This is a genomic window from Micromonospora orduensis, from assembly GCF_006228125.1.
Classification (GTDB): Bacteria; Actinomycetota; Actinomycetes; order Mycobacteriales; family Micromonosporaceae; genus Micromonospora; species Micromonospora orduensis.
In genome coordinates, this window is record NZ_VDFY01000068.1 from 1 (window position 1) to 55334 (window position 55334).

The following is a 55334-nucleotide window of genomic DNA, read 5'->3' on the forward strand; positions in this document are numbered from 1 at the left end:
AGTGGCAAGACCGAGTGCGAGTCCGACCCGCAGCGCGGAGCGGCCGCGCGACGAGCGCGCGCAGTCCGACTCCCCGACCACTCCCGTACCGGTCGTCCCCACCACCGGTGACGCGGCGGTGGTCGCCGCGTCACCGGTGGTGGGGACGACCGGTACGGGAGTGGTCGGGGAGTCGGACTGCGCGCGCTCGTCGCGCGGCAGCTCGGCGGTGGGGTGCGACGGCTCGGCGTCGGTGGGGGCCGGCCGGCGCTGCGGGTCGGACTCGAACTCGGTCATGCCACTACCTTCTCCCCGGGCACTGCGATCAAGCTGGAACCGCCCTGGAAGTTGGCTGAAAGTCACTCGCCGGCGTCGTCGGTGGTCGGCAGCAGGGGCAGCCGGACCCGGAAGGTGGCCCCGCCGCCAGGCGTCTCGGCCACCTCGACGGAGCCGTGGTGGGCGGCCACCAGAGCCGCGACGATGGCCAGGCCGAGCCCGGTGCCGGTGTTGCCGTCGGCCCGGCGGGTCCGCGCCGCGTCGGCCCGGTAGAACCGCTCGAAGACCCGTTCCGCCTGCTCCGGGGAGAGACCCTGACCGGTGTCGGCCACCTCCACCACGGCGAGGTTGCCCCCCTCGGCGCGCAGCCGCAGGCTGACCCTGGCGTCCGTCGAGGTGTGGGTGAGCGCGTTGGTCACCAGGTTGCCGATGACCTGACGCAGCCGCGCGTCGTCGGCCAGGACCACGAGCGGTCCCGATCCGGGCTCGATCTCCAGGTCGATCTGTCGATCCGGGGCCATCGCCCGGGCGGCGTGCACCGCGTCGGAGGCGAGCACCGGCAGCTCCACCGGGGCGAGGGAGAGTGGCCGTTCCCGGTCCAGCCGGGCGAGCAGCAGCAGATCCTCCACCAGCAGCCCCATCCGGGCCGCCTCGTCCTCGATACGGCGGAGCAGGCCGGCGGTCTCCTCGGGCGCCCGCGCGGCACCCTGCCGGTACAGCTCCGCGAAGCCCCGGATCGTGGTCAGCGGGGTACGCAGCTCGTGTGACGCGTCCGCCACGAACTGCCGCATCCGCTCCTCCGAGCGCCGGGCCCGCGCCTCGGACGCCTGGGCCGCGGCGGCGGCGTCCCGGGCGGCGCTCTCCGCCCACCGCGCCGCGGTCTCCGAGGCGGCTCTGGCGGTGAACGCCGCCTCGATCTGGGTGAGCATCGCGTTCAGCGCGCGGGAGAGCCGGCCCAGCTCGGAGGTGGGATGTTCCTGCCCCTGCTCCGGGTCGGGCACGCGTCGGGTCAGGTCACCGCCGGCGATCGCGGCGGCGGTCCGTTCGATCTCCACAAGCGGTTTGAGGCTGGTCCGGACGATCGCCGCGCCGACCGACGCCAGCATGATCAGCACCGCGCCGCCCACCAGGAGGTCTATCCAGACGAGCTGCTTCACCGCCCGGTCCACCTCGGTCAGCGGCTGGCCCACGGCCAGCACCGAGCCGCCCGGCTGGGCCGCGTAGTAGACCCGCCACCGGGTGCGGCCGTCGTGGGACACGACGGTCCGCGGCTCCCCCTCCAGATCCTCGAAGCCGTCCCGTGTGCTGGGGAAGGTGGGCAGCTGGTCCGGATCGAGGCTGATGTTGTCGTAGATCGCCGGGTAGACCTGCTGCTCGTCGGCGAGCGACACGACGTAGTCGCTGGGCAGCATGGCGTTGACCTGCCCGCTGCGCAGCTTCGGGAGCAGCTGACCCAGGCCCTGGGCGGTCGACCTGATCTGCCCGTCCACCTGGCCCTGGAGGTAGTTGCGCAGGAAGTAGGCGGTCAGGGAGCTGATCACCAGCAGGGCCACGGCGACCAGGGCGAGCACCGAGGTGACCAGCTTCACCCGCAGCGGCACGCTGCGGACCCGCCCCTTGGCCTGCTGGACCGGGTTCACGCCGCCGGCTTGCGCAGCACGTACCCCACACCGCGCAGGGTGTGGATCAGCCGGGGTTGGGTGGTGTCGACCTTGCGCCGCAGGTACGAGATGTAGGACTCGACGATGTTGTCGTCACCACGGAAGTCGTAGTTCCAGACGTGGTCGAGGATCTGCGCCTTGGACAACACCCGGTTGGCGTTGAGCATCAGGTAGCGCAGCAGCTTGAACTCGGTCGGCGAGAGCTGCACCCGCTGCCCGGCCCGGTGCACCTCGTGGGTCTCCTCGTCCAGCTCCAGGTCGGCGAAGGTGAGCCGGGACGGGGCCTGCTCGCCGGTCGTGGTGCGGCGCAGTACGGCGCGGATCCGGGCGGTCAGCTCCTCCAGGCTGAACGGCTTGGTGACGTAGTCGTCGCCGCCCAGGGTCAACCCACGGATCTTGTCGTCGGTGGCGTCCCGAGCGGTCAGGAAGACCACAGGGGTACGCGTACCGCCCTCGCGGAGCATCCGGATGACCTCGAAGCCGTCGAGGTCGGGCAGCATCACGTCGAGCACGACGAGGTCGGGCCGGTGGTCCTTGGCGGCGTTCAGGGCCGCGCTGCCGCTTGTCGCGGTGGCCACGTCGAAGCCCGCGAACCGCAGGCTCGCGGAGAGGAGTTCGAGGATGTTGGGGTCGTCCTCGACGACGAGAAGTCGCGCCTCGGTCTGGGTAGCGGGCATGGCCCCATCATCGGTGACCTCACTGCGCCGGCGCTGGACGCTTCCTGCAAAAACCCTGTGAGTCGCCGTCGGCGTGTCGCTCAGCGCAGGAGTCGGCGCAGACCGTCGAGCGCGCCGTCGAGCAGACGGATCGCCGTCCGCAGCTGGGTGTCGCTGAACTGCCGGGCCCGTGCCAGCCGGCCGACCTCGGCGCTGAACGCGGCCAGCCGCTGGTCGAGCTCGTCGAGCAGCGCGGTACGCGGTCCGCCGGTCGTCGTCGGCCGGGGCGGTGGCGGGGGCGCGTCCCACCGGGCACGCCGGGTCTGCCGGGTCGCCTCGCTCAGTTCCCGCTTGAGGTCGCGTACCGAGCCGCGTACCTCGCTGCGGATCTCGCCGGCCAGGGTGGAGAGGTCCGCCACCGAGGCGGCGATGTCGGCCTCCAACGCGGTCAGCTCGTCGGCCCGCTGGCGCAGCTCCGCACGGCCGGCGTCGGTGATGTCGTACGTCTTGCGGCCGCCGGCCGCGGTGTGGCTGACGAGGCCCTCGGCCTCCAGCCGTTGCAGGCGGGGGTAGATGGTGCCGGCGCTGGGCGCGTAGAGCCCGAGGAACCGGTCCTCCAGCAGGCGGATCAGCTCGTAGCCGTGCTTGGGGCCGTCGTCGAGGAGCTTGAGCAGGTAGAGCCGGAGCCGTCCGTGGCTGAACACGGCGGTCACGGCAGCTCCTCGGATTCGTCGTCGACCGCTCTGGCGAGCAGGGCGATGCTGCCCGAGGTCGCGGAGGCCCAGAGTTTACCTTCGCCGTCGCCGAGCACCCCCTCGCTGTTCGGCAGCGGGAACGTCGAGCCCCGCACCTGCGGGAATCCGCTGGTGATCCGGCCGGAGGCGGTGTTCAGCCGGACGGCGAGGTCGCTGTCCTCGCGGACCCGGACGGTGATGCTGCCGGAGATGGTGGTGAGTCGGATCTCGCTGCGTCGGGGGTTGTCGAGGTCGCAGGTGATGGCACCGGAGACGGTCTGCGCCCGTACCCGGTCGGCGGCGCTGTCGGCGATGATCACCTCTCCGGAGACGGTTTCCAGGGTGAGGTCGCCGCGCACGCCGAGTGCCTCCACCGGCCCTGAGGTGATCTTCGCGGAGGTGGTGCCCCGCAGGCCCATGAGGGTGATCTGACCGGCGGCGATGTCGACGGTGGTCTGCCGGCGCAGGCCGGAGACGACCACCGCGCCGGCGCCCAGGCCGAGGTCGGCGAGGACGTCGGCGGGCACGGCGACGGAGACGTCCACCCGTGGGTAGCGGTGCAGCGACCGGAGCCAGCGCAGGGCGTCCGACCAGCTCCGGCCGCGTTCCTGCCGGATGGTGAGCCGGCCGTCGGAGTGGTCGACCAGCACCGGCCGGCGGGCGACGTGGGTGATGTCGACCCGGGTCGGGCCGTCGGCGGCGACCACGTTGAGGCGTCCGCTCAGCAGGCGGACGTCCAGTCGGGTGACCGGCCCCTCCATGGTGAGCCGCTGCGGGCTCTCGACCGTCCATCCGGCCATGGCGTCCTCCCTCGACGGCGCGCCGACGCGCGCCCGACGAGGAAGACACTAACGCGATACATCGCGATACCACAAGACTGTCGTGAGTTGTCGACCTTCCTCAGGCTGCCAGGTCCAGATCCCGCCCGGCGGACACCTGTGGCGCCGGAGCGGCCAGGGTCAGGGTGGGCACCGGACGCGGCCGGGTCCGCGTCACGTCGGCCACCGACGGCACCAGGTGTACGGCCGACTCGGCGGCCCGGGCCAGCAACCGCCGGTCGGCGTCGCGGGCCGGGTGCAGGGCGGCGGCGATCGTCACCGAGACCACCAGGTCCCGTGCCGCGACCACCCGGGCCACCGAGCGCAGCAGGGTGTCCGCGCCCAGGAAGGCCGCGGCCGTGGTCGACGAGCCGGTGGCCTCGCACCGGTAGCCCAACCGCAACGGCACCACCGGGCTGCCCGAGTCGATCGCCGCCTGGAACATCGCGGGACGGAACCCCCCGCCGGGGCGGCAGTCGTCCGCGCCCTCCCCCGCACACCAGGTCGTACCCTCCGGAAAGACCGCCACCGACCGACCGGCCCGCAGCGCGTCGGCGAGCCGGCGCACGGTGGCCGGCAGTTCCCGCGGCCGGGACCGGTCCACGAAGACCGTGCCCGCCGCGGCGGCCAGCACGCCGACCACCGGCCAGGAACGGACCTCCCGCTTCGCCACCATCCGGGTCGGCGCCACCGCCAGCACGGCGAGGATGTCCAGCCACGACACGTGGTTGGCGACCAGCAGCGCACGCCGCCGGGGCAACCGTCCCCGGACCACCAGGCGGACGCCGAACGCCCGCGCGGTGCCCCGGGCCCAGCCCCGCACCGCCGCCTGCCGCTCCCGGGACGGGAGGACGGGCAGCAGCACCGCCAGGCCCACACCGGTCAGCAGCATGCCGGTCGCCGCGACCAGCCGGAGAACCCGGCGGACCACCGGCACGGTGGGCACCTCGCCGGCGGTCGGCAGGCACCCCTCGTCACACCCGGAGGAGGGCCGCCACAGGTCGTGCGGCACGGCGGTCACCGCTGCACCCCGCCGAGGAAGTGCCGCAGGTAGCGCGGGTTCATCCGGTCCAGCGAGAAGAGCACGTAGAAGTCCGCGCACCCGAAGTCCGGGTCGTACGACGGTTCACCGCAGATCCACGCGCCCAGCCGCAGGTAGCCGCGCAGCAGCGGCGGCACCACGACCCGTCCGGCCGGGTCGACGGGCTCGGCGGCGACGGCGGCCGGCTCGGCGAACCAGGGGCGCAGCGGGCGGACCCGCAGCGGCGGTGGCGACAGGTGCCGGGCCTGCGCCTGCGCCCACACCCCGGCGACCGTCCGACCGCCGTCGGCCACCGGCACCGAGGCGCAGCCACCAAGCCAGCGGGAGCCGCGCAGGTGCAGGTACCGGGTGATGCCGGCCCACATCAGGTTGATGACCGCGCCCGAACGGTGGTCCGGGTGTACGCAGGACCGTCCCGCCTCGACCAGGTCGTCGCGGAGCGGGTCGAGCGCGGCGAGGTCGAACTCGTCCTCGGCGTACCGCCGGTCGGTGCGCCCGGGCGGCAGCAGCCGGTACGTGCCGACCACCGCACCGGTGCTGTCCTCGCGGACGATGAGGTGGTCGCAGTGTGCGTCGAAGGGGTCCACGTCCAACCCGGCTCCGCCGGGCCGGAGGGTGGCGCCCAACTCGGTGGCGAACACCTCGTGGCGCAGGCGTTGCGCGGCCGCGACCTGGGTGGGGTCGTCGGCGATCAGCAGGGTGTATCCGCTGGTCGTCAGGGGTGCGCCAGCGGCATGCAGAACGGCCATGGGATCTGTGTAGGTGCCCCGGGTTGCCATCCACGGGCACCACTGGTGTCGGCAGGGTGAACGCCGGCCGGCAGATGCGTCCCACAGGTGGTCGTGCGAGGCTGCGGGACGAACCGGCGACGGCGCCGGAACACCCCACCGGAGGTGGACGATGCTCATCGGGTCCCGCTACAACGGGCCTCCCGGCTCCGGCAACGGCGGCTGGAGCGCGGGAGTCTTCGCCGCCGAGGCCGACGGCACCGGGCCGGTCGAGGTGACGTTGCGCCGGCCACCGCCGCTGGACACCGAGCTGACCCTCACCGGCGGCGAGATCCGCGACCCGGGCGGCGAACTGGTGGCCGAGGTACGACCGGTGGCGGCTGTCGACGCCGTCGTACCCCCGGTCGACCTGGACACCGCCCGCGCCGCCGCGACCGGCTACCCCGGCCTGGTCGAACATCCGTTTCCCGGCTGCTACGTCTGCGGACCGGACCGGGCCGACGGGCTGCGGATCTTCCCGGGCCGGCTCCCGGACGGCCGGACCGCCGCGCCGTTCCGCGCACCCGACCAGGTCGGCGACGCCACGGTCTGGGCGGCCCTGGACTGCCCCGGCGGCTGGACGGTGCTCGCGCCGGGCCGCCCGTACCTGCTCGGCCGGATCGCCGCCGTGGTCACGGCGCGGCCCGGGCCGGGCGACGAGTGCGTGGTGACCGGCGCGTTGATCGGCGTCGACGGCCGCAAGGCGTCGGTGCACACCAGCCTGTACGGACCGGACGGCACGCTGCTCGGCGCGGCCCGGGCCACCTGGATCGCCCGCTGACCCCTCGCCGTCGTCCGCGGGGATGAGGTGCCTCCACCCCGAGGTGGACCACGCCGTACGGACCGAGCCTGATTGACCTTGTTGCTCGGGACCGTCACGCTGTGCCACGGCGTTACCTCGACGCCACGCACGGGAGGAGAACGATGACTGACGGGCAGCGAAGCCCCACCAGCGACGGTCAGATCGTGGTGTCCGGTCTGACGAAGCAGTACAAGAACGTGCGGGCGGTGAACGACCTGTCCTTCACCGTCGAGCCGGGGCGGGTGACCGGCTTCCTCGGCCCGAACGGCGCCGGCAAGACCACCACGCTGCGGATGCTGCTGAACCTGGTCACGCCCACCGCCGGTACGGCCACCATCAGCGGCCACCGGTACGCCGACCTCGCCGACCCGCTGCGGCACGTCGGCGCGATCCTGGAGGCGTCCAGCGCGCACAAGGGCCGTACTGGCATCAACCACCTGCGGGTGATCTGCGCGGCGGCCGGGCTGCCCAGGGAGCGGGCCGACGCGGCGCTGGAGCTGGTCGGGTTGACCCCGGCGGCGAAGCGCAAGTTCAAGGGCTACTCGCTGGGCATGAAGCAGCGGCTCGGTATCGCCGCCGCGATGCTCGGTGACCCCCGCGTGCTGATCCTCGACGAGCCGGCCAACGGGTTGGACCCGGAGGGCATCCGGTGGATGCGTGGGTTCCTCAAGAACCTCGCCCACGAGGGCCGCACCGTGCTGGTCTCCAGCCACCTGCTGTCGGAGATGCAGCTGCTCGCCGACGACGTGGTGATCATCGCGGCCGGGCAGCTGGTCCGGCAGGGCCCGGTCGAGCAGGTGCTCGGGTCGATGGCGCAGGGCGCCCGGGTCCGGGTCCGCACCCCGCAGGCCGAGGCGCTGACGACCGCGCTGAAGGCGCAGTCGGCAACTGTCGACACCGACGAGCACGGCGTCCTGCTGGTCAGCGGGGTGGATGCCCCGGCGATCGGCCGGGCCGCCCTGGCCGCCGGTGTGGAGCTGCACGAACTGACCACCGAACGGCCCGACCTGGAACGGGTCTTCCTGGAGCTGACGGCCGGAAAGGCGGGCATCCGATGAACCTGGTCCGATCCGAGCTGCTCAAGATCCGTACGACCAACACCTGGTGGATCTTCGCGCTCATCACGTTGCCGCTGTGGGCGCTCACCCTGCTCATCAACTGGTTGCAGGCCGACGCCCTCACCAGCAACAACATGGGCGAGTTGTCGGCCGAGCAGGCCGCCCAGTTCGAGGCGGCGGCGAGCCCGGACGCGCTGTCGTCGAACCTGTTCACCACCGGGCAGTTCTTCGGCCTGCTGATCGTGATGCTGCTCGGCATCATCGTGGTGACCAGCGAGTTCTTCCACCAGACGGTCACCACGACCTTCCTCACCAGCCCGCACCGCACCGCGGTGATGGTCGCCAAGCTGGTCGCGGCCGGCGTGCTGGCGCTGCTGTTCTGGCTGGTCACCACCGCGCTCAACCTGGTCGCCGGATCGGCGGTGCTGAACGCGGTCGGAGTGGACTCGCAACTGGGCAACGACGCGGCCTGGCGGGCGATCGGGCTGAACCTGCTCGCGTACCTGCTCTGGGCGGTGTTCGGCGTCGGCATCGGCGTGCTGATCCGCAGCCAGATCGGCGCCACCGTGACCGGCATCCTGCTCTACCTCGGCGGCTCGATCGGCGCCATCTTCGTCATCGCGATCCTGGCCGACCGGTGGGGCGACTGGATCAACAACCTGCAACTGCTGGTGCCGTCGCTTGCCTCGTCGCTGATGGTCACCGGGGCGGACATCCCCGGCAACCCGCCGCGCTGGGCCGGCGCCGCCGTGCTCATCGGGTACGCGGTGGTCACCGGTGTGGTCGGCACCCTGCTGATGCGCCGACGCGACATCTCCTGACCGGTCCCCGGGGTGGCGGCGGCACGGCCGCCACCCCGGGGAGGCCCGTCGGTCAGCCGCCCGGGCAGCCCCGGCCACCGCTGCGCGGAATGCACTGGGTGACCGCCGGTGCGGGTTCGTCGTCGGCGGGAGTGTGGCCGATCAGGAGGCCGGTGGCCATCCGGCTGACGAGAACGACAAGCAGGTAGAGCAGCACCATCCCGCCGATCGCCCAGCGGAAGTGCCGCTGCCATCCCTCGTCCCCGGCCAGCCCGGCGAAGTGCAGGCCGATCAACGGAAGCGCGTTGAGCAGGAGACCGACGATCAGCAGAGTGTCGGTGGTCGCGCCGAACGCCTCCGCCGCCTCCCGGGTGGGCGCGTACGGCGTAGAGGTTCGCCGGATCAGGCCCACCAGGAGCAGGAACGGCACCCCGTACAACCAGACGAAGAAGAGCCCTGAAAGGCCGAGCCGCTTCACGAGCGCCCCGCGTACACGGCGGCGCAGATCGTGACGGTGACCAGGGCGGACAGGGTGCCGGCGAGCACCGCCGAGGGGAGCGGGCGCACGAGCAGCGCCGTCACCAGCGCCGTCACGACGAGCAACCCGACGAGCACCGGCCCGCCCCACACCAGCATGATCAGCACCAGGGACTCCCCCGGCGACAGGCAACTGAACCAGGCCGAACAGTCCGTCGACGGCGGGCTCGGCACGCTCGCCAGACCCACCGCCACGGCCGCGCCGACCGTCACGTACCAACCGGACGCCACCGCCATGCTCCGGCCGTAGCGCCCCCGTACCCCGTTGTGATCCATGCGCCCGATCCTCGCGGGCCGCCGCACTCCGGACATCGGTACCCGTACTCAGGTGGGCCATAACAGTCGTCGCCGGTGGACGCAGGGGTTGCCGAACTTCTGGCATCTTCTGTGAAACCGGCCACCCGACCGAGGCGGAAATGCCTGCGGGATCCGTACGGCGTAGCCTGGGAGTCGTCCTGTCCGTAGTCCCCAGTCGGGGGCGCGACGGACACCGCGTGACACACAACCCGCGTGAAAGAGGCGATTACCGGCCGTGTCGACCCAGCAGACTTCGCAGGAGAACCCACTGGCGGGTTTCGGCCCGAACGAGTGGATCGTCGAGGAGATGTACCAGCGCTACCTCGCCGACCCAACCAGCGTCGATTCGGCCTGGCACGACTTCTTCGCCGACTATCGACCGGCTCCGGGCGCCGCCACACCGCGCGGGGCTGAGGCGTCGGGCAAGCCGGCCGCCGCTCCGGAGCCGGACGGGCAGCCGGAGGCGCCCGCCTCGGTCAGCCAGCCGAGCGCCGCCACGCCGCCGGCCAGCAAGCCCGCCGCCGCGCAGTCGGCGCCGGCCAAGCCGGCCACCGCGCCGGCCAAGGCCGCCGAGAAGGCCCCGGAGAAGGCGGCCCCGGCCAAGCCGGCCGCGAAGGCCGCCGCCCCGACCGCCGACGGTCCGCAGACGACGCCGCTGCGTGGTGTCGCCGCGAAGATCGTCCAGAACATGGACGCCTCGCTGAGCGTGCCCACCGCGACAAGCGTCCGCGCGGTCCCGGCCAAGCTGCTTGTCGACAACCGCATCGTGATCAACAATCACCTCGCCCGGGGGCGCGGTGGCAAGGTCAGCTTCACCCACCTGGTCGGGTACGCGATGGTCCGGGCGCTCGTGCAGCACCCGGAGATGAACAACTCCTTCGCGGAGGCCAACGGCAAGCCGGCGGTGGTCCGCCCGGCGCACGTCAACCTCGGCATCGCGATCGACCTGGCCAAGCCGGACGGCACCCGCAACCTGGTGGTCCCCTCCATCAAGGGCTGCGAGCAGATGGACTTCCGGCAGTTCTGGCAGGCGTACGAGGACGTGGTCCGGCGGGCGCGGCGCAACGAGCTGACCATGGAGGACTACTCCGGCACCACCATCTCGCTGACCAACCCGGGCGGCATCGGCACCGTGCACTCGATGCCGCGGCTCATGCAGGGGCAGAGCGCGATCATCGGCGTCGGCGCGATGGAGTACCCGGCCCCCTACCAGGGCATGTCCGAGGCCACCCTCGCCGAGCTGGCGGTCAGCAAGGTCATCACGCTGACCAGCACGTACGACCACCGGATCATCCAGGGCGCGCAGTCCGGCGAGTTCCTCAAGGTGATGCACGAGCTGATCCTGGGCGAGCACGGCTTCTACGACCAGATCTTCACCTCGCTGCGCATCCCGTACGAGCCGGTGCGCTGGGTGCGCGACGTGGCGGTCAACTCCGAGGGTCAGATCAACAAGACCGCCCGGGTGCACGAGCTGATCCACGCCTACCGGGTGCGCGGCCACCTGATGGCCGACACCGACCCGCTCGAGTTCAAGATCCGCAAGCACCCGGATCTGGACGTACTCCAGCACGGGCTGACCCTGTGGGACCTCGACCGCGAGTTCCCGGTGAACGGCTTCGCCGGCCGGCAGCGGATGAAGCTGCGCGAGATCCTCGGCGTGCTGCGCGACTCGTACTGCCGCCGGGTCGGCATCGAGTACATGCACATCCAGGACCCGGAGGAGCGGCGCTGGATCCAGGAGCGGATCGAGCGCAAGTACGAGAAGCCCTCCCCGGACGAGCAGAAGCACGTGCTCAACCGGCTCAACGCCGCCGAGGCGTTCGAGACCTTCCTGCAGACCAAGTACGTCGGCCAGAAGCGCTTCTCGCTGGAGGGCGGCGAGTCGCTGATCCCGCTGCTCGGTGAGGTGCTGGAGTCGTCCGCCGAGAGCGGGCTGGACGAGGTCGTCATCGGCATGGCGCACCGGGGTCGGCTCAACGTGCTGGCCAACATCGTCGGCAAGCCGTACGAGAAGATCTTCTCCGAGTTCGAGGGGCACCTGGACCCGCGCTCGACGCAGGGCTCCGGCGACGTGAAGTACCACCTGGGCCAGAACGGCAAGTTCACCACCCCCGACGGCGAGCACGCGGTCAAGGTGTCGGTGGTGGCCAACCCGTCGCACCTGGAGGCCGTCGACCCGGTGCTGGAGGGCATCGTCCGGGCCAAGCAGGACCGGATCGATCTCAAGCTGGAGGGCTACACCGTGCTGCCGCTGGCGGTGCACGGTGACGCCGCGTTCGCCGGGCAGGGCGTGGTCGCCGAGACGCTCAACCTCTCGCAGCTGCGCGGTTACCGCACCGGCGGCACCGTGCACGTGGTGGTCAACAACCAGGTCGGCTTCACCACCGCCCCGGAGTACAGCCGGTCCAGCCTCTACAGCACCGACGTGGCCCGGATGATCCAGGCCCCGATCTTCCACGTCAACGGCGACGACCCGGAGGCCGTGGTCCGGGTGGCCCGGCTGGCCTTCGAGTACCGGCAGGCGTTCAACAAGGACGTCGTGATCGACATGGTCTGCTACCGCCGGCGCGGGCACAACGAGGGCGACGACCCGTCGATGTCCAACCCGCAGATGTACAAGATCATTGATTCGAAGCGCTCGGTCCGCAAGCTCTACACCGAGGAGCTGATCGGCCGCGGCGACATCACCGTGGAGGACGCGGAGGAGCTGCTGCGCGACTACCAGTCGCAGCTGGAGCGGGTCTTCAAGGCCACCCGGGACGCCGCCTCGGCGCCGCGCCAGCTCAACCGGCCGCGCCGCGAGGAGGAGCCGGAGCCGCAGGTCGACACCGCCACCGACGCCGCCGTGGTGAAGGCGATCGGCGAGGCGCACATCAACCTGCCGGAGGGCTTCACCCCGCACAAGCGGATCCAGCAGTTGCTCGACCGGCGGGCCAAGATGTCCGTGGAGGGCAACATCGACTGGGGCTTCGGCGAGATCATCGCGCTCGGGGCACTGCTGCACGACGGGATCACCGTCCGGCTCGCCGGTCAGGACTCGCGCCGCGGCACATTCGTCCAGCGGCACGCCTCGGTGGTGGACGCCCGCACCGGCGACGACTACCTGCCGCTGAAGTCGCTCACCGGCGACGGCGAACGCTCGCGGTTCTTCGTGCACGACTCGCTGCTCAGCGAGTACGCCGCGATGGGCTTCGAGTACGGCTACTCGGTGGAGAACATCAACGCGCTGGTCGCCTGGGAGGCCCAGTTCGGTGACTTCGTCAACGGCGCCCAGTCGGTGATCGACGAGTTCATCTCGTCCGGCGAGGTGAAGTGGGGCCAGCGTTCCGCGGTCACCCTGCTGCTGCCGCACGGCCACGAGGGCCAGGGCCCGGACCACACGTCCGGCCGGCCGGAGCGGTTCCTGCAGATGTGCGCCGAGGACAACATGCGGGTCTCCATCCCGACGACCCCGGCGAACTACTTCCACCTGCTGCGCCGTCAGGCCCTGTCGCCCAAGCGCAAGCCGCTTGTGGTGTTCACGCCGAAGTCGCTGCTGCGGCACAAGCTCTGCGTCTCCTCGGTGGAGGACTTCACCACCGGTACGTTCCAGCCGGTGCTGCGCGACACGGCCGCCCCGGCGCCGGAGGCGGTGAAGCGGGTGCTGCTCTGCTCGGGCAAGGTCTACTACGACCTGTTCCAGGCCCGGCAGGAGCGTGGCGTCACCGACACCGCGATCATCCGGATCGAGCAGCTGTACCCGCTGCCGGTGGAGGAGATCCGGGCCGCCCTGGCGCAGTTCCCGAACGCGGAGGACTTCGCCTGGGTGCAGGAGGAGCCGGCCAACCAGGGCGCCTGGTCGTTCGTCGCGCTCAACCTGCTGGAGCACCTCACGGACGTCCGGCTGCGGCGGATCTCCCGCCCGGCCGCGGCGGCCCCGGCGGTCGGCTCGGCCAAGACCCACGAGGTCGAGCAGACCGCGCTGATCGAGGCGGCACTTCCCCGCCCGTGACCTGACCCGCACCGCGCGAGCCGGGGCAGGGCCGTTTCCCACGGTCCTGCCCCGGCTCGCGTCGGTCCATCCGCCCGGCCACACACGCCGGGCCGAGCACGAGGACGTACGCCGTGTACTTCACCGACCGTGGCATAGAGGAGCTGGTCGAGCGCCGGGGCGACGAGCAGGTGACCCTGGAGTGGCTGGGCGAGCGCCTGCGCGACTTCGTCGACCTCAACCCCGAGTTCGAGACCCCGATCGAGCGCCTGGCCACCTACCTGGCCCGCCTGGACGACCCCGACGACGAGGACGCCTAGGTCACAGGCCGCCTCCTGGCCGGCGTCGACATCTTCCGGACCGGCATCGCAGCCCTGCGCTCGGCGTGACCACCTGCCGGAACACGCGCCCGCCGGGGCCGGTGCTGGGGGGCGTAGGGCCCGGGTGGGGAGACTCGCGATCTTCTAGGGTGGGGCTGTGGCTCGCAGCGTGTATCTGACCAGCGTCGGTTCGGGCGGGGGCAAGTCGACAATCGCCCTCGGGCTGGCCGAGTTGCTGTCCCGCCAGGTCGGGCGGATCGGCGTGTTCCGGCCGCTGGTGGCCGGCACCGGCCCCGACCCGATCCTCGCCCTGCTGAGCGAGCGCTACCGGGTCGAGCTGCCGCTCGCCGAGCTGGCCGGATCCACCTACGCCGAGGCGGCCAGGCTGGTCGCCGACGGCCGACGGGAAGAGCTGATCTCCGCTGTCGTGGAGCGCTACCGGGCGGTGGAGCGCCAGTGCCCGGCGGTGGTCGTGGTGGGCAGTGACTTCGACGAGCCGGGCGACCCGGCCCACCCCCGGGAGCTGGCCTTCAACGCCCGGCTGGCCACCGAGTTCGGCAGCGTGGTGGTGCCGGTGGTGGACGGCTTCGGACAGGAGCCGGCGGCCGTCGCGTCGGCGATGCGCGGGGCGTACCACGATCTGGCCGACCTCGGCGCGACGGTGCTCGCGGTGATCGCCAACCGGGTGACCGAGCCGATGACGCTGCCCGAGCTGCCGGTCCCCGCGTATGCCATCCCGGAGGTGCCGAGCGTGTCCGCGCCGACGGTGGCCGAGGTGGCGGCGGCGCTCGGCGCCACCCTGCTGGCCGGGGACGACGCCGCGCTGGGCCGGGACGTGCTGGACTTCGTGGTCGGCGCCGCGCACGTGCCGACCCTGCTGAGCCACCTCACCGAGGGCGCGCTGGTGATCACCCCCGGGGACCGGGCCGACCTGCTCGTCGCCGCGAGCGCCGCGCACGTGGCCGGGCAGGTGTCGGTGGCCGGGCTGGTGCTCACCCTCGGCGAGCAGCCCGACCCCCGTGTGATGCGGCTGGTGGAGGGGTTGAACACCGGGCTGGCGGTGCTGTCCGTGCGCAGCGACAGCTACGACACGGTGGCCGCGTCCAGTCGTATCGAGGGCCGGCCCAGCGCCGCGAACCCCCGCAAGGTGGAGGCGGCGCTTGGTGCCTTCGAACGCTGCGTGGACACCGACGACCTGGCCCGCCGGCTGCGGGTCAGCCGGTCCACCCGGGTCACCCCGCTGATGTTCGAGAACGAGCTGATCGACCGGGCCCGCTCGCAGCCCCGGCACCTGGTGCTACCGGAGGGATCCGACGAACGGATCCTGCGGGCAGCGGAGATCCTGCTGCGCCGGGGCGTCGCCGACCTGACCCTGCTCGGCCGGCCCGACGACATCGCCAGGCGTACCCGCGAGCTGGGCATCGACCTCGGCGACGCCAGCATCGTCGACCCGGTCACCAGCGGGTGGCGGGACGACTTCGCCGCCGAGTACGCGCGGCTGCGCGCCCACCGGGGCGTCACCGCCGAGTTGGCGCACGACATCGTGGCCCAGCCCAACTACTTCGGCACGCTCATGGTGGCCACCGGGCGGGCCGACGGCATGGTCTCCGGCGCGACGCACACCACCGCCGCGACGATCCGCCCCGCGTTCGAGATCATCCGTACCGTGCCGGACGTCTCGGTGGCGTCCAGCGTCTTCTTCATGCTGCTCGCCGACCGGGTGCTGGTCTACGGCGACTGCGCGGTCAACCGCGACCCGGACGCCGCCCAGCTCGCCGACATCGCGATCTCGTCGGCCGACACCGCGGCCCGGTTCGGCATCGAACCCCGGGTGGCCATGCTGTCGTACTCGACAGGCAGCTCCGGCGCGGGCGCCGACGTGGAGAAGGTCGCCACGGCCACCGCGCTGGTCCGGGAACGCCGGCCCGACCTGCTCGTCGAGGGGCCCATCCAGTACGACGCGGCGATCGACCCGGCGGTGGCTGCCACGAAGCTGCCCGACAGCCCCGTCGCCGGGCACGCCACGGTCTTCATCTTCCCGGACCTGAACACGGGCAACAACACGTACAAGGCGGTGCAGCGCTCGGCCGGGGCGGTCGCCGTCGGCCCGGTCATGCAGGGCCTGCGGCGGCCGGTGAACGACCTGTCGCGGGGCGCCACGGTGCCGGACATCGTCAACACGGTGGCGATCACCGCCATCCAGGCGGCCACCGAGGAGGCCTCGTGAGTCGGGTGCTGGTGCTCAACTGCGGGTCGTCGTCGGTGAAGTGGCGCCACTACGACGGTGACCGGGTGCTCGACCAGGGCACCGTCGAACGCATCGGTGAACCCGACGGCGGCCCGACGGACCACTCCGAGGCCGTGCGGCGGATCCTGGACGGGCTGGACCTGACCGGGCTGACGGCGGTCGGGCACCGGGTGGTGCACGGCGGCCGGAAATTCACCGAACCGGTGCTGGTCGACGACGCGGTGCTGGCCGCGATCCGGGATCTGATCCCGCTCGCCCCGCTGCACAACCCCGTCAACCTGGCGGGCATCGAGGTGGCCCGCGCCGCCCTGCCGGACGTTCCGCAGGTCGCCGTCTTCGACACCGCGTTCCACCACACCCTGCCGGACGCCGCCGCTACCTACGCGATCGACCGGGACACCGCCGAGCGGTACGGCATCCGCCGGTACGGCTTCCACGGCACCTCGCACGCGTACGTGTCCCGCCGGGCCGCCGACCTGCTGGGCCGCCCGTACGACCAGCTCAACACCATCACCCTGCACCTGGGCAACGGGGCCAGCGCCTGCGCGGTACGGAACGGACGCAGCGTCGCCACCTCGATGGGCATGTCCCCCCTCGAAGGGCTGGTGATGGGCACCCGCAGCGGCGACATCGATCCCACGGTGATCTTCCACCTGCGCCGGGAGGGTGGGCTGTCGGTCGACGACATCGACGACCTGCTCAACCACCGCAGTGGCCTGCTCGGCCTGACCGGCGTCAACGACATGCGCGAGGTGCTCCAGCGCCGGGCGTCCGGGGGCCGCGCGGCGGCGTTGGCCTTCGACGTGTACTGCCGGCGGATCACCGAGTACGTCGGGGCGTACTACGCGCTGCTCGGCCGGGTCGACGCGATCGTCTTCACGGCCGGGGTCGGCGAGCACGCGGCGCCGGTGCGGGTCGCCGCGCTGGCCGGCCTGCACCGGCTCGGCATCGCCGTCGACGAGGCCCGCAACGACGGCGAGGGCGACCGGCTGATCTCACCCGACGGCGCCGAGGTGAGTGTGTGCGTCATCCGCACCGACGAGGAATGGGAGATCGCCCGGCAGACCCGGGACGTGGTCGGGGCGGGCTGACTCAGCCCATCGCCAACCAGGTGACGAGGGCCACCAGCAGCACGACGACCACCGCCGCACCGACGATGAGCGGCAGGCGGGACGGCGCGTCCGCCGGGCCGGCCGCTTCCGGCGTCTGGGAGAAGGCGCGGAACGCCTCGGTGTTGCCGCTGGGGTCGGTGTAGTTCTCAGGCATGTCGGTGACCCTAGCGAAGCCGGCGGCGCCGTACCGCCCCCGCCCACGTCACCCCGGCGGGTCGACCCGGCCGGCGGAGGCGACCCGGCCGGGTGGCGGGCACAGCCGGTCCGGACGGCGGGGTCGCCGAGCCCGCCCGGGCACCTACCGTGGAACGATGGGGGCGGGGCGGCTGATGGCCGTACTGGTGACAGCGCTGCTGACCGGTTGCGCACCGGCCACCGCCGTGGCCGGCGGGGCCACCGGACCGGTGTCGGCACGCCGGGCGCCCGAGGGGTCGTACGCCGTCGGCGTGCGTACGCTCACCCTCGATCCACGCTCGGCGCGCCCCCTGCCGGTGACGATCTGGTATCCGGCCTCGCCCGACGGGGTCGCGGCCGGGCGGTTCCCGGTGGTGGTCTACAGCCACGGGCTGGGCAGTCGACCCGACCTGCACGCCGGGCTGACCACCCGCTGGGCGGCTGCCGGTTTCGTGGTGGCCGCACCCGCGTACCCGCACACCCGCCAGGGCGCCGCGCACTTCACCCGGGCCGACGTCCGCAACCAGCCCGCCGACGCCTGGCGGCTGATCAGGCGTCTGGGCCGCCTCGACACCGAGCGTGGCGACCCGCTCGCCGGGCATCTCGACCTCACGTCGATCGCCGCCGCCGGGCACTCGGCCGGTGGCTTCACCAGCTCCGGCATGTTCTCCGAGGGGCACCCGGCGCGGTTGCGGTCCGGAATCGTCATCGCCGGGGGTGGGCTGCCCGGCAGCTTCGCCGGACCGGCCGCGCCGGTGCTCTTCGTGCACGGCACGGCCGACCCCGTGGTGCCGGTGACGGTCGGCCGAGCCGCGTACGCGCGCGCCAGGGGGCCGGCCGCGTTCCTCAGCCTGCTCGGCCAGGACCACGGCGCGTACCTGACACCGGGCCACCCGGGCTTCGCGCCGGTCCTCGCCACCACCACCGACTTCCTGCGCTGGACCCTCTACGGCGATCACGCGGCCGGCGCCCGTCTGCCCGCCGACGCCCGCACCCCGATGACCCGTTACGAGTCCCAGCAGGCTCACTGAGACCGGTACGGTGGCCCGGTGGACGAGCTCGCGCGACGCCAGGTGGCGAGCATCGCCGAGGTGGTCGAGGTGACCGGGACGGCCGGCATGCCGGTGTGGCTGCGCGGTGGCTGGGCGATGGACTTCCAGCTCGGCGCGGTGACCCGACCGCACCTCGACGTCGACTGGTACTGCTGGCGCGACGACGCGGACCGGCTGGCCGCCCTGCTGCTGGCCCGGGGCTGGCTTCCCGACCCGCGGATGCCGGTGGAGACGCAACTCGACCTTGTCGTCGGTGACGTGGAGGTCAGCTTCGCGTACCTGGGTCGGGATCGGGCCGGCCGACCGACGGTGGGTGGCGGGTCCTGGGCCGGTGCGCCGTTGCCGGCCGGGATGCTGGACGCGCCGTCCGGCCGGATCGGCACCCTCACCGTGCCGACGATCTCGGTGGCTGCCCAGATCGAGTTCAAGCAGATGTACCCGGTCTGAATGCCGGAACGTCCCCGTCGACCGAAGGACGCCGCTGATCTGGCCCGGCTTCGCGCCGCTCCTGGTCGAGCAGGTCCTCGTACACCCCGACCTTGAAGGTGATCAGGTCCAGGCACTGGGTGAGCTGGCCGAGCTGAGTGGTGACGCGCTCGTGGTGCTCGCGCATCAGCGTGAGTCGTTCCTCCTCGTTGCCGGCGCCCTCGCGGACCAGGTCGGCGTACCGGCGCAGCGCGGGCAGTGGCATGCCCGAGGCGCGGAGGATGATGCAGACGGTCAGCCAGTCCACGTCGTCCTGGCTGTAGACGCGACGCCCACCAGGTCCGCGGCGTACGGGGCTGACGAAGACGCCCTGCTGCTCGTAGAAGCGGAGCGCGTGCACGCTCAAGCCGGTGCGTTCGGCGACCTGTCCGATGCTCAAAGTCGCGGTGACCTCAGCCATGCCGTGCAGGATAACGAGGGGTTGATCTAGAGCTGACTCTAGCTCCTAGGGTGCGCGGTGATCGCTACTGAATCAGCCGAGGAGCATCCATGCGCTACCGCACCCTCGGCGGCACCGGCATCGAGGTGAGCGCCCACTGCCTCGGGACCATGATGTTCGGTGCCGTCGGCAACCCCGACCACGACGACTGCGTCCGCATCATCCACACCGCCCTCGACCAGGGCATCAATGTCGTCGACACCGCCGACATGTACGGCCGGGGCGAGTCCGAGCAGATCGTGGGCAAGGCGCTGCGGGGGCGCCGGGACGACGTCGTGCTCGCCACCAAGGTGCACTTCCCGATGGGTGACGGTCCCAACCAGGGTGGCAACTCGCGGCGGTGGATCCTGAAGGCGGTCGAGGGTAGCCTGCGGCGTCTGGGCACCGACTGGATCGACCTCTACCAGATCCACCGTCCGGACCCGTCGACCGACATCGAGGAAACCCTCTCGGTGCTCACCGACCTCGTACGCGAGGGAAAGATCCGCGCCTTCGGCTGCTCGACGTTCCCCGCCGAGGAGATCGTCGAGGCGCACCAGGTCTCCGAGCGTCGCGGCCTCGGCCGCCTGCGCACCGAGCAGCCGCCGTACTCGATCCTGGCCCGTGGGGTCGAATCGTCGACCCTCCCGGTCTGCCAGCGCTACGGCATGGGAGTGCTGGTCTGGAGCCCGCTCGCCTTCGGGTTCCTCACCGGCAGGTACCGCAGGGACGAACCCGTCGACCTGTCGATCGGGCGTGCCGCCCTGCGGCCGGCACAGTTCGACCCCACGATCGCCGAGAACGCCGCCAAGCTCGACGCCGTCGAACAGCTCGTCGACCTCGCCGCGGAGGTCGGCTGCACGCTTCCGCAGCTCGCCATCGCCTTCACCGTGGCCCATCCGGCGGTCACCTCGGCGATCATCGGGCCACGGACCATGCCGCAACTGGAGGATCTGCTCAAGGGCGCCACGCTCACCCTGGACGACGCGACCCTCGACCGGATCGACGAGATCGTGCCGCCCGGGACGAACCGGTACAACCCCAACGCCGCCTTCCCTCCGCGCTCCCTGACCGACAGCGCACGACGACGGCGCCCACTCGCCGACCGCGCCGCGGCCTGAGACCGGCGATGACGCATGGGTGACCGGGCGGGCACAGGACGCCGAACCGCGCCGGGCGGGCCAACCGGACGAGGCACAATCGGATTCATGCCGCCTCGCGTCACCCCTGCCCTGATGGCCAGCGCCGTGCTCATGGCCGGTCTGGCCGGCTGCTCCACCGACACCCGCCCGAGCGAGAGTTGGCAGGCGCCGGCCGTCGAGCCGACGCCCGCCGCCACGCCGACGCCGCAGGTACCGGCCGGAAAGGCCCCGCAGCGCGCCTTCGCGGTCGGCGTACGCCAACTCAAGCTGGACCGGGACGGCCGTGCGCTGCCGACGACGGTCTGGTATCCGGCGGCCGGGGAATCCGGCGGGGCGGCCAAGCGGTCGGCGACGGCAGCCGAGGGGCGGTTTCCGGTTGTCATGTTCAGCCACGGCCTGGGCGGGCGGCCGGACGACTACGCCACACTGCTGTCCCGGTGGGCGGCGGCGGGTTTCGTGGTGGCCGCGCCGACGTTCCCGCACACCTCCCGGGGTGCCGACAACAACGTCCTCGACGTGCTCAACCAGCCGGCCGACGTGTCGTACGCGTTGGATCAGGTGTTGGCGCTCGACGGTAAAGCCGGCGACGCGTTGCGCGGCCGGTTGGACGGCGAGCGGGTGGCCGCGGCCGGGCACTCGGCGGGCGGGGTGACCACCATCGGTCTGTTCACCACCGGTCGGGACGAACGGCTGGACGCGGGCGTGGTGTTCGCCGGTACGGCCCTCGGCGTGGGCACCGCGTTCGCCGGTGCAGCCGCGCCGCAACTGTTCGTGCACGGTGAGCTGGACGAGGTGGTCGACTACGCGGCGGGCAAGGCCGCGTACGACAAGGTGCCCTGGCCGAAGGCGATGCTGAGCCTGCCCAAGGGCGACCACGGGCGGGCGTTGCTCAGTGACGGCGCGACGCTGCGGGTCGTCTCGGACACGTCGGTGGAGTTCCTCCGCTGGTCGCTGTACGGCGATGCGGCGGCGAAGAAGCGCATCTCCACCGACGCGACGCGCGGCGACATCGCCACCTTCGACGACCACCTGTAGGCCGGGGCGGCCGCTTCTGACCGCTCAAGATCGCACAGGAATCAGGAAGTAGTGGCCTCCCACGCCCCCGAGGCCACTACTTCCATGATGTTGTGCGGATCTTGCGGCGGCGCGGCTCGCGCGCCGTCAGGCGGTGTGGTCGACGACGATCTTGCCGAAGGTGTCGCCGGAGTGCAGGCGGGCGAAGGCCTTCTCGACCTGGCTGAACGGGACCACGCTGTCGACCACGGGGCGTACCGCGTTGTCGGCGCAGAACGCCAGCAGCTCGTACAGCTCGCCCGGGGTGCCCATCGAGGTGCCCAGGATCTCCAGCTGCATCGCGAAGACCCGACGCAGGTTGACGGTCGGCTCGTGCCCGGCGGTCGCGCCGGAGACCACGATCCGGGCCATCGGCGCGGCCGACTTCAGCGAGTGGTCGAAGGTCGCCGCGCCGACCGTCTCGATCACCACGTCAACCCGTTCCGGCAGCCGGGCGCCGGGTTCCACGGCGGTGGCGCCGAGCGCGGCGATCCGTTCCCGCTTGGCGGCGTCGCGGCTGGTCGCGTACACCCGCTTGCCCATGGCGACGGCGAGCGCGACGGCCGCGGTGGCGACGCCACCGCCCGCGCCCTGCACGAGCACGCTGTCGGCGTCCTCGACGCGGCCCTTGGTGGTCAGCATCCGCCACGCGGTGAGCCAGGCCGTGGGCAGGCACGCCGCGTCGGTCGCCGCCAGGCCGTCGGGCAGCGGGACCAGGTTCGACCGGGGTACGGCCACCCGCTCGGCGAGCGTCCCGGCGAAGTGCTCGGAGAGGATGGACACCCCGCGCGGGTCACCGGGGGTGACCACCACCGGGTACACGACCACCTCGTTGCCCTCCGGATCCACGGCGACCGCGTCGCAGCCGAGGATCATCGGCAGCTGCGCCTCGGTCAGCCCCACCCCGCGCAGTGACCACAGGTCGTGGTGGTTGAGCGAGCTGGCCCGGACCTGCACCGTCACCCAGTCGTCTTCCGGGTGGGTCGGTTCGGGCCGCTCACCCACCGTCAGCGCGGCGAGTGGATCGGATTTGTCGAGGCGGGAGGCGAAGGCAGCACGCATGGTCGGCACGGTAACAAGCTGAGCGCTCGTTAAGAAGGGCCCGTACGCACAGGCCGGCGGCGGATGCTGCGCCCGAGCGCCCCCGGCCCATGCGGCCTACCGGCGGGCGACTCCGTCGCGGCGGGCGGCCTCGGCGACCGCCTCGGCGACGGCCGGGGCGACACGCGGGTCGAGCGGGGACGGGACGATCGCCTCGGCGGTCAGCGACTCGGCCACCACACCGGCGATGGCGTCCGCCGCGGCGACCTTCATCCCCTCGGTGATCCGGGTGGCGCGGGCGTCCAACGCACCCCGGAACACGCCGGGAAACGCCAGCACGTTGTTGATCTGGTTGGGGTAGTCGCTGCGCCCGGTGGCGACGACCGCGACGTGCCGGGCGGCCACCTCGGGGTGCACCTCCGGGGTCGGGTTGGCCAGCGCGAACACGATCCCGCCGGGCGCCATCCCGGCCACGGCGGTCTCCGGGATCTGCCCGCCGGAGACGCCGATCAGCACGTCCGCGCCGCGCAGCGCCTCGGTGATGTCGCCCTGGCGGCCGTCGGCGTTGGTGGTGGCCGCCAACTCCGCCTTGGTGCCGGTCAGCTCGGTGCGGTGCCGCCCGATGATCCCCCGGGAGTCGCAGACCACCACCTGGTCGGGGTTGACGCCCCCGGCGACCAGCATCTTCGTCACGGCCACCCCGGCCGCGCCCGCGCCGCTCACCGTGACCCGCAGGTCACCAAGCTTGCGGTTGAGCAGGGCGGCGGCGTTGCGCAGCGCGGCCAGCACCACGATGGCGGTGCCGTGCTGGTCGTCGTGGAAGACCGGGATGTCCAGCGCCTCGTCGAGCCGACGCTCCACCTCGAAGCAGCGCGGCGCGCTGATGTCCTCCAGGTTGATCCCCCCGAACGAGGGGGCCAGCGCCCGCACCACCGCGACGATCTCGTCCACGTCCTGGGTGTCCAGGCAGACCGGCACCGCGTCCACGCCGCCGAACTGCTTGAACAGCACCGCCTTGCCCTCCATCACCGGCAGCGCTGCCCGCGGGCCGATGTTGCCGAGCCCGAGCACCGCCGAGCCGTCGGTGACCACCGCCACGGCGTGCGCCGCCCAGGTGTAGTCGTCGGCCAGGTCAGGGTCGGCGGCGATCGCCTCACACACCCGGGCAACCCCCGGGGTGTACGCCAGGGAGAGGTCCTCCCGGCTGGTCAGCGGCACCGTCGAGGCGACGGCCATCTTGCCGCCGACGTGCAGCTGGAAGACGGGATCAGCGGGGTCCACGATGGACGAAGACATGGTGGTGACTCCAGGATCTGTCGAGCAGACGGGGCGGCCGGGCTCGCCGCGAGGTGGGCGGCGAGCGGTGGCACGCGGTGCGGGGGGTCACCCGGGCACTTTCCGAGCATAGTGTCGTCGCCCCCGCTCGGATGTGAGCAGGGTCATAACCGGAGGCGGGGCACCCGTCCGGGGCGCGGCCAGTAGCGCGCCACCACCCTGCCCCGCACGTCGGCCACCCCGTACGCCCGGGAGTCGTCGGTGACCAGGTCGTTGTCCCCGCGGAGCCACCAGCCGCCGTCCTGTGGCCGGACCGCCCGCTTCACCACCAGCAACTCCGGACGCGTCCGGAACACGGCGACCACCACGTCACCGGGTCGGATCGGGCGTCCACCCGTGCGGACCAGCAGCGCGTCGCCGTGCCGCAGCGTCGGCGCCATGGACGGGCCGGTCACCGACACGGCCGTCAGCGGCCCGCGCAGGCGCGGCGCCTCCGTCGGGTGGTCGGCGTGCACTGGTTTCACCTCCACCCCGTCCGGGGAGCATTCTCAGGAGTAATGTCGCCTTTGATCATCGCAAACTTCCCATGGAGGATCCCGATGCGACTTCCCCGCATCCTTGCGCCCCGCGTCACCGCGAGCGCTCACTGCGACCTGCCGTGCGGCGTCTACGACCCGGCTCAGGCCCGGATCGAGGCCGAGTCGGTCAAAATGATCTGCGAGAAGTACCAGGCGAACACCGATCCGGAGTTCCGCACTCGCGCGGTCATCATCAAGGAGCAGCGCGCCGAGCTGGTCAAGCACCACCTGTGGGTGCTCTGGACCGACTACTTCAAGGCGCCCCACTTCGAGAAGTACCCGAACCTGCACACCCTGTTCAACGAGGCCACCAAGCTCGCCGGCGCCGGTGGCGTCAAGGGCAGCCTCGACCCGGCCACCGCCGACAAGCTGCTCGCGAAGATCGACGAGATCGCGAAGATCTTCTGGGAGACCAAGAAGGCGTGACCACTCCGGTCATCCCGACGATCCGGCCGGTACGTCCCGAGGACGTGCCGGCCGTCGTCGCCATGGTGCACGAGCTGGCGGAGTACGAACGCGCCCCCGACGAGTGCCACCTCACCACCGACCAGCTGACAGCGGCGCTGTTCTCGACCGCTCCGGCGCTCTTCGGGCACGTCGCGGCCGACGAGCGCGACGAGCCGATCGGGTTCGCGCTGTGGTTCCTCAACTTCTCCACCTGGGCCGGCGTGCACGGCATCTACCTGGAGGACCTGTACGTCCGACCGGCCGCCCGGGGCACCGGCGCGGGCCGGCTGCTGCTCGCCACCCTGGCCGACATCTGCGTACGACGCGGCTACCGGCGACTGGAGTGGTGGATGATCGACTGGAATCCGGCAGCCGGCTTCTACGCCTCCATCGGGGCGCGGCAGATGAGCGAGTGGGTGCCCTACCGGCTCAGCGGTGACGCGCTACGCGAGTTGGCCAGTCAGGCCACCGCCGCCGACACGCGTTCCGGCGACCGACCGGGTAGAGTCCCCGACCGGGGGGATGAGGCGTGACTCAACTGACCGGCCAGCCAGCGACCGACGACGATGTGGTGCACCTCACGGTGCCCGCCGACGGCGGTTACCTGGGCGTGCTCCGTACCGCTACCGCCGGTCTCGCGGCCCGGTTGCAGTTCGCACTCGACGAGATCGAGGATCTGCGGATCGCGGTCGACGAGGCGTGCGCGATGCTGCTCGCCATCGCCACCCGCGACGCCGAGCTGGAGTGCCGCTTCGCCGTCACCGAGGACGCGCTGACCGTCGAGGTGACGGTGCCGACCGTGCGGGGCGCCACCCTGCCAGCCGAGTCGTCCTTCGCCTGGAAGGTGCTCACCGCGCTGACCACGTCGGCGTCCGCCACAGCCGCCGACGGCCGGGCCACGATCTCGCTGCTGACCCGCCGCTCGGGCGGCTACTGACCGGCCGGTCCGGTCACTCGAAGCCGAGAGCCCGGGTCGTCGGGGGGCTCACCAGCAGCCACGCCACGCCCAGGCCGAGTGCCATCAGCGGCACGCCCAGCCACCCCAGCCCGCCCTGGATCATGAACCAGCCGATCGGCAGCAGCATCAGCTGAAGCACGATGGCGGGGGCGCGCGCACCGGCCCGGCGGCGCAGCAACGCACGGCCCAGGGCCCAGAGCACGACCGCCGCCCCGAGGGCGAACACCGTCACCAGCAGTGCCGACAGCAGGTCGGTGGTGGTGGCCGTGAGGTCGGCCCAGATCAGCCAGACGGCGATCAGCCCGACGACGACCGCCTCCGCCCACAGGAGCCGGACCGCCCAGCGGAGCGTGACGGGAATCGGGGCCGAGTCGATGGTCACGCGCGCCACGATACCTGGGCTACCGGGAGGTACAGTGCCGCCCATGCGGGCCGTCCTGGTGGTCAATCCGAAGGCCACCACCACCAGCGAACGCAGCCGGGACGTGCTTGTCCGGGCGCTGCGCAGTGAAGTCGATCTGAGCGTGCGCTACACCCGTCGGCGCGGGCACGCCATGGCGCTGGCCCGGGAGGCCGCCGTGGAGGGGGTCGACCTCGTTGTCACCCTGGGTGGCGACGGCACGGTGAACGAGGTGGTGAACGGCCTGATGGCGGCCGAGCCGCCGGCCGGTGCCGGGGGCGCCACGATGGCGGATCGCCTCCCCGCGCTGGCTACCGTTCCGGGCGGCTCGACGAACGTCTTCGCGCGCGCCGTGGGCCTGCCCCGGGACTGGCCGGAGGCGACCAGCATGATCCTCGAAGGGCTGCGCCTGGGCCGGCACCGGACGGTCGGGCTGGGCCGGGCGGACGACCGCTACTTCACCTTCTGCGCCGGGTTCGGCCTGGACGCTGCGGTCATCCACCGGGTGGAGCAGGCCCGGCGCAAGGGGCGGGTCTCCACGCCGTCGCTCTACTTCCGCTCGATCATGAATCAGTACTTCCTCGCCTCCGATCGGCGGCATCCGGCAATCAGCCTGGAGCGTCCGGGCGAGCCGGTGGAGGACGGGCTGGGCACCGTCATCATCCAGAACACGGCGCCGTGGACCTACCTGGGCGACCGGGAGGTGAACCCGAACCCGGAGGCGTCGTTCGACCTCGGGCTCGATGTGCTGGCGATGCGTCAGCTGCGGGTGGCTAGCACAACACGGACAGTGACGCAGTTCCTGTCCCGGCACCCCGACCCCCGGGGTCGTCAGGTGTTACGGCTCCACGACACAGCGGAGTTCACCCTGCTCTCCGCGCGTCCGCAGGCGTTCCAGCTGGACGGCGACTATCTCGGCGAGCGGGAGAAAGTCAGATTCACATCCGTTCCCGCCGCACTGAGAGTAATCTGCTAGGTCTCGGGTACTGCCCTAGGTCGACGCGGCGCCACACCGCATCGGCGCCGACGCCGCCACACCGAGGGGCAGGTGCCGGAAATGTCAGCAATGTCACGCGGACTGTACTATATTGATCCTCGGCTGTGGCACGGCGGGTAACCGGGAACGCACCGGAACCCGGACAAATGGGTTGTGGGCTTGCTCACCGCCCGGAGTTTTTCCGAGCGTCACCCTTGACATCGGCAATGTTCGTGAAAGTATTCACAAGCGAACTTGAGTTACCGGGACATTGCCTGGATATGCTCGTCAGGTTGAGCTGTTCCAGCAGGTCCCCGGAGCTAACTGCCTGCTCACGCACTGCCGAATGGACGGACGCGAACTGTCACCGTCGGCATTGCTGATGCATATAGGAAAAGCACGACAAGCAATAATTGCCACCCATCCAGAATGAGGAGTGTTGCCGCCATGGACTGGCGTCACCATGCTGTCTGCCGCGACGAGGACCCGGAGCTGTTCTTCCCAATCGGGACGTCCGGACCGGCTCTCCTGCAGGTCGAGCAGGCCAAGGCCGTCTGCAGGCGCTGCTCCGTGACCGACCAGTGCCTGCAGTGGGCGCTCGAGTCGGGTCAGGACGCCGGCGTCTGGGGCGGGATGAGCGAGGAGGAGCGGCGCGCTGTCAAGCGGCGCGGCGGCCTCCGGGTGCTGCGCGCTCACTCCGCCTGATTCCCAACGACACAGCTGCACGCCCCGGTGGGTCCGCCCGCCGGGGCGTTCCGCTGTCCGGAAACGGGTTCAGCCCGACCATGACGGCCCGGAATCACCCAGCCGGTGCCACGACACGCCCCGACCGGTCGTCGACCCGGCGCAGCACCAGATCGGCCACCTCCGGCGCGTCGGTCAACGGGGCTGACACCGCCACCGCGCCAGCCGCCCGAGCAGACTCGGCCACCGCGTCGTGGAACAGGCCCGGCGCCAGGAAATACCCGGCCACCGCCACCCGTCGGGCGCCGGCCGCCCGCAACCGGGACACCGCCACCCCGGCCCCCGGCGGAGCCGCCGAGGCGTACGACACGCGGCAGGGCACCCCGAACTCGACGCCGAGCGCGTCCGCCACCCGGCCCACCGAGCCACGCGCCCGCGCGTCCCGGGTGCCCGCGGCCGCCAGCACCAGCGCGTCGAAGCGACCCGGGCACACCTCACCGAGCCGGCGCCGCAGCCCGGCCAGCAGCGCCGCGTCCACCGACCCGTCCGCCGGGCCGAGCACGTCGGTGACCCGTACCGCCAGCGGTGGCCCGGACCGGGTCGCCGCGGCGACGGCCGCCGGGATGTCCACCCGACGGTGGTACGCGGCGGTCAGCAGCAGCGGCACCAGCACCGCCCGCCGGTGACCGGCCACCGCCAGGGCACGCAGCACCTCGGTCGGCCCCGGCTCGGTGTGGTCCAGCCAACTCGGCCACACGTCGACGCCAGGACGGGCCGCCGACACCGCCCGCGCCAACGCCCTGGTGGCCTCGGCGGCTCGCGGATCACGGCTGCCGTGCGCCACCAGCACCACCGGGTCCGCCCCGCCTGCCACGTCGGGGCCGGTCGAGGGCGACACCGGGGAGGTCAGACGTGCAGTCCGCACTCGGTCTTCTCGAACATGGCCCACCGGCCCGCCCGCGGGTCCTCGCCGGCCTTCGTCCGCCGGGTGCACGGCCAGCAGCCGATCGAGCCGTACCCCTGCTTGAACAGCTCGTTGACCGGCACGTTCCACCGGGCGATGTACGCGTCCACGTCCCCCTGCGACCACGCCGCGATCGGGTTGACCTTCACCTTGCCGCGCCGCGCGTCGAAGGTCACCACAGGCGTGTTGGCGCGGGTCGGCGACTCGTCCCGACGCAGGCCGGCGGCCCAGGCGTCGTACCCGGACAGCGCCCGCTCCAGCGGCTCCACCTTGCGCAACTGGCAGCAGTCGTCAGGCGACTTGTTGAACAGCCGCGGACCGTACTGGCCGTCCTGCTGTCCCACGGTGAGCCGCGGCCGGATCGACCTGACGTTCACCGGGAGCGTCCGCGCCACCTCGTCGCGTACCCGCAGCGTCTCGGGGAAGTGCAGGCCGGTGTCGAGGAAGACCACGTCGACCCCCGGGGCCACCCGGGACACCAGGTGCGCCAGCACCGCGTCGGCCATCGAGCTGGTGACGCAGAACCGGTCGCCGAAGGTCTGTGCCGCCCACCGGGCGATCTCCAGCGCCGGAGCGCCCTCCAGGTCCCGGGCGGCCTCCTCGGCGAGCGTGCGCAGCTCGTCCGGGCCGCGCCGGGACGGGTCGACAGGCGTCGGGCCACCCGGGCCGACCAGGCCCAGGCCTGCGGCGGAGACCAGGCTCATCGGGTCACCGCCCGCGACAGCAGCCCGGTGAACTTCACCGAGAAGACCCTGGCGCAGGCGTGGCACTCCCAGGCGCCGTGCCCCGCCTCGTGCGGCCGCAGGTCCTCCTCGCCGCAGTAGGGGCAGTACAGAGGTGCCGCTCGGTTCTCGCTGCTCACCGCAGTTCCTCCTCGTCGACTCTGATCACCCAGTTGGCGAACGTCTCGCCCTCGCCGCGCCCGGCCAGGTAGCGGCGGGCCAGTCGTTCCACGTACTCCGGAAGCTCGTCGGCTGTGGTCTTCAGGCCGCGCAGCTTGCGGCCGAACCCGGCCGTCTGCCCCTGCGCCATGCCCAGGCCGCCACCGAGGTGCACCTGGAAGCCCTCCACCTGGCGGCCGTCCGGGCCGACCACCAGCTGGCCCTTGAGCCCGATGTCGGCGACCTGCGTGCGCGCGCAGGCGTTCGGGCAGCCGTTGATGTGGATCGAGATGTCCACGTCGAAGTCACGCAGCCGCTGCTCCAGCCGGGCCACCAACTCCTCGCCGCGGGCCTTCGTCTCGACGATGGCGAGCTTGCAGTACTCGATGCCGGTGCACGCCATGGTGCCGCGTCGCCAGGCCGACGGACGGGCCTCCAGACCGATCCCACGCAGCGCGTCGACAAGCGACTCCGTCCGCTCCGACGGCACGTCGAGCACCAGCAGCTTCTGGTACGGGGTCAGCCGTACCCGGTCACTGCCGTGCGCCTCCACCACGTCGGCCAGCTGGGCGAGCTGCCCGCCGGAGACCCGCCCGACCACCGGCGCGGCGCCCACGTAGTACCGCCCGTCGGCCTGCTCGTGCACGCCGACGTGGTCGATCGGCTTCGCCGGCAGCTCCGCCGGCGGGCCGTCGAGCAACGTCCGGCCCAGGTACTCCTTCTCCAGGACCTCGCGGAAGCGCTCCACGCCCCAGTCGGCCACCAGGAACTTCAACCGGGCCCGGTTGCGCAGCCGGCGGTAGCCGTAGTCACGGAAGATCCCGACCACCCCGGCCCACACGTCCGGCACCTCGGCCAGCGGCACCCAGACACCGAGCCGCTGGGCGAGCATCGGGTTGGTGGACAGGCCACCGCCGACCCAGACGTCGAAGCCGGGGCCGTGCTCGGGGTGCTCGACACCGAGCAGGGCGATGTCGTTCGACTCGTACGGGGTGTCCACCAGCCAGGAGATCGACGTCTTGAACTTGCGGGGCAGGTTGGAGAACTGCTTGTCGCCGACGTACCGGGCGACGATCTCGTCGATCGCCGGGGTCGGGTCGAGCACCTCGTCGCGGGCCACCCCGGCGACCGGGCTGCCCAGCACGATCCGCGGGCAGTCGCCACACGCCTCGGTCGTCTGGAGGCCCACCGATTCCAGTCGACGCCAGATCTCCGGCATGTCCTCGACCCGGATCCAGTGGTACTGGATGTTCTGCCGATCGGTGATGTCGGCGGTGTCCCGGGCGAACTCCCGGGAGATGTCCGCGATCACCCGCAGCTGGGCCAGGCTGAGCTGCCCGCCGTCGATGCGGACGCGGAGCATGAAGAACTCGTCCTCCAGCTCGTGCGGCTCCAGCACGGCCGTGCGCCCGCCGTCGATGCCCGCCTTGCGCTGGGTGTAGAGGCCCCACCAACGGAACCGACCGCGCAGGTCCTGCGGGTCGATGGAGGCGAAACCGCGGTGCGCGTAGATGGTCTCGATCCGCGCCCGGACGTTGAGCGGGTCGTCGTCCTTCTTGATCCGCTCGTTGGCGTTGAGCGGCTCGCGGTGCCCGAGCGCCCACTGACCCTCACCCCGTGGCCGGCGCGGCGCCCGGGCCGGACGGGCCGCCGGGTCCTCGGAACGGGCCGGGATGCTGCTGACCGCCATCGCGGCGTCCTCCGTTGTCTGCTGTGCCTCGGGGTACGCGGGGCGCGGCGGCCGGCCCGGCGAAGCGGGCGGGACAACGGTGTCTTCAGACAGCCGGCGCGGAGCGCGCCCGAGACGGATTGGTCGGGCGTCGTCAGTAGGCCGGACAGATCGCGCTGCGCACGCGGCCGTAATCGACGTGGCGACGTGCCACGAAGCGGCGGACGACAGCGGCGGTCATGTGGTCATGCTGCCACACCCCATGGGGGCCGGCCAATGTCCGCGTGCTGGATCCCACATCACGGGCCGGGCGTTCGACGGAAGCGGGCTGACACCACGGACCGCGTGGCCGTGGCAGGCTCGGACCGTGGGCGGATTGTCCGAGTCGACCGGGGCGGCGTGGGAGCACCTGCGCCGCCTGCCGGTGTGGCTCCCCCCGGCGCTGCTGACCCTGGCGGTGGCCCTGACCGGGCTGGGCTCCGCCCAGCTCTGGCGCGACGAGCTGGCGACCTGGAGCGCGGCCACCCGGTCTCCCGCCGACCTGGCCCGGCTCGCCGGCACCATCGACGCCGCCACCGGGCCGTACTACCTGCTGATGCACTGCTGGACCAGAGTCTTCGGCGACTCCACGATCGCCCTGCGCGCGCCGGCCGTGCTGGCGATGACCGTGGCCGCCGGGTTGCTCGCCGTGCTCGGCGCGCGGCTCGTCGACAAGCGTGCCGGCCTCTTCGCGGGGCTGCTGTTCGCGGTGCTCCCCGGCACCTCCCGCTACGGCCAGGAGGCCCGCCCGTACGCGCTGGCCACCATGCTCGCGGTGCTCGCCACCCTGCTGCTGGTGATCGCGCTGCGCCGGCCGGGCTGGGCCCAGTGGGCCGGCTACGCGGTCGCTGTGGCCGCTCTCGGGCTCATCCACCTGATCGCGCTCACGCTGCTCGCCGGGCACGCGCTGGTCGTCCTGCTCTACTGGTGGCGCGGCCCCGCCGAGGCCGGCGTCGCCAGCCCGGAACAGCCCACCGCCAACGGGGACCGTCCCGCCGTCAGCCGGGACCGTCCCGTCGCCGAGCGGGACCGGCGGGTGTGGCGGTGGGTGGTCGGCGTGCTTCCGGTCGCACTGCTGGCCGGTCCGCTGCTGCTCAAGGCCCGGACCCAGCAGTCCCGGCAGTTGAACTGGGTCAGCCTCGCACGATGGGACGACCTCACGGCGCTGCCCGGGGGCGTGGCCCAGAGCAGTGTGGTGGGCGGCCTGCTGGTCGGGGTCGCCGCGCTGGGCGCGGCCCGGCTCGGGCGACGCGCCCTGCTGCCGGTGAGCGCGGTGCTGCTGCCTGTGCTGCTGCTCTTCGCGGCCGGCACGGTCGTACCCCTGTGGGTGCCCCGGTACCTGGTCTTCGTGGTGCCCTTCGCGTGCCTGCTGGCGGGCGCCGCGCTGGCCGCGGTGGCCACGCCGGCCGCGCTCGTCGTGGTGGTCCTGGCCGGGCTGCTCGGTCTGCCCGACCAGGCCGCGCTGCGGCGGACCCACGAGTGGCCGCGCAGCGCGCCGGTGGACTACGCGGGCGCGGCGCGGGTCATCGGCGACGGTCAACGGCCGGGCGACGCGGTGGTCTACTCGCCCCGGCACAGCTGGCTCTTCCTCGACCTCGGCATCGAGTACCACCTCGGCGACCCGCCACGGGACGTGCTGGTCACCGACGACGAGGTCCGCCGGGGCGACCTGTGGGCCGCCGAGTGCCCGCGACCGGCGCAGTGCCTGGCCGGCGCGCCCCGGGTGTGGTTGGTCGTCGCCGGCCGGCACGCCGAGCCACTGGCCACGGTCTCCGGCGCCAAGGGAGACGCGCTGCGCGCGGACTTCACCGTCGCGCAGGTCTGGCCGCGCCCCGGCCTGACCGTCGCCCTGCTGACCAGCCGCCCCGACCGCTGACCCGCTGACACGGCCCTGTCGCCACCCCGGGCCCACCGCTGCTCAGGCCGTCGCCGCTCAGACCGTCTCCGCGCCGGCCGGGAGATGCGCCGCGTGATCGTTGCCCTCTGCCGTCACCGAGCCTCAGCTCGATCGGCCGGACCGCCGCAAGCTACGGCCGGTGGCTTCCGCCAGCCGTCAGACCGCCGTCACCCCGGTAGGCGATATACCTGTGAGTCATAGCTATTCACAGGTATATCGCTCGAAACGACAGCACCGCTCAGACGCGATGCCTCGCCGACGGCGCGGCGGCGCGGGCGGCGCGGCGGTCAGGCCTGTGAGCGCCCGTCGTGGTGGGCGTTGCGGGCCAGCGGGACGACCAGGACCGCCTCGGTGCCACCGTTGGCGCCCGCGCGCAGCTCGATGGTGCCGCGCAGCTCCCCGGTGACCAGGGCCCGGACGATCTGCAGCCCGAGTCGGCTGCCGCGCTCGGCGTCGAAGTCCGGTGGCAGTCCACGCCCGTTGTCGGCTACCGAGACGTGCAACATCTTGCGGAACCGGTGCGCCGAGACCACCACCTCCGGCCGCACCGACGGGTCGACCTCGGGGACGATGGCCGGCACCATGCCCGACGCCGCGGGCCCGGAGGGCTCCTCCGCCTCGTCCGAGGGTGGGAAGCCGTGCTCGACGGCGTTGAGCAGCAACTCGTTGAGGACCATCACCAGCGAGGTGGCGATCTCCGCCGGCAGCACACCGAAGCTGCCCCGCCGGCGCATGCCGACGCTCACCTCGGTAGCCGCGACCTCGGTGGCCGCGCTCGCCACCCGGTCGACGATGCCGTCGAACTCGACCGCCTCGTCGCTGGACATGGAGAGCGTCTCGTGCACCAGGGCGATCGAGGCGACCCGCCGGACCGACTCCTCCAGCGCGACGCGGGCCTCCGGCATGGACACCCGGCGGGCCTGCAACCGCAGCAGGGCGGCCACCGTCTGGAGGTTGTTCTTCACCCGGTGGTGGATCTCCCGGATGGTGGCGTCCTTCGTGATCAGCGCCCGGTCCCGGCGACGGACCTCGGTGATGTCCCGGACCAGCACCAGCGCGCCGATCGGCACCCCGGCGGGCATCAGCGGCAGCGCCCGGGTGAGCATCGTGGCGCCACGCGCGTCGATCTCCCGCCGGGGCGGCGCCTCTCCGCGCAGAGCAGCCAGGATGCCGTTCGCCGCCTCGGTGCCGTCCAACGGGTCACCGGCCAGCCTGCGGTGCAGCGCGGCCAGGTCCTCCCCCACCAGGTGGGAGGCGTAGCCCAACCGGCGGTACGCGGACTGCGCGTTCGGGCTCGCGTAGGTGACCTTGCCGCCGGCGTCCAGCCGGACCAGGCCGTCACCGACCCGGGGCGCGGAGGTGGTCTCGCCCGGGTGCCGGGGCGGCGGGAAGGTGCCGTCCGCGATCATCTGGGCCAGGTCGTCGGCAGTGGTCAGGTAGTTCAGCTCCAGCTGGCTGGGCGTACGCGCCGTGGAGAGATTGGTGTCCCGCCCCACCACGGCGATCACCTCGCCGGCCTCACCCTCGGCGGTCCGCAGCCGGACCGGGATCGCCTCGTGCCGGGCCGGCACGTCGCCGTACCAGACCGGGTCGCCCTCGCGCCAGATCCGGCCCTGGGAGTACGCCACCCCCAGGTGCGCCACCTCCGGTCCGCCGACGATCCGCCCCACCTGGTCGTCCTGGTACGCGGTGGGGGCGGTCGTCGGGCGGACCTGGGCGACGCAGAGGAACGTGCCGTCCGCGTCGACCGGCACCCAGAGCAGCAGGTCGGCGAAGGACAGGTCGGACAGCAGCTGCCAGTCGCCGGCGATCCGGTGCAGGTGGTCGATGTCGGCCGGACGGAGATGGGTGTGCTCCTCGGCGAGGTCGCGCAGCGTGGACACGGTGACCAGGGTGCCACGCCACGCCTCACATCGTCGCGGTGACCTTCTTCAGGCCGCGCGGCGCATCCGGATCCTCGCCCCGGGTGAGTGCCAGCGCCAGCGCGAGGCGCTGCAACGGCAGGATGTCCAGCAGCGGGGCGTACCGCTCGTCGACCTCGGGGACGGCGAGCCGGGTGGCGCCCGGAACGTCCGCGGAGCCCACCACCACCACGTCGGCGCGGCGTTCGCCGAGGCGGGGCAGCACCTCCCCCATCGACCGGCCACCGGGGCCGGAGCCGACCACGGCGAGCACCGGCACCTCCGGGTCGGTCATGGCCAGCGGCCCGTGCAGCAGGTCGGCGCCGGAGAAGGCGAGCGCCGGCAGGTACGAGGTCTCCATCAGCTTCAGCGCCGCCTCCCGGGCGGTCGGGTAGGCGTACCCCCGGCCGGTGGTGACCAGTTGCCGGGCGAAGCGGTAGCGCGGCGCGAGGCGGGCCGGGGTGTCGTCGGCCAGGGTGCGGGCGGCCAGGTCGGGTAGCGCGGCGAGCGCCTCCCGTTCGGCGGCCGGGAGTACGCCGTCGCCGGCCCGGACGCCCTCCACCAGCATCAGCAGGGCGAGCAGTTCGGCGGTGTACGTCTTGGTGGCGGCCACCGCCCGTTCGTGCCCGGCGGCGATGTCGATGCTCAGTTCGGCCACCTCAGCCAGCGGCGAGTCGGAGGCGTTGGTCACCGCGAGGGTCAGCGCGCCGGAGGCCCGGGCGGCGCGCAGCACCTCGGCCAGGTCGGGTGAGCCGCCACTCTGGCTGACGCCGACGACAAGCGCGTCGGACAGGTCGGGGCGGGCGCCGTAGAGGGTGACGACGCTTGGCGAGGCGAGCCCGGCGGGCAGGCCGAGCCGGATCTCGGTGAGGTACGCCCCGTAGAGGGCGGCGTGGTCGGAGGTGCCGCGGGCGGTGAAGACCACGTGCCGCGGGCGGCGCTCGGCCACGGCCGCCGCGACCCGGGCGATCTCCCCGGCGTTGGCGGCGGACAGCAGACGCTCGTACCCGGCCGGCTGCTCGTCGATGTCGGCGGCCATCCCGGCCCCTGCACGTGTCACGGACTCTCCCCTCCTGCGCGAATGCCGCGCGTTTGCTGCTCAGTCTTGCATCTTTCAAGGCGACCGAGCAATCGAACGAGCAGTAGTGCGCAGTTGATCACCTGATCATCCCAATATCAACTACAGTTGGCCCGCTCTATCCGCTGTAGCTGCGACGAGAGGACACCGTGCCCGAGGGAAGGGACGACCCCGCGCTCTCCGCGACGGAGGAGCTGGCCCTTGCCCGGCTGGCGCTGGACGAGGGCGACCTGCACCACGCCGCCGGTCACCTCGCCGGCGCGCTGGCCCGCGCACCCACCCTGCCGGAGGTGCACGAGACACTGGCCCGGCTGGCCGCCGCCAGCGGAGGCGGGCTCGACCTCTTCCCGATCAACCACCACACCTACGTCGGCGCGGTCGTCGCCCGGGCCCACCTACTGGCCGCCACCGGCCGTCCCGCCGAAGGGCTCGAGCTGCTGGCCGCCGCGACCGGGTACGCCCCCGGCACCGAATGGGCCGCCGTTCCCTGGGTGACCACACCCGAACTCGCCGAGCGGCTCGATCCGGAGCGCACCGCCCGGATCCTCATGCAGGTCTGCTCCGCGCTGCCCGACCCGGTGCCCCGGATCGGTCGGGCGGCCCTGGCGCCGTACCTCACGCTGGCCCGCAACGCCGTCACCGTCCGCCCCGAACACGGTCTGCTGCTGGGAGCGGCGTCCGCGCTGGCCCGACGCCTCGGCGAGGTCGCGCTGGCGATCCGGTGGGCCGCCCGGGGCGTACGCGCGCAACCGTCGAAGATGGGCGAGGTCTGGCTCGGGTACGCGTACCGCAGCGCGGGCCGGACCCGCGACGCCCTCGCGGCCCTCAACCGGGCCGTCGCGCTGGACCCCGACGACCTGGCCGTCTACGCGGACATCGCCGGCACCCTCGCCGAGACCGGCCGGCTCGACGAGGCGTTGGAGTGGACCGAGCGGGCACTGGCCCGGGACCCGTCGTTCGACTGCGCGGTGCACACCGCCCACCGCCTGCGGCATCTGCGCGACGGTGACCTGGCCCATCTCGTCGCGCTCGCCGACTTCGTCCGGGACCACCCCGACGACAGCCACGAGCACGGCGACCTGGCCCAGTGCTGTCGGGGCCGACCCTGGCTCGGGCAGCTCACGCCGGCCGGTGGCCCGCTCATCGACGCGATGCGCCGGGCGGTGGCCGACGACGACAACGGCATGGGCAGCGCCGTCCGGTTGGCGGCGGCCGCGCCGCCAAGCGCCGTACGGACGGTCACGTCGACGGCGCCCGGGCTACGGATCGAGATCACCGGCACGCCGGAGCCGGACCCGCGCGAGCCCCGCCGGGCGTCCGCCCAGCGGTTGTGGGACTACGCGGACAGCGTCCCGACGCCCGCGCTGCCGGAGCCCTCGGCGGCGGCGGTCGAGCGGATCGGGCAGGTCGCCCACCCGGCGTGGCCGCATCCCCCGGCGGCGTACGACGCGGCGGTCGGCCTGGCCGGCCTCGACGTGGCCGATCTGCTCGGCCTGCTGGTGCACCCGCCGGCGGCGCCGGCCAACGCGGTGGGCCGGCTGCTGGCCGCCCACGACCCGTCGGTCTGGGTACGCGGCGTGCAGGTGTGGGCGTGTCTCGGTCTGCTGCACCACCGCACCGACGAGCCGTGGGACACCTCGACGCGACGCCGGGTGCTGCTGGACCTGGTCTGGGGCGTGGAGGACTGGATCACGGAGGCGGCGCTGTTCGCCCTGGTCACCGCCGCCTGGGTGGACCCGCAGGTGCGGTCGGACGTGGCACGCGTGGTGGCCGAGAGGCTGGCCGACGTGGCCGCCGTGGCCCGCGCGAGACCGGTCCCGATCGCCGCCTCGCTGGCCCACCTGGCGCTGGCCGCCCCGGCACTGGACGCCACCACAGCGGCCCTGGCCACCGAACTGTTGGCCGACCGCCGGTCCCACCAGACCCTGCCCCGCCCCCGCAACCCGTTGCGCCGCCTCTGGCACCGCCTCACAAAGGGTGCGCCGCGCCGACCGTGAGGTCGGCGCGGCGCTTTGTGAGGTGGGGTGGGTCAGGCCACGGGGGCCTTGCCGAGGGCGATCTCGGCCTCCTCCTCCGGGGAGGCCTGCGGTGGGGCCTCGTTCGCGGTGCGCAGCGGGATCTCCTTGATGAACCAGGCGAGCACCGGGATCGCGACGGTGAACACCACCGCCCAGAGGAAGACGTGCGAGATGGCGTCGGCGAGCCCACCGAGCACCAGCTCCCGCGCCTGGGCGGGCAGATCCTTGAGCATCTCCAGGTCCATCTCGGCGCCGGACTTGCCACCGAGCGCGCCGCCCGCCGCGGAGTCGGCCAGTCGGTTGGCGAAGATCGCGCCGAACAGCGAGATGCCGAACGAACCGCCGATCGACCGGAAGAAGGTCGCCGCGCCGCTGGCCGCGCCGAGGTCCTTCTGCTCCACGCTGTTCTGCGCGATCAGCATGGAGGTCTGCATGAGGAAGCCCATGCCGACGCCGAGCACGACCATGTAGAGCGAGGACGTCAGCTTGCTGGTGTCGGTGTCGAGCATCGACAGCAGCGCCATGCCCGCGGCCATCACCACACCGCCGATGATCGGGTACGCCCGGTACCTACCGTTCTTCGTGATCGCCCGCCCGATGACCAGCGAGACGACGAGCATGCCGAACATCAGCGGCAGGAGCAGCAGGCCGCTGTTGGTCGCCGACGCCCCCTGCACGGTCTGCTGGTAGAGCGGCAGGAAGTTCATCGCGCCGAACATCGCGAAGCCGAGCAGGAAGCCGATCACCGAGATCAGCGCGAAGTTGCGGTTGGCGAACAGCCCCAGCGGCAGGATCGGCTCCGGGACCCGGCGCTCGACCAGGCCGAACACCACAAGTGCGAGCACGGCCAGCACGGCCAGGCCGAGGATCTGCGGAGAGGACCAGTCGTACTGGCTGCCACCCCAGGTGGTGATCAGCACGATCGCGGTGATGCCGACCGAGAGCAGCCCGGCGCCGAACCAGTCGATCCGGTGCTCGGTGCGGTACTTCGGCAGGTGCATCGTGGTGATCAGGACGAGCAGCGCGACGCCGCCGAGCGGCAGGTTCACGTAGAACGCCCAGCGCCAGGAGAGGTGGTCGGTGATGAAGCCGCCGACCAGCGGGCCGGCCACCATGGCGATGGCCATGATGCCGGCGATCATGCCCTGGTAGCGCCCACGCTCGCGGGGCGGGACCAGGTCGCCGATGATCGCCATCACGCCGACCATGAGGCCGCCGGCGCCCAGGCCCTGCACGGCCCGGAAAGCGATGAGCTGCACCATGCCGTCCTGCGGGCCGCCGAACATGCCCGAGCCGGCCATGCCGCAGAGGGCGGAGCCGACGAGGAAGATGACCACCGAGGTCAGGAAGACCGACTTGCGGCCGTAGAGGTCACCGAGCTTGCCCCAGATCGGGGTGGAGACGGTGGTGCCCAGGACGTACGCGGTGACGACCCAGGTGAAGTGGTCGAGGCCGCCGAACTCGCCGACGATCCGCGGCAGCGCGGTGCTGACGATCATGTTGTCGAGCATCGCGAGCATCATCGCGATCATCAGCCCGAACAGCACGACCCGTACGTTGGGTCGTGCGCCGGCCTGGGTTGCCTGAGTCATGGGTAAGCTCCCCCCGAGGATTGCCATACTTACTTGCCGCCCGGCTAGTCACCTTACTAGCCGCACGGTAAGTTGGGTAGCAGGAACGGGTCAAGCCAATTGGAGGGCGTGCGTGAGCGAGAGCACAGGCGGGACGCGAGAGCGCATCAAGGCCGTCGCGCTCGAGCTCTTCACCGAGCAGGGGTACGAGAAGACCTCGCTCCGGGAGATCGCCGAGCGGCTCAACGTCACCAAGGCCGCCCTCTACTACCACTTCAAGAGCAAGGACGACATCGTCGCCAGCTTCGTCGAGGACCGACTGAAGCAGATGGACGCCCTGACCGCGTGGGGCGAGTCGCAGCCACCCACCCTGGCCACCCGACGTGAACTGATCTCCCGCTACGCCGACACGATGTTCGGCGGCGAGATGCCCTCGGTGATGCGCTTCTTCGAGCAGAACCAGACCGTGCTCAAGAGCCTCTCCTCCGGCCAGCAGATGCGCGGCCGGATGATGCAGCTCGCCAACGCGCTCTGCCGGGGCGACGACTCCCCCGCCGCCCAACTGCGCGCAGCCCTGTCACTGTTCGCCGTACACACCAGCTGGTTCGCCGTACGCGCACCGAACCTGACCGACGAGGATCGCCGCCGGCTCGCGTTGGAGGTGGCCGACGAGCTGCTGGCCGCGATCGGCGGGAAGCCCGACGAGAAGGCCGCCACGGCCAGCTCGGGCGACACGCGGAGCTGACCTGCCCGGCCGGTCACCCGCGGGGAAGCGCCAACCGCAGGCCGAGCAGATCCACGCCCTCAAGCGGCGACCAGTCCTTCTCCGGCGACCGGACGAAGCCGAGCCGCTCGTAGAGCCGGTGCGCCGAGGCGGCCATCCCGGCCCGGACACAGATCACCACGGCCGCGCAGCCCAACTCGGTCGCACGGGCCACGCACGCCCGGACCAGCGCCCCGCCGACGCCACGCCCCTGCGCGGCCGGGTCCACCGCGAGCATCCGGAACTCCGCCTCGCCCGGCCCGGACAGCTCGGCGAACGGGGTGCCCGGCAGCACGAACGTGACCGAGCCCAGCACCGCGCCGGTCACCTCGTCCACCGCGACCAGCACCTCGCCACTGGCAGCCCGGGTCGACACGTCGGCCAGCACCACGCCGTACCCGTTCTCGCCCTTGAGCTGACCGTCAGCCTCGTACGCGGCCACGGTCAGCCGCGCCACCGCCGGGAAGTCGACCGGCTCGGCGCGCCGGACCAGCAGGCCGGTCAACCGATCACCGCGATCAGGTCACCGTCCTGCACGACGTCACCCTCGTTGACGGCGAGCTGCTGGACGACCCCGTCGGACTCGGCGATGACCGGGATCTCCATCTTCATCGACTCGAGGATCACCAGGGTGTCACCCTCGGACACGGTGTCACCGGTCGACGCGACGACCTTCCAGACGTTCGCCACCATCTCGGCGCGGATCTCCTCGGCCATGTCCAGGCCCTCCCTTTTCGCGATGTGCCTGCCGACGTATCCAATCATGCGGCGGTGGGACGCGGGTGCGGGAGCGGTGCGGCCGGTTGCCCGGCCGCCCTGAGGAAGGTGGCGCGCGCCGACCGCACTACCATCAGCGGGTCGGACCCGACGCCGGGCGGCCGGAGGGTGCACGGTCGCCGAGGTTGTGCGCACGAGGGATCCGACCCATCACGAGGAGGTCAGCATGGCGAAGAAGTCCCGCAAGAAGAAGGCCCGTAAGAAGAGCGCCGCGAACCACGGCAAGCGTCCCAACTCCTGAGTCGGCGCGGCGGGCCGCACGGTCCGTCACCGATCAGCCCGCACCCGGCGGACACCGGGTACACCGGTGGCCCGGGTCGACATCGACCCGGGCCACCGGTTTTCGTCCGTCAGATGGCGCGACGCTCAGTCGGCCAGCTCGCGGGAGTCACTGGTCTCGAAGACCACCAACTCGGTGAGCTTGACCCGCAACCGCTCGCGCAGCTCGTCCGGCGCGGTCTCGTTGCCGCAGCAACGGGCGACCAGGGCGCGGACCTCCTGCTCCAGCCCGTACTCGCGCAGGCACGGCCCGCACTCGTCGAGGTGGTGCCGGATCAACGTGCGCCGCTCGTCGGCGCACTCCAGATCCAGGTAGAGGTAGACCTCCGCGAGCACCTCGCGGCAGTCCGTCTCGTGCGGCTCCCCACAGCTCACGTCACACCTCCCGGCCGGCAGCGGCAGCGGTCGAGCCCTTCGACGAGCGGGCAGCACTGAAACCCCGCTCCGAGGCGTAGCGCTCGAGCAGCTTTCGCAGATTACGACGGCCCCGGTGCAGACGCGACATCACGGTGCCGATCGGCGTACCCATGATGTCCGCGACCTCCTTGTACGAGAAGCCCTCGACGTCGGTCAGGTAGACGGCCAGGCGGAACTCCTCCGGCAACTGCTGGAGGGCCTCCTTGACGTCGCTGTCCGGCAGCCGGTCGAGCGCCTCGGTCTCCGCCGAGCGCAGACCGCTGGAGGTGTGCGACTCGGCCTCGGCGAGCTGCCAGTCGGTGATCTCCTCGGTGGGCGCCTGGATGGGCTGGCGCTGCCGCTTGCGGTAGGAGTTGATGTAGGTGTTGGTCAGGATCCGGTAGAGCCAGGCCTTCAGGTTGGTGCCCTGCTCGAACTGGTGGAAGGCGGCGTACGCCTTCAGGTAGGTCTCCTGGACCAGATCCTCGGCATCCGCCGGGTTGCGTGTCATTCGCAGCCCAGCGGCGTAGAGCTGATCGACGAATGGCATCGCGTCCCGCTCGAAACGGGCCCTGCGCTCGTCCGTCTTCTCGGTGGTCAACCGCACATCCCCTCGCGTCGGATGCTTTCTCGCCGAGGATACGCGCCCGGACGTGACCACAGATTCACTTCCGGCTGGTGTGCCCGTGCTCACCGCTCCCACCCCGCCCGGTTCCACCGTCGCGGGCCATTCCGGAGCGTCCAGCAGCCGCTTGAGCTGCCGGGCCTCCCGTTCGTCCCGTTCCCGGATCCGTGTCTCGGTCGGCACCGGTCACCCCCCTCGCAAAAGTCGTCCGGGGGTAGTAACGCGTGACGGCGGGTGGGGCATTCCGTCCGACTCTCCCCGTTCCTGGTCCCGGCCCCGACGGGCGGCCGGCGCTGGGACCAGGAAGGGCCTGGGAGGGTTGGCGCCTCCCGCCCGAATCGGTCTGGCGGCACCATCGGATGCAACGACCCGCGCCCGGCACCGGACACGGTTCTCCCGACCGCCCGGGCCGGTTCAGTCGGCCGTCCAGCCACGGGCGCGCAGCCAGTCCCGCACCACGTCCGCCGTGCCGGTCGGATCCCGCCGCAGGTCGTGCGTCTCCCCCGGCCGGGTCACCACGTGCGCGGACGGCCCCGGCTGCGGCACCCCGAACGGGTCCCGGTCGCCGTTGACCACGAGCGTCGGCAGGCCGGTGTCCAGTTCGGCGGCCCGGGAGCGTTCCGGACGACCGGGCGGGTGCAGCGGAAACGCCAGCGCGACGACACCGGCCGCCCCCACCGCGTGGGCTGTCCGGCAGGCCACCCGCGCGCCGCTGGAGCGACCACCGACCACCAGTGCCGGAATGTCCGGGTGCCTGTCGCGGACGGCGGCGAGCACCGCCGTCCAGGCCTCGTCGAGGTGACCGGCGGGGGCCGGCGCGCGCCGGCCGGCGACCCGGTAGGGCTGGGTCACCCGGACCACCGCCACGCCGGCCGAGACCGCCGCGTCGCGTACCGCGAGCAGGTCGGGCGAATCCACGTTGCCGCCCGCACCGTGCCCGAGCACCAGCAGCGCGGCGGCCGGCCGGACCGGCAGGTCGGTGTCGATCCGCGCCGGACCGCGCGGGGTGTCTATCTGGTCGCTGATCGGCACCGGCCCATTCTGCGCTCCCCGGATGCCGGCCGGGCGGCGAGCGGGCCGATGGTCAGCTCAGCGGGACCAGGGTGAGTAGCCGGTCGCGTACCGGTGGGCCGGCGTCGTCGACGGCGGCCGGGTCCGGTTCGACCTCGCCGCGCCACGCGACGAGCATCGCCCGCCGTTCGCGGGGCGTCGTGGCGCCCCACACCCCGTGGCAGTCACCGACCTCCAGCGCCCAGGCCAGGCAGGACCCCTGCACGTCGCACGTACGGCACAGTGCGACGGCGGCGTCCGCCGGCTCGTTCGGCGCTGGAAAGAACGTCTCCGGATCGACGCTCTGACAGGTGCCTCTGGTGCGCCACGCGTCGTCCTGTCGCCTCTCCCGCAAGGCCCTCAGCAGTCTCGGATCTCGCCGCGCCGCAGCCACCTCATGCGGGCGGGGCATACGTGCCCGTGTCATCCACCCACCTCCCCCGTGGGACCGGCAAGATCGGTGGATGTCGTCCGCCCCGTGCGAATCGACACCCACTACCGGCGCTGTGTTCTATCGCACTTGTACACACCGAAACAAGGGGCTGCCGGGAACCTGACTGAACGGCTGGGAGACGAATCGCACACAATCCTGCCAAATCGGCACTCGACGATGCGTGAATGTCAGAACAGAGTCAGCTCCTGCGGCGCCGGACCCACCGGCACCCGCGCGGTCAACTGCGGACCGTCATTGCGGACGTCGCCCACCGCCGGACCCACCGGACGGATCTCCAGACCGGCCAGCCAGTCCGACGCCGGCGGGGCGAGCAGCCGGTCCGGCTCGTCCGTCGGCGCCAGCCACGACGACCACCGGTCCGAAGGCAGCAGCACCGGCATCCGGTCGTGCACCTCGGCCAGCTCGCCGAGCGCCGCCGTCGTCAGCACGCTGAAGGTCAGCCGGCTGGCCGTGCCGGACTCCCAGACCGACCAGATGCCGGCCAGCGCGAGCACCGATCCGTCGGCGGGGGTCATGTAGTACGCCTGCCGGCCGCCTTCGGGAAGCCGGACCCACTCGTACCAGCCGTCGGCCGGAACCAGGCAGCGTCGACGGGCGAACGCCCGGGCGTACGCCCGGCTGGTGGTCACCGTCTCCGCCCGCGCGTTGATCATGCGGGCCGCCCCGGCCGCCGACCGGGACCAGTGCGGCAGGAAGCCCCAGCGGCCCACGCACAGGCTGCGGTGCCCCTCCGGGGTCACCCGGACCAGCGGCACCCGGTCGGTGGGCGCGACGTTGTGATCCGGCCTGATCCCGCCGTCGGTGTCGTCGGACGACTCGAACAGCGCGCTCAGCTCGCCGGAACTCCGGGTCGTCGCGTACCTGCCACACATGGCACACACGCTAATGCGTCGGATGCCCGGTCGGCTGTCCCGCCAACCGGGAGTACGACCGCCGGTCTCCGCCGCCGACCTGCCGACACGGCAGAATGTAACCGTGGGGAATCTGACCGCGACCCGGCCGCCGCAGCCGTGGACCGCACCGACCGCGTCCGACCCGGTGGCGGCGACGCTGCGCCTGCCCGGTTCCAAGTCGATGACCGCGCGCGCCCTGGTGCTCAGCGCCCTGGCCGCCGGCCCGTCGACGCTGGCCCGGCCACTGCGCGCCCGCGACACCGAGTTGATGGCGGCCGGCCTGCGGGCGATGGGCGCGCACGTCTCGATCAGCGACGACGAGCGCTGGCTGGTCCGACCGCACCCGCTGGTCGGCCCCGCCCACGTCGACGTGGGCCTGGCGGGCACGGTGATGCGGTTCGTGCCGCCCGTGGCGGGCCTGGCCGACGGGCAGGTCACCTTCGACGGCGACCCGTACGTCCGCACCCGGCCCCTCGGTCCGCTTGTCGACGCGCTGCGCTCGCTGGGCGTCCGGATCGACGTCACCGGCTCCGGCAGCCTGCCGCTGACCGTGCTCGGCACCGGCCGGATCACCGGCGGCGAGGTGGTGATCGACGCGTCCGCCTCCAGTCAGCTGGTCTCCGGGTTGCTGCTGGCCGCCCCGCGCTTCGACCGGGGTGTCGTGGTGCGTCACGTCGGGCCGCCGGTGCCGTCCGCGCCGCACCTGCGGATGACCGCGCAGATGCTGCGGGCCGCCGGCGCGGCGGTCGACGACACCACCCCCGACGTGTGGACCGTCGAGCCGGGCCCGCTCACCGGGCGGGGCTGGGAGATCGAACCGGACCTTTCGGGCGCGGTGCCGTTCTTCGCCGCCGCCCTGGTCACCGGCGGTGAGGTGACTCTCCAGGGCTGGCCGCACAGCAGCGCGCAGCCGGTCGAGCAGCTCCGCTCGCTGCTGCAACGGATGGGCGGCGAGGTCACCCTCTCCACCGACGGGCTGACCGTGCGGGGCACCGGCGTGGTGCACGGCCTGACCGCCGACCTGTCCGACGTCGGCGAGTTGACCCTCGTGCTGACCGCGCTGGCCATGCTGGCCGACTCGCCGTCGGTCTTCACCGGCGTCGGGCACATCCGGGGCCACGAGACCGACCGGCTCGCCGCGCTCGCGCGGGAGTTCGGCGGGCTCGGGGCGGACATCACCGAGACACCCGACGGGTTGGAGATCCGGCCCCGCCCGCTGCGCGGCGGCGTGTTCCACACCTACCACGACCACCGGATGGCGCACGCCGCCGCGGTGGCCGGGCTCGCCGTGCCCGGCATCGAGGTGGACGACGTGGGGTGTACCTCCAAGACGATGCCCGAGTTCCCGGCACTATGGTCAGCGATGGTGACCGGCAAGAGCTGACGCGAGAAGAGGACAGGCCCTGGCGACGAGACGGCGGGAGTACGACGAGGACGACGTACGGGTCCGGCCCGGGAAGTCGTCGCGCCCGCGTACGCGCACCCGCCCGCAGCACGCCGACGCCGTGGACGGGTTCGTCATCGCCGTCGACCGGGGGCGTTACACGTGCGTGCTGTCCGGGGCCGAGCGCGGTGTGGTCGGCGCCGACCTGCCCACCGTCACCGCGATGCGGGCCCGCGAGTTGGGCCGCAAGTCGGTGGTGGTGGGTGACCGGGTCAGCCTGGTCGGGGACACGTCCGGCGCCGAGGGCGCTCTCGCCCGCATCGTCCGGATCGCCGAGCGGCGCTCGGTGCTGCGCCGCACCGCCGACGACGACGAGACCACAGCCGAGGGCCGGCTGGAACGGGTGGTCGTGGCGAACGCCGACCAGTTGGTGATCGTGAGCGCGTTGGCCGACCCGCCGCCGCGTACCGGGTTCATCGACCGTTGCCTGGTGGCCGCGTACGACGCGGACGTCGAGCCGCTGCTCTGCCTCACCAAGGCCGACCTGGCCGGGCCGGAGGAGGTGCTGGGCTACTACACCGAGCTGGAGCTGCCGTACGTGCTCAACCGCCCCGACTCCGACCTGGACGCGCTCCGTGCGCTGCTGAGCGGCAAGGTGTCGGTGCTGGTGGGGCACTCCGGGGTGGGCAAGTCGACGCTTGTCAACCGTCTCGTCCCGGACGCCGCCCGGGCGGTCGGTGTGGTGAGCGCGATCGGCCGGGGCCGGCACACGTCCACCAGCGCCGTGGCGCTGCGGCTGCCACCGGTGCCCGGGGTCGACACCGACCCGGGCTGGATCATCGACACGCCGGGGATCCGCAGCTTCGGGCTGGCGCACGTCTCGGCGGACAGCCTGCTGCACGGCTTCCCCGACCTGGTCGAGGGCACCGTCGACTGCCCGCCGAACTGTCCGCACACCGCCGACGAGGCCGACTGCGCACTGGACGCCTGGGTGGCCGCCGGCAAGGCCGACCCGCGCCGGCTGGCGTCGTACCGCCGGTTGCTCGCCTCCCGGGCCGGCGACGGTGACGCGCGCGGCGAGAGCAACCAGCGCGGGCCCGGCGAGGGTGACCGGCGCGGGCCCGACGAGTGACCCGCCCGGCGTCGGCTAGGTTGCCGGCATGACCGGGTACGCCGACGACCTCGCCCTCGCCCACCTGCTCGCCGACCGGGCGGACGCCATCGCCACGGCCCGGTTCCGGGCGCTCGACCTGCGGGTGGAGGCGAAGCCCGACCTGACTCCGGTCTCCGACGCGGACACCGCCGTGGAGCGGGAGATCCGCGCCCTGCTGGCCGAGCACCGGCCGGCCGACGGGCTGCTCGGCGAGGAGTACGGCGCACAGCCGGCGAGCGGCCCCGACGACCGCCGGTGGATCGTCGACCCGATCGACGGGACCAAGAACTTCGTCCGGGGTGTGCCGGTCTGGGCCACCCTCATCGCGTTGTACGACGGCGAGCGCCCGGCGGTCGGTGTGGTGTCCGCGCCGGCGCTGGGCCGACGCTGGTGGGCCAGCGCGGGCGGGGGCGCGTACGCCGGTCCGGGGCCTGCCGCCGGCACGCGGATCGGTGTCTCGGCGGTACGCCGGATCGAGGACGCCAGCGTCTGCTACTCGTCGCTGACCGGGTGGGAGAGCGCCGGGCGGCTCGACGCGATGCTCGATCTGATGCGGGCCAGTTGGCGCAGCCGCGCGTACGGGGACTTCTACGGCTACATGCTGCTGGCCGAGGGTGCACTGGACGTGATGGTCGAGCCGGAACTGTCGCTGTGGGACGTGGCGGCGCTGGTGCCGATCGTCACGGAGGCGGGTGGCACGGTCACGGATCTGCACGGTCGACCGTCGCCGACCGGCGAACCGGGCACCGAGAGCAGCGTGGTGGCCACCAACGGTGCGCTGCACGCCGACATCCTCGCCCGGCTGGATCGACCAGCCGAGCGCTGACCCCCGGCAACCTCTATCCTCGCCAGGTGGTCTCCTCCGGCTGGTGTTTTCTCGCGGCGATGATTGTCGCGTACGGCTTCGCCAACCTGCTCCAGTCGGTGGCCGCGGCGCGTACGACAGTGCACCACACCTTCGATCCGGGCCTGCTGCTGCGGTTGGCCGGGCACCGGACGTACCTGGTCGGGTTGGGCTGCCAGATCGGCGGTTTCGTGCTCGCGTTCCTGGCCCGGCGGGACCTGCCCCTGTTCCTGGTGCAGGCCAGCGTGGCCGCCGGGCTCGGGGTGACCGCCATCCTCGGCGTGGTGGTGCTGAAGTGGCGGTTGCCGGTGGCCGAGGTGGCGCTGCTGGCGCTGCTGTTCGCCGGGATCACCGCGCTGGTGCTGTCCGCCCGGCCGGCGCCGTCGAAGCAGCTCGGCACGGCCGGTTCGGTGGCGCTGCTGGTGGCGCTGGGCATCATCGCGGTGCTCGGCGTCTTCGCCGTCCGGCTGCACGGGGCACCCGGGTCGGTGGCGCTCGGTTCGCTGGCCGGTCTGGCCTTCTCCTCGGCGGCGGTGGCGGCCCGCCCGCTGGCCTCCGCGCCGTCCGCCGAGGCGTTCCTCGCCGACCCGCTGTTCTACCTGCTGATCGCCCACTCGATCGTCGGGCAGCTGCTGCTGGGCCTGGCCATGCAGCGGGGCTCGACGACCGCGGCGGTCGCCGCGATGGACGCGGCCGGGGCGGTGCCGGCGGCGATCGTCGGCCTGCTGCTGCTCAACGACAAGATCTGGCCCGGGCGGGAGTGGCTGGCTGCAGTGGGCTTCCTGGTCACCCTGACCGCGGTGATCGGGCTGACCCGCTACGCGCAACCCCAGCAGCACCGCGCGGTGCCGCGCCGCCGGAATCCGGCCATGGTCGGCGCCGGCCGGCCCGTCTGAGCGGCGCCTTCCCGCGTCACGCCTCGACCGGCTTGCGCCGGCTCACCACCCGCTCGTAGAGGCGCTCCAGCGCGCCCGCCGTCCGGTCCCAGGTGTAGCTGCTGCGGACCCGGTCCACCGCCGCGTGGCCGTACGCGAAACGACCGGCGTTGTCGGACAGCAGCCGGCGCAGCGAGACCCCGAGCGTCCGCACGTCGCCGGGGGGCACCAGTCGACCGGTGACCTCGTCGACGACGGCGTCCGCCAGGCCGCCCATCGCGTAGCCGACCACCGGCACCCCGCAGGCCATCGCCTCCAGCGACACCCGGCCCGCCGAGGAGTAGTGCGGCGTGCAGGCCACCACGTCCGCTGACCGGTACCAGGTGGCCATCTGGTCGTGCGGCACCGCACCCACCAGGCGTACCTGGTCGGCCACCCCGACCTGCTCGGCCAGCTCCCGCAGCCGGCGTGCCTCCGCGTGGTTGACCAACGCCTCGGCGGGCGGCCCGCCGGCGATCACCAGTTCCGCGTCGCCGACCAGCCGCATGGCCCGGATCAGGTCCTCCTGCCCGTGGCCCGGGGAGAGCCCGCCGACGGAGAGGATCCGCGAGCGCTGCTCGCGCGGCGCGGCCTCACCGTCGGGGTGGAACTGTTCGGTGTCCACCCCGGCCGGCACCATCGCCACCAGGCTGCGTTGCAGACCCATCCGGGTCAGCTCGTCCACCTCGTCGTTGCACTGGGCGACCGCGATGTCCACCGCCCGGGTCAGCGCGCGCTCCAGCGGGATCCGCTCCCCCGGCCCGTCGTACCGGCCGCCCAGGTGTCGCAGCTGCTCGACGCCGAGTGAGTGGAACGTCTGTACCACCGGGATGTCGGTCTCCCGCACGGCGTGCGCGGCAGCGAGGCCCCCGACCCAGTAGTGCCCGTGCACCACCTCGGGTCGCCAGGCGCCGGCCCACTCGTCGGCCAGCCAGCGGCCGAACGCCGTGACGTGCGGGATCAGCTCGGCGGTGGGCAACGAGATGGGTGGGCCCGCGGTCACCCGGTGCACCTGGTAGCCGTTGACGTCCGTGGTCACCGGCAGCCCCGGGTCGTCCCGACGCTCGTAGATCCGGACATCGTGGCCTCGGCCGGCCAGCTCGGCGGCGACCCGCGCGATGTGCTGTTGGGTGCCGACCGGCGGGCCGTCGGCGTGCCGGTACGAGCTGGTGTGCGCGCAGACGAGGCCGACGCGCATGGGTCACCTCCCTGCGTTCATTCCTCGGCGGTGGTCCTCCCGGTCAGAGCGTCCCATTAACCCGGGGACCCCGAGTCGAAACCTGGCAGATCGGGAACAGTCCCCGCAGGTGCCGCCGACGCTTGCGCCACGACAATCATGGCGGCCGGCGCCGCTGATCAGGTGCCGGCCGGTGGTATGAGCAGCCCCGAGCGGGGGTACCGCTGAGGAATGCCGCTCACCCGCAGTCTCGACGATTCGACAGTGGTGGTCACCGGTGCGTCCAGCGGCATCGGCACGGCCACCGCGTACGCGCTGGCCCGCCGTGGCGTCGCCGTCGTACTGGCCGCCCGCAGCGAGACGGCCCTGCGCGAGGTGGCGCACCGCTGCCGGGAGCTTGGCGGCCAGGCGCTGGTCGTGTCGACCGACGTGACCGACCTGGAGTCGGTGCGGCAGTTGGCGGACCGGGCGGCGGCCGAGTTCGGGCGGATCGACGCCTGGGTGAACAACGCCGCGGTGAGCGCGGTGGGCCTGTTCGACGAGATCCCGGTCGCCGAGTTCCGCCGGGTGCTGGAGGTCAACCTGCTCGGCGCCGTGCACGGCATCAAGGCCGCGCTGCCGTACCTGGAGGCGGCCGGCGGCGGTGTCCTGGTCAACAACGCCTCGGTGCTGGCCGAGGTGGCGATGCCCTACCAGTCGGCGTACAACGCCACCAAGCACGGCATCCGCGGGCTCGCCGACACTGTCCGGCAGGAGCTACGGGTCACCGGGCGGGGGCAGATCTCCGTCTGCACGGTCCTGCCGGCCACCATCGACACCCCGTTCTTCCGGCACGCGGCCAACCACACCGGCCGCGAACTCGCGCCACCCCCGCCGGTCTACCCGCCGGAGGTCGTCGCCGAGACGATCGTCCGGCTGCTGCGCCGGCCACGCCGCGAGGCGTACGCGGGTGGCGCCGCCCGGCTCATCGGCCTTCAGTGGCGGCTCGCGCCCGCCCTCGTCGAGCGCACCCTCGCCTGGTACGCCCACCGCACCCAGTTCGGCCCGGGCGCGCGGATGGACAGCAGCGGCAACGTGTTCGACGCCGAGGCCGAGGCGCGCCGGGACGGCGGCTGGCACGGCCGACGTCACCAGTTGGTACGGATCACCGCCGCGTTCGGCCTCGCCGCCGCGGGCACCGCGGTCGGCACGATGGCGGCGATGAACCGCCGGTCCCGGCCGGTCCGCTGATGTCTGGCGTCGACCGACCGGATGCGGCATCCGTCACCGGCGCGCACAATGGGGCGATCATGCCGACCGCTTCGCGTTGCCTCGTGGAGATCGACGACTCGTCGGCTGTGGTCCGGTTGACTGGTGTGCTCGACGCCGGCGCGGCGGACGCGGTCCGCGCCGCGCTGCTCGCCCGGCTCAGTGACCGCCCCGGCCCGGTGGTGGTCGATCTGACCGGACTGCGGGTCGCCGACCCGGCCGTGCGGGGGGTTTTCGCCGAGGTGCGCCGGGAGGTCGCTGACTGGCCGGCCGCGGACCTGCTGCTCTGCGACCCGACGGTCGCCGGGCCCGACCAGCCGGACGCCGCGCTGGGCGTCCCGGCCTGGCCCACCCTGGACGGCGCGCTGGCGGCGCTCGCGGCGACACCGATGGCGGCGGTGCTCACCGCCGACCTGGCCCCGGCGGTGGGAGCCGCCCGGGAGGCCCGCGAGATGGTCACCACCGGGTGCGAGCGCTGGGGCATGCCGACCCTCGTCGACCCGGCGTGCATCGCGGTCACCGAGATGGTCAACAACGTGGTGGCGCACGCCCGGACGGCGATGACGGTGCGGCTGGCGCCGCACGACAGCACCCTGCACCTGGCGGTCCGGGACCACTCCCCGCGACAGCCGACGTTCGCGGGACTGTCCCCGCCGGACCGGGTGGGCGGCCGAGGGCTGCTGCTGATCGACACGGTGGCCCGCCGGTGGGGCAGCAGCCCCGTACCGGACGGGAAGGTCGTCTGGTGCGTGCTGTACCTCGACGACGAGGCCAACTGACCGGGCTTTCACCTCCGCTGCCCGGTTCCGCGTCGTACCTCCGGGGACCCGGTTACGGCGGGAGGGCAGCGGGTAGTGGTCAGACATGCGCGACAACGAGTACCCGACCCCCGTGTCCGACACCGAGTCCCAGGGGCTGCCGGACACCGCCGATGACGACTCGACCGCCAACGACGACGTCCTCACCGGGCGCGAGGCGGACGGCCCGGACCCGGCCCAGCTGCCCGGAGACCGCACGCCGGTCGCGGTGGACCGGTTCGGGACCACCGCCGAGGAGCAGCTCGACGGCGAGTCGTTGGACTACAAGCTCGACCGGGAGGTGTACGAGCGCCCGGCGGACGACCCGCTGGCCGGCACGATCGACCCGAAGATCGCCTTCGAGGCGGACAACCTGGAAGCCGCGGCGGAGGCCCAGCTGGACGCCGACGTGATGAACCCGGGGCCCACCTCCGACCCGAACTCGCCGGTCTCCCTCTACGACCACGGCCAGCTCGGCACGGTGGCCGACGCGACGGTGGGCCGGCTGGTCGAACCGGACGAGGGGGCGCACACCGACCAGGAGACCGACTCGGTGGCGTACGACGCCGGCTCGGCCGGTGGCGGGGCGAGCGCCGAGGAACTGGCCATCCACGAGACGGAGCCGCCGCGCTCGGTCTGAGCCCGGTCAGTCGTCCAGGCCGCGTTCGATGGCGTACCGGGTCAGCTCTACCCGGTTGTGCAGATGCAGCTTGCCCAGCGTGTTCTGCACGTGGTTCTGCACGGTGCGGTGCGACAGCCCGAGCCGCTGGGCGATCTGCTTGTACGACATCCCCTTCGCCACCAGTCGCAGCACCTCGGTCTCCCGGTCGGTGAGCCGGGGCGCGCCCGGTTCCGTACCGTCGCCCGGCTCGGCCACCGGCCCGGCGGCCAGCCGGCGGTACTCGCCGAGGACCAGCCCCGCCAGGCCGGGGGTGAAGACCGGATCGTTGGCCGCGGTGCGGCGCACGGCGTCGAGGAACTCGGCAGGCGCTGTCGACTTCACCAGGTAGCCGGTGGCCCCCGCCTTGACCGCGTCCAGCACGCTCTGCTGTTCGCCGCTGGCGCTGAGCATGAGCACCCGTACGTCGGGCAGCGCCGCGCGCAGCCCGAGGATCACCTCGACTCCGGAGATGTCCGGTAGTTGCAGGTCGAGGACGACCACGTCGGGGCGGGCGGCGGCGGCCACCCGGACCGCCTGCCGCCCCTCGCCGCTGGTCGCCACCACCAGGAAGCCGGCCTCGGTGAGGTCGCGGGCCACGCCTTCGCGCCACATCGGGTGGTCGTCGACGACCATCACCCGCACCTGCGTCATCGCCGCGACCTCGGCACGGTCAGCTCGATCTCGGTGCCGGCCTCCGGCGCCGAGATGATCCGGACCGTCCCGCCCAGGTCGGTGACCCGTCCCCGGATCGACTGGCTCACACCGAGCCGGCCCTGCTCGGCGGCCTCGGTCAGCCGGCCGTCCGGAATGCCCGGCCCTTCGTCCCGGATCGACACGGTCACAGTCGTCCCCTCGTCCTCGATCAGCACCCAGGCCCGTCCACCGGCATGCCGTCCCACGTTGTCCAGGGCCGCGCCGGTCGCGGCCGCCAGCTCTCCGGCCACCTGCCGGGGCAGCGACACCGGGGTGGCGGGGGCCGAGAGCGACACCACCGACGAGGCGTACCGCCCGAGCAGGCTCCGCAGGTCCACCGCGTCGGCGTCCGATCCGCCGGGGGTGGTGGTGCCCGCGATCAGTGCCCGCAGCGCGGCTTCCTGCTCACCGGCGAGCCGGGCCAGGTCGCCGGCCTCGCCGGGCAGGTCCGCGCCGCGCCGCTGCACAAGCGCCAGCACCTGGAGCACCGAGTCGTGGATGTCCCGGGCCAGCCGCTCCCGCTCCCGGGTGGCCGCCTCCAGCTCGACCGCGCGTTGCAGCCGCTCCTCGGCGGCCACCGCGAGTCGGGCCACGTGCCCGACCACCACGCCGGCGAGCAGCATCAGGATCACGCCGGTGAACGAGGACTGGCCGATCCGTTCCCGGGTGGCCAGGTCCGCGCCGGCGACCACCAGCGCCGCCACCGTGCCGCGCCGGCGGCCGCCGGAGACGGCCCAGGCCAGCACCGGGCCGGCCATCCAGGCCACCCCCAGGGTGGGTACGCCGTGGGCGAGCGCCGTCCGGCCGACCACCCAGGGGGTGGAGAGCACGATGGCCACCACCACCCCGAGGTCGGCCAGCAGCAGCGGCCAGCGCCGCCAGGCCGGGCGGGCGTAGCCGACGGCCGTCGCCGTGGTCCAGGCGATCATGACCAGGACCAGGACGCCGGCGGCGTACGGGTGGGCGTACCGGTCGGCGTCGCGCACCGAGAGCACGCAGACGTACCCCAGGGACGCCACCCGGAACACCGCGAGGGCGCGCCAGAGTGGCACCTCGAAACCACCGGGCGGTGACGACATGGCGGTCAGGATGCCATAGCGGGACCGGGCGCGCGGTAGGCGGCGAGTGCGGTTCGGGAAACCCTGACGTACGGTGGAAATGCCGCGAAATACTTCGAGCTTCGCCGTCGGGACGGGCCCATGACGAACGCAGATCCGCACGCAGCGCGTACGGTTGTGCCCATCGAACCAGCCCTCCTTGTCGCCGAGGCCTTCGACCAGGCCCAGGTGACCGAGATTCGACACTCGGTCACCTCCTGCGCGCATGCCTGCGGGTTGACCGGCCAACGGCTGGACGACTTCGTGCTGGCGATCAACGAACTGATCACGAACGCGGTGCGGCACGGCGGTGGGCGGGGTTGGCTGCGGCTCTGGCAGGAGCCGGGGGC

At 72.6% G+C, this 55334-nt stretch carries 59 protein-coding genes and 1 pseudogene (1 of these 60 running past the window's edge); 28 read left to right on the forward strand and 32 right to left on the reverse strand.

What is annotated here, in order from left to right:
- The 7 genes and pseudogenes from FHG89_RS32725 to FHG89_RS01615 all read right to left on the reverse strand — a co-directional run.
- A pseudogene (locus FHG89_RS32725) lies at positions 1-276 on the reverse strand (hypothetical protein); the annotation flags it as partial.
- 62 nt (positions 277-338) lie between these two features.
- The gene (locus FHG89_RS01590) at positions 339-1895 is read right to left on the reverse strand and encodes a sensor histidine kinase (protein ID WP_139582176.1); all 1557 of its coding nucleotides are present in this window, start codon (positions 1893-1895) and stop codon (positions 339-341) included.
- Entirely contained in the window at positions 1892-2593 is a 702-nt protein-coding gene (locus FHG89_RS01595; RefSeq protein ID WP_030336721.1) for a response regulator transcription factor, read from the reverse strand. Before FHG89_RS01595 ends, FHG89_RS01590 begins: the two co-directional genes overlap by 4 nt.
- Before the next feature lie 80 nt (positions 2594-2673).
- Entirely contained in the window at positions 2674-3285 is a 612-nt protein-coding gene (locus tag FHG89_RS01600) for a PadR family transcriptional regulator (protein WP_139582177.1), read from the reverse strand.
- Entirely contained in the window at positions 3282-4106 is an 825-nt protein-coding gene (locus FHG89_RS01605; RefSeq protein ID WP_139582178.1) for a DUF4097 family beta strand repeat-containing protein, read from the reverse strand. The genes FHG89_RS01600 and FHG89_RS01605 overlap by 4 nt, the downstream gene beginning before the upstream one ends.
- Positions 4107-4206: 100 nt before the next feature.
- Entirely contained in the window at positions 4207-5145 is a 939-nt protein-coding gene (locus FHG89_RS01610) for a lysophospholipid acyltransferase family protein (RefSeq protein ID WP_139582179.1), read from the reverse strand.
- Positions 5142-5915 carry a GNAT family N-acetyltransferase gene (locus FHG89_RS01615; RefSeq protein WP_139582181.1) on the reverse strand — a complete coding sequence of 258 codons (774 nt, stop codon included), beginning with the start codon at positions 5913-5915 and terminating at the stop codon, positions 5142-5144. Before FHG89_RS01615 ends, FHG89_RS01610 begins: the two co-directional genes overlap by 4 nt.
- Before the next feature lie 151 nt (positions 5916-6066).
- Here FHG89_RS01615 and FHG89_RS01620 point away from each other — a divergent pair, with 151 nt between their 5' ends.
- The 3 genes from FHG89_RS01620 to FHG89_RS01630 all read left to right on the forward strand — a co-directional run bounded on the left by FHG89_RS01620 (position 6067) and on the right by FHG89_RS01630 (position 8614).
- Positions 6067-6714, forward strand: coding sequence for a hypothetical protein (locus FHG89_RS01620; RefSeq protein WP_139582183.1), 648 nt, complete (start codon positions 6067-6069; stop codon positions 6712-6714).
- A 143-nt stretch (positions 6715-6857) separates the two neighbouring features.
- Complete coding sequence (locus FHG89_RS01625; RefSeq protein WP_139582184.1) at positions 6858-7793, forward strand: ABC transporter ATP-binding protein; 936 nt, start codon at positions 6858-6860, stop codon at positions 7791-7793.
- On the forward strand, positions 7790-8614 hold the full coding sequence (locus FHG89_RS01630) for an ABC transporter permease subunit (RefSeq protein WP_139582186.1): 825 nt from the start codon (positions 7790-7792) through the stop codon (positions 8612-8614). Before FHG89_RS01625 ends, FHG89_RS01630 begins: the two co-directional genes overlap by 4 nt.
- A gap of 52 nt (positions 8615-8666) precedes the next feature.
- On the opposite strand, the gene FHG89_RS01635 is transcribed toward FHG89_RS01630, so the two are convergent.
- Together FHG89_RS01635 and FHG89_RS01640 are read right to left on the reverse strand one after the other, a co-directional pair.
- A complete protein-coding gene (locus FHG89_RS01635) occupies positions 8667-9071 on the reverse strand; it encodes a hypothetical protein (RefSeq protein ID WP_139582188.1) in 405 nt (134 codons plus the stop codon).
- Positions 9068-9406 (reverse strand): hypothetical protein, encoded by a 339-nt coding sequence (locus FHG89_RS01640; RefSeq protein WP_139582190.1) that lies wholly within the window; start codon positions 9404-9406, stop codon positions 9068-9070. The genes FHG89_RS01635 and FHG89_RS01640 overlap by 4 nt, the downstream gene beginning before the upstream one ends.
- A 256-nt stretch (positions 9407-9662) precedes the next feature.
- On the opposite strand from FHG89_RS01640, the gene FHG89_RS01645 reads away from it, so the two are divergent.
- From FHG89_RS01645 to FHG89_RS01660, 4 genes are all read left to right on the forward strand, one after another.
- The gene (locus FHG89_RS01645) at positions 9663-13418 is read left to right on the forward strand and encodes a multifunctional oxoglutarate decarboxylase/oxoglutarate dehydrogenase thiamine pyrophosphate-binding subunit/dihydrolipoyllysine-residue succinyltransferase subunit (RefSeq protein WP_139582191.1); all 3756 of its coding nucleotides are present in this window, start codon (positions 9663-9665) and stop codon (positions 13416-13418) included.
- A 113-nt stretch (positions 13419-13531) separates the two neighbouring features.
- On the forward strand, positions 13532-13717 hold the full coding sequence (locus FHG89_RS01650; RefSeq protein ID WP_139582193.1) for a DUF6104 family protein: 186 nt from the start codon (positions 13532-13534) through the stop codon (positions 13715-13717).
- 157 nt (positions 13718-13874) lie between these two features.
- Complete coding sequence (gene pta / locus FHG89_RS01655; RefSeq protein ID WP_139582194.1) at positions 13875-15944, forward strand: phosphate acetyltransferase; 2070 nt, start codon at positions 13875-13877, stop codon at positions 15942-15944.
- Positions 15941-17056, forward strand: a complete 1116-nt coding sequence (locus FHG89_RS01660; RefSeq protein ID WP_139582195.1) for an acetate/propionate family kinase — start codon at positions 15941-15943, stop codon at positions 17054-17056. Before pta ends, FHG89_RS01660 begins: the two co-directional genes overlap by 4 nt.
- Before the next feature lies 1 nt (position 17057).
- On the opposite strand, the gene FHG89_RS32730 is transcribed toward FHG89_RS01660, so the two are convergent.
- Positions 17058-17231, reverse strand: a complete 174-nt coding sequence (locus FHG89_RS32730; protein WP_167517322.1) for a hypothetical protein — start codon at positions 17229-17231, stop codon at positions 17058-17060.
- Between the two features lie 157 nt (positions 17232-17388).
- On the opposite strand from FHG89_RS32730, the gene FHG89_RS01665 reads away from it, so the two are divergent.
- Together FHG89_RS01665 and FHG89_RS01670 are read left to right on the forward strand one after the other, a co-directional pair.
- On the forward strand, positions 17389-18282 hold the full coding sequence (locus FHG89_RS01665) for an alpha/beta hydrolase family protein (protein ID WP_139582196.1): 894 nt from the start codon (positions 17389-17391) through the stop codon (positions 18280-18282).
- Positions 18283-18300: 18 nt separating this feature from the next.
- The gene (locus FHG89_RS01670) at positions 18301-18750 is read left to right on the forward strand and encodes a nucleotidyltransferase domain-containing protein (RefSeq protein WP_139582197.1); all 450 of its coding nucleotides are present in this window, start codon (positions 18301-18303) and stop codon (positions 18748-18750) included.
- Here the strand turns inward: FHG89_RS01670 and FHG89_RS01675 are convergent.
- Entirely contained in the window at positions 18728-19189 is a 462-nt protein-coding gene (locus FHG89_RS01675; RefSeq protein WP_139582198.1) for a MerR family transcriptional regulator, read from the reverse strand. The two genes, FHG89_RS01670 and FHG89_RS01675, sit on opposite strands and share 23 nt — an antisense overlap.
- Before the next feature lie 89 nt (positions 19190-19278).
- On the opposite strand from FHG89_RS01675, the gene FHG89_RS01680 reads away from it, so the two are divergent.
- Positions 19279-20328: an aldo/keto reductase gene (locus FHG89_RS01680; protein WP_139582200.1), complete on the forward strand. Its 1050-nt coding sequence runs from the start codon at positions 19279-19281 to the stop codon at positions 20326-20328.
- An 87-nt stretch (positions 20329-20415) separates the two neighbouring features.
- Positions 20416-21384 (forward strand): alpha/beta hydrolase family protein, encoded by a 969-nt coding sequence (locus tag FHG89_RS01685; RefSeq protein ID WP_139582201.1) that lies wholly within the window; start codon positions 20416-20418, stop codon positions 21382-21384.
- 126 nt (positions 21385-21510) lie between these two features.
- Here FHG89_RS01685 and FHG89_RS01690 read toward each other — a convergent pair whose 3' ends face one another.
- The 3 genes from FHG89_RS01690 to FHG89_RS01700 all read right to left on the reverse strand — a co-directional run bounded on the left by FHG89_RS01690 (position 21511) and on the right by FHG89_RS01700 (position 24233).
- Positions 21511-22473, reverse strand: a complete 963-nt coding sequence (locus tag FHG89_RS01690) for a zinc-binding dehydrogenase (RefSeq protein WP_139582203.1) — start codon at positions 22471-22473, stop codon at positions 21511-21513.
- 87 nt (positions 22474-22560) lie between these two features.
- On the reverse strand, positions 22561-23739 hold the full coding sequence (locus tag FHG89_RS01695) for an NAD(P)-dependent malic enzyme (RefSeq protein WP_139582205.1): 1179 nt from the start codon (positions 23737-23739) through the stop codon (positions 22561-22563).
- A gap of 143 nt (positions 23740-23882) precedes the next feature.
- A complete protein-coding gene (locus FHG89_RS01700) occupies positions 23883-24233 on the reverse strand; it encodes a S24/S26 family peptidase (RefSeq protein WP_139582278.1) in 351 nt (116 codons plus the stop codon).
- An 84-nt stretch (positions 24234-24317) separates the two neighbouring features.
- Here FHG89_RS01700 and sodN point away from each other — a divergent pair, with 84 nt between their 5' ends.
- From sodN to FHG89_RS01715, 3 genes are read left to right on the forward strand one after another with little or no spacing between them, the layout of a single operon-like run.
- On the forward strand, positions 24318-24722 hold the full coding sequence (sodN, locus tag FHG89_RS01705; protein WP_007464694.1) for a superoxide dismutase, Ni: 405 nt from the start codon (positions 24318-24320) through the stop codon (positions 24720-24722).
- The gene (locus FHG89_RS01710; protein WP_139582206.1) at positions 24719-25276 is read left to right on the forward strand and encodes a GNAT family N-acetyltransferase; all 558 of its coding nucleotides are present in this window, start codon (positions 24719-24721) and stop codon (positions 25274-25276) included. The genes sodN and FHG89_RS01710 overlap by 4 nt, the downstream gene beginning before the upstream one ends.
- Positions 25273-25680, forward strand: a complete 408-nt coding sequence (locus tag FHG89_RS01715) for an ATP-binding protein (RefSeq protein ID WP_139582208.1) — start codon at positions 25273-25275, stop codon at positions 25678-25680. Before FHG89_RS01710 ends, FHG89_RS01715 begins: the two co-directional genes overlap by 4 nt.
- A 13-nt stretch (positions 25681-25693) precedes the next feature.
- On the opposite strand, the gene FHG89_RS01720 is transcribed toward FHG89_RS01715, so the two are convergent.
- Positions 25694-26083, reverse strand: a complete 390-nt coding sequence (locus tag FHG89_RS01720; RefSeq protein ID WP_139582210.1) for a hypothetical protein — start codon at positions 26081-26083, stop codon at positions 25694-25696.
- Between the two features lie 43 nt (positions 26084-26126).
- On the opposite strand from FHG89_RS01720, the gene FHG89_RS01725 reads away from it, so the two are divergent.
- Together FHG89_RS01725 and FHG89_RS01730 are read left to right on the forward strand one after the other, a co-directional pair.
- Entirely contained in the window at positions 26127-27077 is a 951-nt protein-coding gene (locus tag FHG89_RS01725) for a diacylglycerol/lipid kinase family protein (RefSeq protein WP_139582212.1), read from the forward strand.
- Positions 27078-27524: 447 nt separating this feature from the next.
- Positions 27525-27782: a WhiB family transcriptional regulator gene (locus tag FHG89_RS01730; RefSeq protein WP_007072794.1), complete on the forward strand. Its 258-nt coding sequence runs from the start codon at positions 27525-27527 to the stop codon at positions 27780-27782.
- Positions 27783-27876: 94 nt separating this feature from the next.
- Here the strand turns inward: FHG89_RS01730 and FHG89_RS01735 are convergent, their stop codons facing one another.
- From FHG89_RS01735 to FHG89_RS01745, 4 genes are read right to left on the reverse strand one after another with little or no spacing between them, the layout of a single operon-like run.
- Positions 27877-28686 carry a sirohydrochlorin chelatase gene (locus FHG89_RS01735; protein ID WP_425280144.1) on the reverse strand — a complete coding sequence of 270 codons (810 nt, stop codon included), beginning with the start codon at positions 28684-28686 and terminating at the stop codon, positions 27877-27879.
- Positions 28668-29429 (reverse strand): phosphoadenylyl-sulfate reductase, encoded by a 762-nt coding sequence (locus FHG89_RS01740; protein WP_139582214.1) that lies wholly within the window; start codon positions 29427-29429, stop codon positions 28668-28670. The genes FHG89_RS01735 and FHG89_RS01740 overlap by 19 nt, the downstream gene beginning before the upstream one ends.
- A complete protein-coding gene (locus tag FHG89_RS32735; RefSeq protein ID WP_167517323.1) occupies positions 29426-29587 on the reverse strand; it encodes a hypothetical protein in 162 nt (53 codons plus the stop codon). The genes FHG89_RS01740 and FHG89_RS32735 overlap by 4 nt, the downstream gene beginning before the upstream one ends.
- Positions 29584-31296, reverse strand: coding sequence for a nitrite/sulfite reductase (locus tag FHG89_RS01745; protein WP_139582215.1), 1713 nt, complete (start codon positions 31294-31296; stop codon positions 29584-29586). Before FHG89_RS01745 ends, FHG89_RS32735 begins: the two co-directional genes overlap by 4 nt.
- Before the next feature lie 346 nt (positions 31297-31642).
- On the opposite strand from FHG89_RS01745, the gene FHG89_RS01750 reads away from it, so the two are divergent.
- Positions 31643-33190, forward strand: coding sequence for a glycosyltransferase family 39 protein (locus FHG89_RS01750; protein WP_244295094.1), 1548 nt, complete (start codon positions 31643-31645; stop codon positions 33188-33190).
- Between the two features lie 308 nt (positions 33191-33498).
- Here FHG89_RS01750 and FHG89_RS01755 read toward each other — a convergent pair whose 3' ends face one another.
- Positions 33499-35094 carry a PAS domain-containing sensor histidine kinase gene (locus tag FHG89_RS01755; protein WP_139582219.1) on the reverse strand — a complete coding sequence of 532 codons (1596 nt, stop codon included), beginning with the start codon at positions 35092-35094 and terminating at the stop codon, positions 33499-33501.
- A gap of 25 nt (positions 35095-35119) precedes the next feature.
- A complete protein-coding gene (locus FHG89_RS01760; protein ID WP_139582282.1) occupies positions 35120-36151 on the reverse strand; it encodes an SIS domain-containing protein in 1032 nt (343 codons plus the stop codon).
- Positions 36152-36339: 188 nt separating this feature from the next.
- On the opposite strand from FHG89_RS01760, the gene FHG89_RS01765 reads away from it, so the two are divergent.
- Positions 36340-38187: a tetratricopeptide repeat protein gene (locus tag FHG89_RS01765; RefSeq protein WP_139582220.1), complete on the forward strand. Its 1848-nt coding sequence runs from the start codon at positions 36340-36342 to the stop codon at positions 38185-38187.
- Between the two features lie 32 nt (positions 38188-38219).
- Here FHG89_RS01765 and FHG89_RS01770 read toward each other — a convergent pair whose 3' ends face one another.
- Complete coding sequence (locus FHG89_RS01770; protein WP_139582222.1) at positions 38220-39800, reverse strand: MDR family MFS transporter; 1581 nt, start codon at positions 39798-39800, stop codon at positions 38220-38222.
- A gap of 112 nt (positions 39801-39912) precedes the next feature.
- Here FHG89_RS01770 and FHG89_RS01775 point away from each other — a divergent pair, with 112 nt between their 5' ends.
- Positions 39913-40524, forward strand: a complete 612-nt coding sequence (locus tag FHG89_RS01775) for a TetR/AcrR family transcriptional regulator (protein ID WP_139582223.1) — start codon at positions 39913-39915, stop codon at positions 40522-40524.
- Between the two features lie 13 nt (positions 40525-40537).
- On the opposite strand, the gene FHG89_RS01780 is transcribed toward FHG89_RS01775, so the two are convergent.
- The gene (locus FHG89_RS01780; RefSeq protein ID WP_139582224.1) at positions 40538-41047 is read right to left on the reverse strand and encodes a GNAT family N-acetyltransferase; all 510 of its coding nucleotides are present in this window, start codon (positions 41045-41047) and stop codon (positions 40538-40540) included.
- Positions 41044-41265: a biotin/lipoyl-binding carrier protein gene (locus tag FHG89_RS01785; RefSeq protein ID WP_203178709.1), complete on the reverse strand. Its 222-nt coding sequence runs from the start codon at positions 41263-41265 to the stop codon at positions 41044-41046. Before FHG89_RS01785 ends, FHG89_RS01780 begins: the two co-directional genes overlap by 4 nt.
- 220 nt (positions 41266-41485) lie before the next feature.
- On the opposite strand from FHG89_RS01785, the gene FHG89_RS34375 reads away from it, so the two are divergent.
- Entirely contained in the window at positions 41486-41560 is a 75-nt protein-coding gene (locus tag FHG89_RS34375) for a 50S ribosomal protein bL37 (RefSeq protein ID WP_369814844.1), read from the forward strand.
- 125 nt (positions 41561-41685) lie between these two features.
- Here FHG89_RS34375 and rsrA read toward each other — a convergent pair whose 3' ends face one another.
- From rsrA to FHG89_RS01810, 5 genes are all read right to left on the reverse strand, one after another.
- Positions 41686-41973, reverse strand: a complete 288-nt coding sequence (rsrA, locus tag FHG89_RS01790; RefSeq protein ID WP_089019138.1) for a mycothiol system anti-sigma-R factor — start codon at positions 41971-41973, stop codon at positions 41686-41688.
- A gap of 1 nt (position 41974) precedes the next feature.
- Positions 41975-42802, reverse strand: coding sequence for a sigma-70 family RNA polymerase sigma factor (locus FHG89_RS01795; RefSeq protein WP_139582227.1), 828 nt, complete (start codon positions 42800-42802; stop codon positions 41975-41977).
- Positions 42803-43033: 231 nt separating this feature from the next.
- On the reverse strand, positions 43034-43651 hold the full coding sequence (locus FHG89_RS01800; protein WP_139582229.1) for an alpha/beta hydrolase family protein: 618 nt from the start codon (positions 43649-43651) through the stop codon (positions 43034-43036).
- A 52-nt stretch (positions 43652-43703) separates the two neighbouring features.
- Positions 43704-44096, reverse strand: a complete 393-nt coding sequence (locus FHG89_RS01805; protein WP_139582231.1) for a WhiB family transcriptional regulator — start codon at positions 44094-44096, stop codon at positions 43704-43706.
- Positions 44097-44290: 194 nt separating this feature from the next.
- Entirely contained in the window at positions 44291-44995 is a 705-nt protein-coding gene (locus tag FHG89_RS01810) for an SOS response-associated peptidase (protein WP_139582233.1), read from the reverse strand.
- A 103-nt stretch (positions 44996-45098) separates the two neighbouring features.
- On the opposite strand from FHG89_RS01810, the gene aroA reads away from it, so the two are divergent.
- From aroA to FHG89_RS01830, 4 genes are all read left to right on the forward strand, one after another.
- Positions 45099-46400, forward strand: a complete 1302-nt coding sequence (gene aroA, locus FHG89_RS01815) for a 3-phosphoshikimate 1-carboxyvinyltransferase (protein WP_139582235.1) — start codon at positions 45099-45101, stop codon at positions 46398-46400.
- A gap of 121 nt (positions 46401-46521) precedes the next feature.
- Positions 46522-47532 carry a ribosome small subunit-dependent GTPase A gene (rsgA, locus tag FHG89_RS01820; protein ID WP_139582236.1) on the forward strand — a complete coding sequence of 337 codons (1011 nt, stop codon included), beginning with the start codon at positions 46522-46524 and terminating at the stop codon, positions 47530-47532.
- A gap of 28 nt (positions 47533-47560) precedes the next feature.
- Positions 47561-48379: a histidinol-phosphatase gene (gene hisN, locus FHG89_RS01825; protein ID WP_139582238.1), complete on the forward strand. Its 819-nt coding sequence runs from the start codon at positions 47561-47563 to the stop codon at positions 48377-48379.
- A gap of 59 nt (positions 48380-48438) precedes the next feature.
- Positions 48439-49293: a hypothetical protein gene (locus FHG89_RS01830; RefSeq protein WP_244295098.1), complete on the forward strand. Its 855-nt coding sequence runs from the start codon at positions 48439-48441 to the stop codon at positions 49291-49293.
- 16 nt (positions 49294-49309) lie between these two features.
- Here FHG89_RS01830 and FHG89_RS01835 read toward each other — a convergent pair whose 3' ends face one another.
- On the reverse strand, positions 49310-50509 hold the full coding sequence (locus FHG89_RS01835) for a glycosyltransferase (protein ID WP_139582242.1): 1200 nt from the start codon (positions 50507-50509) through the stop codon (positions 49310-49312).
- 210 nt (positions 50510-50719) lie between these two features.
- Between FHG89_RS01835 and FHG89_RS01840 the strand changes: the two genes are divergently transcribed.
- From FHG89_RS01840 to FHG89_RS01850, 3 genes are all read left to right on the forward strand, one after another.
- Positions 50720-51718: an SDR family oxidoreductase gene (locus FHG89_RS01840; RefSeq protein ID WP_139582244.1), complete on the forward strand. Its 999-nt coding sequence runs from the start codon at positions 50720-50722 to the stop codon at positions 51716-51718.
- A gap of 59 nt (positions 51719-51777) precedes the next feature.
- Positions 51778-52515: an ATP-binding protein gene (locus tag FHG89_RS01845; protein ID WP_244295096.1), complete on the forward strand. Its 738-nt coding sequence runs from the start codon at positions 51778-51780 to the stop codon at positions 52513-52515.
- An 85-nt stretch (positions 52516-52600) separates the two neighbouring features.
- Positions 52601-53173 carry a DUF5709 domain-containing protein gene (locus FHG89_RS01850; protein ID WP_139582246.1) on the forward strand — a complete coding sequence of 191 codons (573 nt, stop codon included), beginning with the start codon at positions 52601-52603 and terminating at the stop codon, positions 53171-53173.
- Between the two features lie 6 nt (positions 53174-53179).
- Here FHG89_RS01850 and FHG89_RS01855 read toward each other — a convergent pair whose 3' ends face one another.
- Positions 53180-53845 carry a response regulator gene (locus FHG89_RS01855; RefSeq protein ID WP_139582247.1) on the reverse strand — a complete coding sequence of 222 codons (666 nt, stop codon included), beginning with the start codon at positions 53843-53845 and terminating at the stop codon, positions 53180-53182.
- A complete protein-coding gene (gene macS, locus FHG89_RS01860) occupies positions 53842-54966 on the reverse strand; it encodes a MacS family sensor histidine kinase (RefSeq protein ID WP_139582249.1) in 1125 nt (374 codons plus the stop codon). The genes FHG89_RS01855 and macS overlap by 4 nt, the downstream gene beginning before the upstream one ends.
- Before the next feature lie 120 nt (positions 54967-55086).
- On the opposite strand from macS, the gene FHG89_RS01865 reads away from it, so the two are divergent.
- Positions 55087-55334, forward strand: partial view of an ATP-binding protein gene (locus FHG89_RS01865; RefSeq protein ID WP_139582251.1) — the 5' portion only. Its footprint extends 208 nt past the window's final position; 248 of the gene's 456 nt are visible here — the first part of the coding sequence; the start codon lies at positions 55087-55089; the stop codon falls past the right edge of the window.

Bases quoted from the DNA above. Each gene is read 5' to 3' on its own strand.
- FHG89_RS01630 (WP_139582186.1), top strand. From the start codon at position 7,790: ATGAACCTGGTCCGATCCGAGCTGCTCAAGATCCGTACGACCAACACC.
- FHG89_RS01850 (WP_139582246.1), top strand. From the start codon at position 52,601: ATGCGCGACAACGAGTACCCGACCCCCGTGTCCGACACCGAGTCCCAG.
- FHG89_RS01730 (WP_007072794.1), top strand. From the start codon at position 27,525: ATGGACTGGCGTCACCATGCTGTCTGCCGCGACGAGGACCCGGAGCTG.
- FHG89_RS01740 (WP_139582214.1), bottom strand. From the start codon at position 29,429: ATGAGCCTGGTCTCCGCCGCAGGCCTGGGCCTGGTCGGCCCGGGTGGC.
- FHG89_RS01805 (WP_139582231.1), bottom strand. From the start codon at position 44,096: ATGACACGGGCACGTATGCCCCGCCCGCATGAGGTGGCTGCGGCGCGG.
- FHG89_RS01625 (WP_139582184.1), top strand. From the start codon at position 6,858: ATGACTGACGGGCAGCGAAGCCCCACCAGCGACGGTCAGATCGTGGTG.
- FHG89_RS01675 (WP_139582198.1), bottom strand. From the start codon at position 19,189: ATGGCTGAGGTCACCGCGACTTTGAGCATCGGACAGGTCGCCGAACGC.
- FHG89_RS01665 (WP_139582196.1), top strand. From the start codon at position 17,389: ATGGGGGCGGGGCGGCTGATGGCCGTACTGGTGACAGCGCTGCTGACC.
- FHG89_RS01695 (WP_139582205.1), bottom strand. From the start codon at position 23,739: ATGTCTTCGTCCATCGTGGACCCCGCTGATCCCGTCTTCCAGCTGCAC.
- FHG89_RS01640 (WP_139582190.1), bottom strand. From the start codon at position 9,406: ATGGATCACAACGGGGTACGGGGGCGCTACGGCCGGAGCATGGCGGTG.
- macS (WP_139582249.1), bottom strand. From the start codon at position 54,966: ATGTCGTCACCGCCCGGTGGTTTCGAGGTGCCACTCTGGCGCGCCCTC.
- FHG89_RS01770 (WP_139582222.1), bottom strand. From the start codon at position 39,800: ATGACTCAGGCAACCCAGGCCGGCGCACGACCCAACGTACGGGTCGTG.
- FHG89_RS01595 (WP_030336721.1), bottom strand. From the start codon at position 2,593: ATGCCCGCTACCCAGACCGAGGCGCGACTTCTCGTCGTCGAGGACGAC.
- FHG89_RS01605 (WP_139582178.1), bottom strand. From the start codon at position 4,106: ATGGCCGGATGGACGGTCGAGAGCCCGCAGCGGCTCACCATGGAGGGG.
- FHG89_RS01810 (WP_139582233.1), bottom strand. From the start codon at position 44,995: ATGTGTGGCAGGTACGCGACGACCCGGAGTTCCGGCGAGCTGAGCGCG.
- FHG89_RS01685 (WP_139582201.1), top strand. From the start codon at position 20,416: ATGCCGCCTCGCGTCACCCCTGCCCTGATGGCCAGCGCCGTGCTCATG.
- sodN (WP_007464694.1), top strand. From the start codon at position 24,318: ATGCGACTTCCCCGCATCCTTGCGCCCCGCGTCACCGCGAGCGCTCAC.
- FHG89_RS01830 (WP_244295098.1), top strand. From the start codon at position 48,439: ATGATTGTCGCGTACGGCTTCGCCAACCTGCTCCAGTCGGTGGCCGCG.
- FHG89_RS32730 (WP_167517322.1), bottom strand. From the start codon at position 17,231: ATGCCTGAGAACTACACCGACCCCAGCGGCAACACCGAGGCGTTCCGC.
- FHG89_RS01620 (WP_139582183.1), top strand. From the start codon at position 6,067: ATGCTCATCGGGTCCCGCTACAACGGGCCTCCCGGCTCCGGCAACGGC.
- FHG89_RS01760 (WP_139582282.1), bottom strand. From the start codon at position 36,151: ATGGCCGCCGACATCGACGAGCAGCCGGCCGGGTACGAGCGTCTGCTG.
- FHG89_RS01835 (WP_139582242.1), bottom strand. From the start codon at position 50,509: ATGCGCGTCGGCCTCGTCTGCGCGCACACCAGCTCGTACCGGCACGCC.
- FHG89_RS01615 (WP_139582181.1), bottom strand. From the start codon at position 5,915: ATGGCCGTTCTGCATGCCGCTGGCGCACCCCTGACGACCAGCGGATAC.
- FHG89_RS01745 (WP_139582215.1), bottom strand. From the start codon at position 31,296: ATGGCGGTCAGCAGCATCCCGGCCCGTTCCGAGGACCCGGCGGCCCGT.
- FHG89_RS01845 (WP_244295096.1), top strand. From the start codon at position 51,778: ATGCCGACCGCTTCGCGTTGCCTCGTGGAGATCGACGACTCGTCGGCT.
- FHG89_RS01840 (WP_139582244.1), top strand. From the start codon at position 50,720: ATGCCGCTCACCCGCAGTCTCGACGATTCGACAGTGGTGGTCACCGGT.
- FHG89_RS01680 (WP_139582200.1), top strand. From the start codon at position 19,279: ATGCGCTACCGCACCCTCGGCGGCACCGGCATCGAGGTGAGCGCCCAC.
- FHG89_RS01725 (WP_139582212.1), top strand. From the start codon at position 26,127: ATGCGGGCCGTCCTGGTGGTCAATCCGAAGGCCACCACCACCAGCGAA.
- hisN (WP_139582238.1), top strand. From the start codon at position 47,561: ATGACCGGGTACGCCGACGACCTCGCCCTCGCCCACCTGCTCGCCGAC.
- FHG89_RS01855 (WP_139582247.1), bottom strand. From the start codon at position 53,845: ATGACGCAGGTGCGGGTGATGGTCGTCGACGACCACCCGATGTGGCGC.